At 70.0% G+C, this 54,945-nt stretch carries 62 protein-coding genes and 1 pseudogene (2 of these 63 only partly in view); 17 read left to right on the top strand and 46 right to left on the bottom strand.

The window, feature by feature from the left end:
* From IE173_RS01765 to rpsB, 6 genes are all read right to left on the bottom strand, one after another.
* Positions 1–79, bottom strand: the 5' portion of a protein-coding gene (locus IE173_RS01765; RefSeq protein ID WP_191281662.1) for a type II toxin-antitoxin system Phd/YefM family antitoxin. 164 nt of this gene lie to the left of the window's left edge; 79 of the gene's 243 nt are visible here — the first part of the coding sequence; the start codon lies at positions 77–79; its stop codon lies beyond the left edge, outside the window.
* 20 nt (positions 80–99) lie between these two features.
* Positions 100–528 carry a hypothetical protein gene (locus IE173_RS01760; RefSeq protein WP_191281661.1) on the bottom strand — a complete coding sequence of 143 codons (429 nt, stop codon included), beginning with the start codon at positions 526–528 and terminating at the stop codon, positions 100–102.
* Between the two features lie 111 nt (positions 529–639).
* Entirely contained in the window at positions 640–981 is a 342-nt protein-coding gene (locus tag IE173_RS01755; RefSeq protein WP_229841811.1) for a GntR family transcriptional regulator, read from the bottom strand.
* A gap of 20 nt (positions 982–1,001) precedes the next feature.
* Positions 1,002–2,003, bottom strand: coding sequence for a hypothetical protein (locus tag IE173_RS01750; RefSeq protein WP_191281660.1), 1,002 nt, complete (start codon positions 2,001–2,003; stop codon positions 1,002–1,004).
* A 173-nt stretch (positions 2,004–2,176) separates the two neighbouring features.
* Positions 2,177–3,001: a translation elongation factor Ts gene (gene tsf, locus IE173_RS01745; RefSeq protein ID WP_191281659.1), complete on the bottom strand. Its 825-nt coding sequence runs from the start codon at positions 2,999–3,001 to the stop codon at positions 2,177–2,179.
* A 33-nt stretch (positions 3,002–3,034) separates the two neighbouring features.
* Positions 3,035–3,988, bottom strand: a complete 954-nt coding sequence (gene rpsB, locus IE173_RS01740; RefSeq protein WP_191281658.1) for a 30S ribosomal protein S2 — start codon at positions 3,986–3,988, stop codon at positions 3,035–3,037.
* 369 nt (positions 3,989–4,357) lie between these two features.
* Here rpsB and IE173_RS01735 point away from each other — a divergent pair, with 369 nt between their 5' ends.
* The 3 genes from IE173_RS01735 (at position 4,358) to IE173_RS01725 (ending at position 6,128) form a co-directional block, all read left to right on the top strand.
* The gene (locus tag IE173_RS01735; protein ID WP_308433068.1) at positions 4,358–5,191 is read left to right on the top strand and encodes a serine protein kinase RIO; all 834 of its coding nucleotides are present in this window, start codon (positions 4,358–4,360) and stop codon (positions 5,189–5,191) included.
* An 87-nt stretch (positions 5,192–5,278) separates the two neighbouring features.
* Positions 5,279–5,740: a M23 family metallopeptidase gene (locus IE173_RS01730; protein WP_191281657.1), complete on the top strand. Its 462-nt coding sequence runs from the start codon at positions 5,279–5,281 to the stop codon at positions 5,738–5,740.
* A gap of 22 nt (positions 5,741–5,762) precedes the next feature.
* Positions 5,763–6,128 carry a cupin domain-containing protein gene (locus tag IE173_RS01725; RefSeq protein WP_191281656.1) on the top strand — a complete coding sequence of 122 codons (366 nt, stop codon included), beginning with the start codon at positions 5,763–5,765 and terminating at the stop codon, positions 6,126–6,128.
* 5 nt (positions 6,129–6,133) lie between these two features.
* On the opposite strand, the gene IE173_RS01720 is transcribed toward IE173_RS01725, so the two are convergent.
* From IE173_RS01720 to IE173_RS01690, 7 genes are all read right to left on the bottom strand, one after another.
* Complete coding sequence (locus tag IE173_RS01720; RefSeq protein ID WP_191281655.1) at positions 6,134–7,042, bottom strand: tyrosine recombinase XerC; 909 nt, start codon at positions 7,040–7,042, stop codon at positions 6,134–6,136.
* A gap of 49 nt (positions 7,043–7,091) precedes the next feature.
* The gene (locus IE173_RS01715; protein WP_191281654.1) at positions 7,092–8,045 is read right to left on the bottom strand and encodes a phosphodiesterase; all 954 of its coding nucleotides are present in this window, start codon (positions 8,043–8,045) and stop codon (positions 7,092–7,094) included.
* Positions 8,046–8,114: 69 nt separating this feature from the next.
* Positions 8,115–8,414 (bottom strand): type II toxin-antitoxin system PemK/MazF family toxin, encoded by a 300-nt coding sequence (locus IE173_RS01710; protein ID WP_191281653.1) that lies wholly within the window; start codon positions 8,412–8,414, stop codon positions 8,115–8,117.
* Positions 8,415–8,417: 3 nt separating this feature from the next.
* Entirely contained in the window at positions 8,418–8,651 is a 234-nt protein-coding gene (locus IE173_RS01705; protein WP_191281652.1) for a type II toxin-antitoxin system ParD family antitoxin, read from the bottom strand.
* A 47-nt stretch (positions 8,652–8,698) separates the two neighbouring features.
* Positions 8,699–9,865 (bottom strand): DNA-processing protein DprA, encoded by a 1,167-nt coding sequence (dprA, locus tag IE173_RS01700; RefSeq protein ID WP_191281651.1) that lies wholly within the window; start codon positions 9,863–9,865, stop codon positions 8,699–8,701.
* Positions 9,862–11,412: a YifB family Mg chelatase-like AAA ATPase gene (locus tag IE173_RS01695; protein ID WP_191281650.1), complete on the bottom strand. Its 1,551-nt coding sequence runs from the start codon at positions 11,410–11,412 to the stop codon at positions 9,862–9,864. The genes dprA and IE173_RS01695 overlap by 4 nt, the downstream gene beginning before the upstream one ends.
* Positions 11,412–11,774: a YraN family protein gene (locus IE173_RS01690; protein WP_191281649.1), complete on the bottom strand. Its 363-nt coding sequence runs from the start codon at positions 11,772–11,774 to the stop codon at positions 11,412–11,414. Before IE173_RS01690 ends, IE173_RS01695 begins: the two co-directional genes overlap by 1 nt.
* A 202-nt stretch (positions 11,775–11,976) precedes the next feature.
* Here IE173_RS01690 and IE173_RS01685 point away from each other — a divergent pair, with 202 nt between their 5' ends.
* Complete coding sequence (locus IE173_RS01685; protein ID WP_191281648.1) at positions 11,977–12,831, top strand: trypsin-like serine protease; 855 nt, start codon at positions 11,977–11,979, stop codon at positions 12,829–12,831.
* Between the two features lie 47 nt (positions 12,832–12,878).
* Here the strand turns inward: IE173_RS01685 and IE173_RS01680 are convergent, their stop codons facing one another.
* The 5 genes from IE173_RS01680 to rplS all read right to left on the bottom strand — a co-directional run bounded on the left by IE173_RS01680 (position 12,879) and on the right by rplS (position 15,551).
* The gene (locus IE173_RS01680) at positions 12,879–13,223 is read right to left on the bottom strand and encodes a low molecular weight protein tyrosine phosphatase family protein (protein ID WP_191281647.1); all 345 of its coding nucleotides are present in this window, start codon (positions 13,221–13,223) and stop codon (positions 12,879–12,881) included.
* 8 nt (positions 13,224–13,231) lie between these two features.
* Complete coding sequence (locus tag IE173_RS01675; RefSeq protein WP_191281646.1) at positions 13,232–13,555, bottom strand: DUF2469 family protein; 324 nt, start codon at positions 13,553–13,555, stop codon at positions 13,232–13,234.
* Positions 13,556–13,578: 23 nt separating this feature from the next.
* Positions 13,579–14,250, bottom strand: coding sequence for a ribonuclease HII (locus IE173_RS01670; protein ID WP_191281645.1), 672 nt, complete (start codon positions 14,248–14,250; stop codon positions 13,579–13,581).
* Complete coding sequence (gene lepB, locus IE173_RS01665; RefSeq protein WP_191281644.1) at positions 14,247–15,104, bottom strand: signal peptidase I; 858 nt, start codon at positions 15,102–15,104, stop codon at positions 14,247–14,249. The genes IE173_RS01670 and lepB overlap by 4 nt, the downstream gene beginning before the upstream one ends.
* A gap of 99 nt (positions 15,105–15,203) precedes the next feature.
* On the bottom strand, positions 15,204–15,551 hold the full coding sequence (gene rplS, locus IE173_RS01660; protein WP_191281643.1) for a 50S ribosomal protein L19: 348 nt from the start codon (positions 15,549–15,551) through the stop codon (positions 15,204–15,206).
* Positions 15,552–15,763: 212 nt separating this feature from the next.
* On the opposite strand from rplS, the gene map reads away from it, so the two are divergent.
* The gene (gene map / locus IE173_RS01655) at positions 15,764–16,534 is read left to right on the top strand and encodes a type I methionyl aminopeptidase (RefSeq protein ID WP_191281642.1); all 771 of its coding nucleotides are present in this window, start codon (positions 15,764–15,766) and stop codon (positions 16,532–16,534) included.
* On the opposite strand, the gene IE173_RS01650 is transcribed toward map, so the two are convergent.
* Together IE173_RS01650 and trmD are read right to left on the bottom strand one after the other, a co-directional pair.
* Positions 16,531–16,959, bottom strand: coding sequence for a hypothetical protein (locus IE173_RS01650; protein ID WP_191281641.1), 429 nt, complete (start codon positions 16,957–16,959; stop codon positions 16,531–16,533). The genes map and IE173_RS01650 overlap by 4 nt on opposite strands.
* Positions 16,952–17,650: a tRNA (guanosine(37)-N1)-methyltransferase TrmD gene (gene trmD / locus IE173_RS01645; RefSeq protein ID WP_191281640.1), complete on the bottom strand. Its 699-nt coding sequence runs from the start codon at positions 17,648–17,650 to the stop codon at positions 16,952–16,954. Before trmD ends, IE173_RS01650 begins: the two co-directional genes overlap by 8 nt.
* Positions 17,651–17,764: 114 nt before the next feature.
* Here trmD and IE173_RS15650 point away from each other — a divergent pair.
* A pseudogene (locus IE173_RS15650) lies at positions 17,765–17,875 on the top strand (type IV toxin-antitoxin system AbiEi family antitoxin domain-containing protein); the annotation flags it as partial.
* Between the two features lie 258 nt (positions 17,876–18,133).
* Positions 18,134–18,643 carry an endonuclease domain-containing protein gene (locus IE173_RS01640; protein WP_191281639.1) on the top strand — a complete coding sequence of 170 codons (510 nt, stop codon included), beginning with the start codon at positions 18,134–18,136 and terminating at the stop codon, positions 18,641–18,643.
* Here the strand turns inward: IE173_RS01640 and rimM are convergent.
* From rimM to IE173_RS01605, 7 genes are all read right to left on the bottom strand, one after another.
* Positions 18,640–19,224, bottom strand: coding sequence for a ribosome maturation factor RimM (rimM, locus tag IE173_RS01635; RefSeq protein WP_191281638.1), 585 nt, complete (start codon positions 19,222–19,224; stop codon positions 18,640–18,642). The two genes, IE173_RS01640 and rimM, sit on opposite strands and share 4 nt — an antisense overlap.
* A complete protein-coding gene (locus IE173_RS01630; protein ID WP_191281637.1) occupies positions 19,221–19,460 on the bottom strand; it encodes an RNA-binding protein in 240 nt (79 codons plus the stop codon). Before IE173_RS01630 ends, rimM begins: the two co-directional genes overlap by 4 nt.
* A gap of 2 nt (positions 19,461–19,462) precedes the next feature.
* Entirely contained in the window at positions 19,463–19,957 is a 495-nt protein-coding gene (rpsP, locus tag IE173_RS01625; protein ID WP_191281636.1) for a 30S ribosomal protein S16, read from the bottom strand.
* Between the two features lie 166 nt (positions 19,958–20,123).
* On the bottom strand, positions 20,124–21,023 hold the full coding sequence (locus IE173_RS01620) for a DMT family transporter (RefSeq protein ID WP_191281635.1): 900 nt from the start codon (positions 21,021–21,023) through the stop codon (positions 20,124–20,126).
* 47 nt (positions 21,024–21,070) lie between these two features.
* Positions 21,071–21,874, bottom strand: a complete 804-nt coding sequence (locus IE173_RS01615; protein WP_229841810.1) for an LLM class F420-dependent oxidoreductase — start codon at positions 21,872–21,874, stop codon at positions 21,071–21,073.
* A 53-nt stretch (positions 21,875–21,927) separates the two neighbouring features.
* Complete coding sequence (gene ffh / locus IE173_RS01610; protein ID WP_191281634.1) at positions 21,928–23,493, bottom strand: signal recognition particle protein; 1,566 nt, start codon at positions 23,491–23,493, stop codon at positions 21,928–21,930.
* 27 nt (positions 23,494–23,520) lie between these two features.
* Positions 23,521–23,865, bottom strand: coding sequence for a hypothetical protein (locus tag IE173_RS01605; protein ID WP_191281633.1), 345 nt, complete (start codon positions 23,863–23,865; stop codon positions 23,521–23,523).
* Between the two features lie 84 nt (positions 23,866–23,949).
* Here IE173_RS01605 and IE173_RS01600 point away from each other — a divergent pair, with 84 nt between their 5' ends.
* The gene (locus IE173_RS01600; RefSeq protein WP_191281632.1) at positions 23,950–24,465 is read left to right on the top strand and encodes a gamma carbonic anhydrase family protein; all 516 of its coding nucleotides are present in this window, start codon (positions 23,950–23,952) and stop codon (positions 24,463–24,465) included.
* A gap of 3 nt (positions 24,466–24,468) precedes the next feature.
* Here the strand turns inward: IE173_RS01600 and IE173_RS01595 are convergent, their stop codons facing one another.
* The gene (locus IE173_RS01595; protein ID WP_191281631.1) at positions 24,469–24,786 is read right to left on the bottom strand and encodes a hypothetical protein; all 318 of its coding nucleotides are present in this window, start codon (positions 24,784–24,786) and stop codon (positions 24,469–24,471) included.
* 96 nt (positions 24,787–24,882) lie between these two features.
* Between IE173_RS01595 and IE173_RS01590 the strand changes: the two genes are divergently transcribed.
* A complete protein-coding gene (locus IE173_RS01590; protein WP_191281630.1) occupies positions 24,883–25,773 on the top strand; it encodes an extracellular catalytic domain type 1 short-chain-length polyhydroxyalkanoate depolymerase in 891 nt (296 codons plus the stop codon).
* Positions 25,774–25,778: 5 nt separating this feature from the next.
* Here IE173_RS01590 and ftsY read toward each other — a convergent pair whose 3' ends face one another.
* Positions 25,779–26,648 carry a signal recognition particle-docking protein FtsY gene (gene ftsY, locus IE173_RS01585; RefSeq protein WP_191281629.1) on the bottom strand — a complete coding sequence of 290 codons (870 nt, stop codon included), beginning with the start codon at positions 26,646–26,648 and terminating at the stop codon, positions 25,779–25,781.
* A 14-nt stretch (positions 26,649–26,662) separates the two neighbouring features.
* Here ftsY and IE173_RS01580 point away from each other — a divergent pair, with 14 nt between their 5' ends.
* Positions 26,663–27,283 (top strand): histidine phosphatase family protein, encoded by a 621-nt coding sequence (locus tag IE173_RS01580; protein WP_191281628.1) that lies wholly within the window; start codon positions 26,663–26,665, stop codon positions 27,281–27,283.
* On the opposite strand, the gene IE173_RS01575 is transcribed toward IE173_RS01580, so the two are convergent.
* Together IE173_RS01575 and smc are read right to left on the bottom strand one after the other, a co-directional pair.
* Positions 27,270–28,928, bottom strand: coding sequence for a hypothetical protein (locus IE173_RS01575; protein ID WP_191281627.1), 1,659 nt, complete (start codon positions 28,926–28,928; stop codon positions 27,270–27,272). The two genes, IE173_RS01580 and IE173_RS01575, sit on opposite strands and share 14 nt — an antisense overlap.
* A 55-nt stretch (positions 28,929–28,983) precedes the next feature.
* On the bottom strand, positions 28,984–32,493 hold the full coding sequence (gene smc / locus IE173_RS01570) for a chromosome segregation protein SMC (RefSeq protein ID WP_191281626.1): 3,510 nt from the start codon (positions 32,491–32,493) through the stop codon (positions 28,984–28,986).
* 146 nt (positions 32,494–32,639) lie between these two features.
* Between smc and IE173_RS01565 the strand changes: the two genes are divergently transcribed.
* Positions 32,640–33,707, top strand: coding sequence for a GNAT family N-acetyltransferase (locus tag IE173_RS01565; protein ID WP_191281625.1), 1,068 nt, complete (start codon positions 32,640–32,642; stop codon positions 33,705–33,707).
* Entirely contained in the window at positions 33,704–34,777 is a 1,074-nt protein-coding gene (locus tag IE173_RS01560; RefSeq protein WP_191281624.1) for a GNAT family N-acetyltransferase, read from the top strand. Before IE173_RS01565 ends, IE173_RS01560 begins: the two co-directional genes overlap by 4 nt.
* Here the strand turns inward: IE173_RS01560 and mutM are convergent.
* From mutM to IE173_RS01500, 12 genes are all read right to left on the bottom strand, one after another.
* Positions 34,774–35,649: a bifunctional DNA-formamidopyrimidine glycosylase/DNA-(apurinic or apyrimidinic site) lyase gene (mutM, locus tag IE173_RS01555; RefSeq protein ID WP_191281623.1), complete on the bottom strand. Its 876-nt coding sequence runs from the start codon at positions 35,647–35,649 to the stop codon at positions 34,774–34,776. The two genes, IE173_RS01560 and mutM, sit on opposite strands and share 4 nt — an antisense overlap.
* Positions 35,650–35,651: 2 nt before the next feature.
* Positions 35,652–36,338 (bottom strand): ribonuclease III, encoded by a 687-nt coding sequence (gene rnc / locus IE173_RS01550; RefSeq protein ID WP_229841911.1) that lies wholly within the window; start codon positions 36,336–36,338, stop codon positions 35,652–35,654.
* Positions 36,339–36,415: 77 nt separating this feature from the next.
* Positions 36,416–36,619 carry a 50S ribosomal protein L32 gene (rpmF, locus tag IE173_RS01545; RefSeq protein ID WP_191281622.1) on the bottom strand — a complete coding sequence of 68 codons (204 nt, stop codon included), beginning with the start codon at positions 36,617–36,619 and terminating at the stop codon, positions 36,416–36,418.
* Positions 36,620–36,621: 2 nt separating this feature from the next.
* A complete protein-coding gene (locus tag IE173_RS01540; protein WP_229841809.1) occupies positions 36,622–37,131 on the bottom strand; it encodes a YceD family protein in 510 nt (169 codons plus the stop codon).
* A gap of 60 nt (positions 37,132–37,191) precedes the next feature.
* The gene (locus tag IE173_RS01535) at positions 37,192–38,559 is read right to left on the bottom strand and encodes an aspartate aminotransferase family protein (protein WP_191281621.1); all 1,368 of its coding nucleotides are present in this window, start codon (positions 38,557–38,559) and stop codon (positions 37,192–37,194) included.
* A 93-nt stretch (positions 38,560–38,652) separates the two neighbouring features.
* Positions 38,653–39,813, bottom strand: coding sequence for an ABC transporter substrate-binding protein (locus IE173_RS01530; protein ID WP_191281620.1), 1,161 nt, complete (start codon positions 39,811–39,813; stop codon positions 38,653–38,655).
* Between the two features lie 49 nt (positions 39,814–39,862).
* A complete protein-coding gene (locus IE173_RS01525) occupies positions 39,863–40,666 on the bottom strand; it encodes an ABC transporter permease (RefSeq protein ID WP_191281619.1) in 804 nt (267 codons plus the stop codon).
* Entirely contained in the window at positions 40,663–41,484 is an 822-nt protein-coding gene (locus tag IE173_RS01520; RefSeq protein ID WP_191281618.1) for an ABC transporter ATP-binding protein, read from the bottom strand. Before IE173_RS01520 ends, IE173_RS01525 begins: the two co-directional genes overlap by 4 nt.
* Complete coding sequence (locus tag IE173_RS01515; protein ID WP_191281617.1) at positions 41,481–42,371, bottom strand: ABC transporter permease; 891 nt, start codon at positions 42,369–42,371, stop codon at positions 41,481–41,483. The genes IE173_RS01520 and IE173_RS01515 overlap by 4 nt, the downstream gene beginning before the upstream one ends.
* The gene (locus IE173_RS01510) at positions 42,371–43,417 is read right to left on the bottom strand and encodes a TIGR03842 family LLM class F420-dependent oxidoreductase (protein ID WP_191281616.1); all 1,047 of its coding nucleotides are present in this window, start codon (positions 43,415–43,417) and stop codon (positions 42,371–42,373) included. The genes IE173_RS01515 and IE173_RS01510 overlap by 1 nt, the downstream gene beginning before the upstream one ends.
* 17 nt (positions 43,418–43,434) lie before the next feature.
* Positions 43,435–44,868 carry a dihydropyrimidinase gene (hydA, locus tag IE173_RS01505; RefSeq protein WP_191281615.1) on the bottom strand — a complete coding sequence of 478 codons (1,434 nt, stop codon included), beginning with the start codon at positions 44,866–44,868 and terminating at the stop codon, positions 43,435–43,437.
* Between the two features lie 13 nt (positions 44,869–44,881).
* Positions 44,882–45,733, bottom strand: coding sequence for a nitrilase-related carbon-nitrogen hydrolase (locus IE173_RS01500; RefSeq protein ID WP_229841808.1), 852 nt, complete (start codon positions 45,731–45,733; stop codon positions 44,882–44,884).
* A 118-nt stretch (positions 45,734–45,851) separates the two neighbouring features.
* On the opposite strand from IE173_RS01500, the gene IE173_RS01495 reads away from it, so the two are divergent.
* Both IE173_RS01495 and cofD read left to right on the top strand, forming a co-directional pair.
* Positions 45,852–47,195 carry an aminotransferase-like domain-containing protein gene (locus IE173_RS01495; RefSeq protein ID WP_191281614.1) on the top strand — a complete coding sequence of 448 codons (1,344 nt, stop codon included), beginning with the start codon at positions 45,852–45,854 and terminating at the stop codon, positions 47,193–47,195.
* Positions 47,196–47,199: 4 nt separating this feature from the next.
* Positions 47,200–48,183, top strand: a complete 984-nt coding sequence (gene cofD, locus IE173_RS01490; protein WP_191281613.1) for a 2-phospho-L-lactate transferase — start codon at positions 47,200–47,202, stop codon at positions 48,181–48,183.
* On the opposite strand, the gene IE173_RS01485 is transcribed toward cofD, so the two are convergent.
* Positions 48,167–48,745 (bottom strand): CofC family guanylyltransferase, encoded by a 579-nt coding sequence (locus tag IE173_RS01485; RefSeq protein WP_191281612.1) that lies wholly within the window; start codon positions 48,743–48,745, stop codon positions 48,167–48,169. The two genes, cofD and IE173_RS01485, sit on opposite strands and share 17 nt — an antisense overlap.
* A gap of 145 nt (positions 48,746–48,890) precedes the next feature.
* On the opposite strand from IE173_RS01485, the gene IE173_RS01480 reads away from it, so the two are divergent.
* The 3 genes from IE173_RS01480 to IE173_RS01470 are packed head-to-tail and all read left to right on the top strand — an operon-like array spanning position 48,891 to position 51,660.
* Complete coding sequence (locus IE173_RS01480; protein WP_191281611.1) at positions 48,891–49,859, top strand: putative F420-0 ABC transporter substrate-binding protein; 969 nt, start codon at positions 48,891–48,893, stop codon at positions 49,857–49,859.
* 29 nt (positions 49,860–49,888) lie between these two features.
* Entirely contained in the window at positions 49,889–50,881 is a 993-nt protein-coding gene (locus IE173_RS01475) for a putative F420-0 ABC transporter permease subunit (RefSeq protein ID WP_229841807.1), read from the top strand.
* 32 nt (positions 50,882–50,913) lie between these two features.
* Positions 50,914–51,660 (top strand): ABC transporter ATP-binding protein, encoded by a 747-nt coding sequence (locus IE173_RS01470; protein WP_229841806.1) that lies wholly within the window; start codon positions 50,914–50,916, stop codon positions 51,658–51,660.
* 35 nt (positions 51,661–51,695) lie between these two features.
* On the opposite strand, the gene IE173_RS01465 is transcribed toward IE173_RS01470, so the two are convergent.
* Positions 51,696–53,948, bottom strand: a complete 2,253-nt coding sequence (locus IE173_RS01465; protein ID WP_191281608.1) for a transglutaminase TgpA family protein — start codon at positions 53,946–53,948, stop codon at positions 51,696–51,698.
* Positions 53,935–54,945 carry the 3' portion of a DUF58 domain-containing protein gene (locus IE173_RS01460; protein WP_191281607.1) on the bottom strand. 303 nt of this gene lie beyond the right edge of the window, so the window shows 1,011 of its 1,314 coding nt (coding positions 304–1,314); the start codon falls outside the window, past its right edge; its stop codon occupies positions 53,935–53,937. Before IE173_RS01460 ends, IE173_RS01465 begins: the two co-directional genes overlap by 14 nt.

Here is a 54,945-nt window from a genome sequence, read left to right as displayed (position 1 = left end):
ACTCTTCGCCCCGCTCGACGCGGGCCAGTAGCTCCGACAGTCGGGTCTTCGCATCCTGCACATTCACCTGCTCGGCCATGTTGACCAAGTTTACTTGGTTCACTCCACGTCGCCCAGGAGATCTTCGGCGGCGATCCACCGGAATCCGTCGTCGTGTGCAAGGATCGGCCCGCGCCGCGCGACCCCTGCTGCCTGACACGCGTCGTCGACGACGGCGAACCATTCGCGGTCGCCGCGTCTCAGATCGTCGCGTCCGGGCCGCTCGAGCACGACGACGATGCTGGCCGGTCGCAGTTCCTCAACAAGCCCAGCCATGAAGGCACGGAAGCCCGTTCGGTGCCCGCGATTCGGACTACTCGGCACGTCGTGCGGAATGACGATCGGAAGCTGACGATGCTCGTCATCGAGAAACAGCAGCCACAGTTGACGGCGATACGCCCCCTCGACGAGATCACGCACTCGATCAAGAAGCACTTCGTCGTCGGCAAGTGAAACGTCGGCAATGTCTTCGAATCGGGATGTCGGCATCCCCCAACACTTGTTCGTCGAACCCCGCCCGAGCGGCGGAGACCCTGTCGAGGTGCGAGGTCAGGCACGTCGTGCCGCTGGGGAAGACTCCTGACGATCACCAGACCCGGGTCATTCACCGCTCCACGCCGCCCGGAACCCACTCACCACATCGTCGCGCTTGACACCTTCTTGCTGCGCAAGGTCGACGAGGTCACGAATCGCCGCGACCACCCCGCCGGGCAGCAGGGCTGCGGTCGTCGCGACGCGGGTGCCGGCTCCCGTCCGCGAAACGACGAGCCCGTCTGCCTCGAGCAGCTTGTAGGCCTTCGCCGCAGTGCCGGGAGCCACGCCGAGGTCGACCGCGACCTGCCGCACGGTGGGGAGGCGTTCCCCGCTGCCGAGGCGGCCCGAAATGATGAACCCACGGAACTGCTGGTAGATCTCCCGTGCCGAATTCCCTTCATCCGACACCTGGTCGATCGTCCCCGCACTCACGCGGCCACGTCCGTCGACAGGTGAGCCGGCGCAGCGGGCATCTGGCCGAGCCGCCGCCGCATCCTGATCGTGAGGAGCAACAGCACAACCGCTGCCGCCTGCAAGGCCACGCCGGCGACCACAAACGCCGGGGCAAACGATGCATAACCGGCAGAGAACATGAACATGCCGAAGCCCGGGATGCCCACCCCCACTGCCCCGGTACCCGCTCCGCCGATCATGAACCAGGCGCCACCGAGCGTGAGCAGGATGGTGGCGATGAAAAGGCGAGTGAGCAGAGCGGCGGTGTCGCGGCGTGCTGCCGTCTCGGCACCGACCGTCTCGGGCCGCACGAAGGGCCGGAAGGAGTCGTTGCGTAATGACCCCACCACCAGCGCCGTGAGCACCGCGATCGCCACCAACGCCGGGACGCTGTAGGCCCAGCCGAAGAACGTCATCGACCCCGGACCGGTCTCTCCGACTGGGATCTCAAGTCGAGAGAACCACCCGTTGTCGTCCGGGCTGGATGCCCCACCCGCGATGAGTGCCGTGAGAACGAACAGCGCGAGGGCCGCCGTCGCGACTGCCGCGTCCCGGCGCGACACGAAGTGCGCCCAGCCGCGCCGCACAACCGGCGTCACCGGCACCTCGGGATGAGCGCGCTCGTGGGAGAGCACCACGAACACCACCGCGAAGCAGACTGTCGCGGCTGCGGGCGGAGCGGCATACACCCACCACCGCACATCGAGCGGGTCTCCGGGGAACGCGACAGCCAGAGCGGGGGCCGTGTACCGCAGGAAGACGTCGACGAAGGGCAAGGCCTCAGTCACGACAAAGGGCGCGACGATCACCCACGGCGCAACCAGAGCGAGTCGGTGCAGGAAGCGCCGTCGACGCGCGATCGTGCGGTCGGCGGCGCGGGCAGGCCCGCCTCGCTCGTCGCCCACCTGGGGCGGCACCGGTGCACGGCCGCGGAGGCGGCCCACCACCAGGATGCAGGCAAACACGAGCAGGGCCACCACAAGAGAGAATCCGGGAGTGAAGACGAGGGCGCTGATCAAAAGTACCTCCAAGTTGTGTCACGACCGTAACACAACTTGTGCCACTCAGGCGATACAAATCTCAACGAGAACGACGGAAGGGCCGGGACGATTGTCCGTCCCGGCCCTTCCGTTCGTCGTGCTCTGGGTACTTACGCGCCCACTTTGAAACGCGTGAAGCCGGTGACGGTGAGCCCGGCATCCTTCGCGACGTTGGCGATGATCAGCTTGTTGTCGCGCGCGTACTCCTGCTCGAGCAGCGACACCTGCTTGAAGAAGGCGCCGAGGCGACCCTCGACGATCTTCGGCAGGGCGGCTTCGGGCTTGCCTTCGTCGCGGCTGATCTGCTCGACGATGCGACGCTCGTTCTCGACCTCGGTCGGGGGAACGTCGTCACGCGTGAGGTAGATCGGGGCGGCGAACGAGATGTGCTGGGCGATGCCCCGCGCGGTCTCGGCGTCGTCACCGGTGTAGGCGAGCACGACACCGATCTGCGGCGGCAGGTCTTTGCTGGTGCGGTGCAGGTAGACGGCGAACTTGTCGCCGGTGACCCGCGCGACCTGGCGCAGTTCGACCTTCTCGCCGATGATGGCAGCCTGGTCTTCGATCAGGCTGCCGACGGTGCCGGAGCCCGCGGGCGCGGCGAGTGCCGCATCCACGGTTTCGGCGCCGGAGTCGGCGAGCGCCGCGACGACCTGGTCGGCGAGGGCGATGAACTTCTCGTTCTTGGCGACGAAGTCGGTCTCGCAGGCGAGTTCGATCATCGTGACGGCGGTCGCCGACTCGACGACCGCGATGAGGCCTTCGCTCGTGGAGCGGTCGGCACGCTTCGCGTTGCCCTTCGCACCCTTGAGCCGCAGGATCTCGACGGCCTTCTCGATGTCACCGTCCGCCTCGACGAGCGCGTTCTTGGTGTCGACCATTCCGGTGCCGAGCCGTTCGCGCAGCGCCTTCACATCTTCCAGGCTGATGGCCATGGATGTTTCCTAACTTCTCGTACTTGTCGTGAACTATTCGGCGACCGGGGCCTCAGCCTCGGCGGCCGGCTCCTCGGTCTTCTTCGCGGCCGGCTTCTTCGCGGCCGGCTTCTTCACGGGCTTCTCCGCCTCAGCCGGGGCTTCAACAACCTCGGCGGCGGGCTCTTCCACGACGGGAGCCTCGACGACGGACTCCTCAACGGCGGCGGGCGCGGCCGTCTCGGACGCACCGAGCAGCTCGGCTTCCCATTCGGCGAGCGGCTCGACAGCGGACACGTTGCCTTCGGCGGCGGGCGCGGCGTGACGCTGCACGAGACCTTCGGCAGCGGCATCCGCGATGATGCGGGTGAGCAGTGCCACCGAGCGGATCGCGTCGTCGTTACCCGGAATCGGGTACTGGAGCTCGTCGGGGTCGGCGTTGGTGTCGAGGATGCCGATGATCGGGATGCCCAGCTTCGTGGCCTCGTCGACCGCGAGGTGCTCGCGCTTGGCGTCGATGACCCAGATCGCGCTCGGGGTCTTCGTCAGGTTGCGGATACCGCCGAGGGTCTTGTGCAGCTTGTCGAGTTCACGCTTCTTGATGAGGAGTTCCTTCTTGGTGAACCCCTTCGTGGTGTCCTCGAAGTCGATCTCCTCGAGCTCCTTCATGCGCGCGAGGCGCTTGGAGACCGTCTGGAAGTTGGTGAGGAGGCCACCGAGCCAACGCTGGTTGACGAACGGCTGGCCGACGCGCTGCGCCTGCTCGGCCACGGTCTCCTGGGCCTGCTTCTTGGTTCCGACGAAGAGCACGCTGCCGCCGTGGGCGACCGTCTCCTTGACGAACTCGTAGGCCTTGTCGATGTAGGCCAGCGACTGCTGCAGGTCGATGATGTGGATGCCGGAGCGCTCGGTCAGGATGAAGCGCTTGACTTTCGGGTTCCACCGGCGGGTCTGGTGTCCGAAGTGAACGCCGCTGTCGAGCAGCTGGCGAATGGTGACGACGGCCATGGCCGTACTCCTTTGTTCTCAGTTGTCTGATCTGCGGCGGCGCCGCGATCCCTAGTGCCCGGGCGCGCATCCGCCGCTCTCTGCAGAGCGGACCGAAGGAATTGGGCCGGTGTCTCGCAGCAAGCGCTGCGTGGGCACGCGAAGTCACTCCCACAAGGGAAGTGCGGGTTCGAGTGTAGCAGCGCGGGCGATTCGGGACTACGCTGGCCCCCTGCCGGACGTCCCGGCCCTGATGAGTCGAAGGAGGATCCGATGAACACCGTCTCTGTCGTGACTCGCTCCGCCTCCTTTGTGGGGCGACCCCTCATCCTCGAGGCCGCCGCCTAACCAGACTCGCTGGCGTGGCCTCCCCATCCGGAAGCCACTTCATTGAGCCATATCTTCGGCGACGATTTCGTCGTCCCCACTTTCACCTTTGCCGACGTCGAACCGGGCGTCGGTCAGCGCTGGTCCACCTGGCCGGCGGTCACCCCGAGCGAGCGCGGCCCGCAGCCGTGGCCCGATTGGGTCGTCACCTCCCGCGCCGCGATGGACACCGAGCTCGGCGTGCTCAAGACCGGCAAGGAGGCCGACGTGTTCCTGATCGAGCGCGCGGTCCCCGGCGAACCCGGTGTCGTACTCGCGGCGAAGCGGTACCGGTCCGCCGATCACCGCGACTTCCACCGGTCGAGCGTCTACCGCGAGGGGCGCAGTGTCGAGAAGAAGAGTCGCGACCAGCGAGCCGTCGAGCGGGGCAGCCGTTACGGGCGCGGCGTCGCGGCGGTCGCCTGGTCTTACGCGGAGTTCGCGGCGCTCTCGCGGCTCTACGCGATCGGGTTGCCGGTGCCCTACCCCGTGCAGGTGGACGGCACCGAGATGCTCATGGAGTTCATCGGCGACGGGCTGTCTGCGGCGCCCCGGCTCGCGGCATCCCGCGCTTCGGGCACCGAACTGGCCGACCTGTTCGCGCAGGTCGCGGCGATCGTGCTCGGTCTCGCCCGGGAGGGCTGCGCCCACGGCGACCTGTCGCCCTACAACCTGCTCGTGCATCGCGGGCGGGTGGTGGCGATCGACCTGCCGCAACTCGTGGATGTCGTGGCCAACCCGAACGGCATGGCGCTGCTGGAACGCGACTGCCGCAACGTCTGCGACTGGTTCACCCGGCGCGGCCATGCGGCCGACGCGGGCGAGCTGTTCGCGCACGCGCTGGGCGAGCTGTCCTGACCCCTCCCCCGGCGGTGGGCGGCGGCGTGATCCACGGATGGCGTCGGCACCCGTCACCGGGTGGGCGTTCTGGGCTGGGATGCCGTCATGCGCCTGCGACGGACCCTCGCCTCGATCGCGGTCGCGCTCGCCCTGGCGCCGTCGACGCTCTGGCTGTGGCCGGTGCCGGCGCCGCATCCCATCGCGCGGCCGTTCATCGCGCCCGAGACCCCGTACGCGGCGGGGCACCGCGGGCTCGACATCCGGGCGGATGCCGGGGTCGAGGTGCGTGCGCCCGCATCCGGTGTCGTCCACTTCGCGGGGTTCGTCGTCGACCGGCCGGTCATCTCGATCCGGCACGCGGGCGGGGTGCTGTCGTCGTTCGAGCCGGTCGAGCCGCTCGTGGCGACCGGTGACCGCGTGGCGCGCGGCGAGGTCATCGGCATCCTGCTGACGGGGCACTGCGCCTCGCCCTGCCTGCACCTCGGGGCGCGCATCGACGGGGAGTACGTGAATCCGCTGCTGTTCCTCGGCGGGCTCGAGCACGCCGTGCTCTACCCGCTGGAGTGAACGAGCGCAGTACGGTGAACGGATGACCGACCCGGCACGCAACCTCATCGAAGCCCTCTCCCAGGTGCACGACCTCTGGTCGGCCCACCGCGTGGTGAGCGTCAACGACTACGACGTGAAGGTCGTCAAGGTGCAGGGCGAGTTCGTCTGGCACACCCACCCCGAGACCGACGAGCTCTTCCTCGTGATGTCGGGGCGCCTCACCATCCAGCTGCGTGACGGCGACGTCGAGCTCGGCCCGAACGACGTCTACGTCGTGCCGCGCGGTGTCGAGCACTGCCCCCGAGCCGACGAGGAGACCCACGTCGTGCTGGTCGAACCCCGCGGCACCGTCAACACCGGCGACGCGGGTGGCGACCGCACCGTCGAGGTGCGCGAACTGGCCTGATCGCGCTACGCGCGCGGGTGGGCGAGCTGGTAGGACTCTTTGAGGCGTTCGGCCGAGACGTGGGTGTAGATCTGCGTGGTCGCGAGGCTCGCGTGGCCGAGCAGCTCTTGCACGGCACGGAGGTCGGCTCCGCCGTCGAGCAGGTGCGTCGCGGCGGTGTGGCGAAAGGCGTGCGGGCCCGCCGGGCCTGAGCCGGGCAGGTCGGCGAGCAGCCGCGCCACCAACTCGTAGACGGCGCGGGTGCTGAGTTGCCGTCCGCGGGCGCTGACGAAGATCGTGCCCGGGTCGTCGCGCCCGTCGAGCAGGGCGGCCCGCGCCTCGTCGAGGTAGCGGTCGAGGGCGCGGCGAGCCGGGATGCCGAACGGCACCACGCGCTGCTTGTCGCCTTTGCCGGTCACGCGGAGGGTCATCCGCTCCCTGTCGAGGTCGGCGACCCGCGCGCCGACGAGTTCGCTGACGCGCAGCGCCGAGGCGTAGAGCAGTTCGACGACGGCGAGATCGCGCACGGCGTTCGGCTCCCCCGTCGCGGCCCGCACCGCCAGATCGTCGAGCAGCCCGTCGACCTGACGGCGGGTGAGCACGCGCGGCAGATGGCGGTCGGGGCGCGGAGCCTTCAGGCGCAGACCCGAGTCGGCATCCGCTGTTCCCGTGGTCGTGAGCCACTTGGTGAACCCGCGCGCCGCGGCGCTGCGCCGGGCGAGCGTCGACTTCGCCAGCCCCGCACTGGAGCCGCGCCACAGCCAGCCGCGCAGCAACTCGAGGTCGACGCCCGCGGTGTCGTCGACTCCCGCGCTCTCGGCGAACCCGGCGAGGTCGGCGAGGTCGGTGCGGTACCCGCGGATCGTGTGCGCGCTGAAGCCGCGGTCGAGCTCGAGGTGTCGGGCGTACCCGTCGATCGCGGCGCGGAGGTCCACCCGACCATGGTCGCGCGGGATCGCGACGTCGGCGGGGCGCCTCGCCGCACTACTCCAGCGTGTGCTCGACCTCGGGGGCGCCGCTGGACTCCACTTCGGCGAGGTTGAACGTCGAGCGCTTGTTCGAGAAGGCGGCGATGCGCTCCTCGTGGGTGAGTTGGGCGAGGCGTTCGAGCACCGAGTCGGGGAATCCCGACACGGCCCGCGTCTCGTTGACCGGCACCACGGAATGCAGGATCTGGTCGTCGTAGACGTGCACGAGGTTGATCGACTGCGCGCCGTCGACGCCGAGGAGGCTGCCGACCGGCGCGCTCGGGTCGATCGTGTAGCAGGTGGCCGCCGCGACCGAGACCGGGATGCCGGCGAACATCCCCGACATCGCGTGGTGCAGATGACCGGCGAGGATGCCGCACACGTCGGTTCCGCGGATGACGTCGGCCAGCCGGTGCATGCCCTGCAGTTCGAGGATGGCCATGATCTCGACCGGGGACGGCAGCGGCGGGTGATGCAGGGCGAGCAGGGTTCCGTCGGCGGCCGGCTCGGCGAGCACCTGACGCAGCCACTCGAGCTGGGTGTCGAGCAGGTCGCCGTGGTGATGGCCGGGAACCGTCGAGTCGAGCGAGATGATGCGCAGCCCGCCGATCATCTCGACGCGGTCTTGCGGCTCCGTGCTCTCGTGGTCGAAGAGCCCCTTCGAGTAGGCCGGGCGCTCGTCGTGGTTGCCCATCACCCAGACGATCTGCGCGCCGATCTTCTCGGCCGCCGGTTCGACGATCGACTTCAGCCGCGCGTACGCGTCGGGTTCGGCGAGGTCGGCGAGGTCGCCGGTGAACACGAGCGCCTCGATCGGCAGGTTCGACCGGCCGAGCAGCTCGAGGGCATGCACGAGCGGCGGGTCGGTGTCGACCGTGCCGTAGAGCCGTCGCCCGCCACCGAGGAGGTGGGTGTCGGAGATGTGGGCGATCACGTGTCGCGCCGGCGGGAATTGGCCCAGTTGCACCATGCGCGCACTCTACTTGCCGCCAGTGTCGGACGGTGGTGTCGGACGGTGGTGTCGGGCGGCGGTGCCGTGCTACTCGAGATCGAAGGTGGCGACGATCGCGCTGCTGAGCGCGTGCTCCTGATCGGGATGCAGGAAGCCCAGTGGCCTCCCCAGGTCAGCGACGGGGATCGTCAGGATGTTGTCGAGACTGACGACCGAGTCATGATCCAGGCCGTTGCGAACGCCGACCGCCACCTCGGTCGACAGGCCTCGCACCGTCGAGGTGATCGGCGCCACCGTCACGCGGCCGAGGTGCGGGCGCACGAGTTCGCGGGTGAGCACCAGCACAGGCCGGCTCGTGTCGAGTCGCGCGAGATGGATCGGTCTCACGGGTCAATCCAGGTCGATCGGCAGTCGTGCTGCATGCACGGCGAGCTCGTCGAAGTCGTCGCCGCCACCCCCGCGCTTCAGGATGTCGACATCGGCGAGCGCGAGTCGCCGCCGCTGTTCCCGCTCGAGGGCTCGAGTGACGACGGCCGCCCGACTCGGGGCCCGACCGGCGGCGACCTCGGCATCGACGAACGAGGCGATCTCGTCGGGCAGCCGCACCGCGATCTGCTTGCTCACCACTCGATGGTACCGAGTTGGGATGCTTCTTGCTCCCATCGCCCACCTCACGACGACACCCGTCGCCACCCCGTCGGACCGGCGACCGCGAGGCCGTCGAGTTCGAGCATCCCGAGTTCGGCGCGCACCGCGTCGATCGACATGCCGCAGATCGCGGCGATCTGCGGCACGAAGCGGCCGGAGCGGGCCAGAGCGTCGAGCACCCGGGTGCGCTCCGGGCTCGGGTCGCCCGTGAACAGCGTCGGGGTGCCACTGGGATCGACGAGTTCGGCCATCTCCTGCGCGGTCGTCACGCACACGGCGTCGTACTCACGGATGAGGCGGTGACAGCCCGCGGACGCCGACGACGTGACGGGGCCGGGCACCGCGCCGAGCGGGCGCCCGAGTTGCGCGGCGTGCCCGGCGGTGTTGAGCGACCCCGAGCGCCAGCCGGCCTCGACGACGACGGTCGCGCGAGACGCTGCCGCGATCAACCTGTTGCGTTGGAGGAACCGCCACTTTGTGGGCGCGGTGCCGAGCGGCACCTCCGAGACCACGGCGCCATGTTCGACGATGCGGGTGAGCAGCGTCTCGTGCGCGCTCGGGTAGAAGCGATCGACTCCTCCGGCGAGGAAGGCCACGGTCGCCCCGCCACTCGCGAGCGCCGCACGGTGGGCGGACCCGTCGATCCCGAACGCGGCACCCGAGATGATCGCGAAGCCCCGGTCGACCAGGCCGCTCGCCGCCTCGATCGTGACGTGCTCGCCATAGCCGGTGGCGGCCCGAGCCCCGACCATCGCGATCGAGCGCTCGAGCCGAGCGAGCATCCCCGCGTCGCCGCGCACCCAGAGCGCAGGCGGGGCGTGTACGCCGAGATCGTCGAGGCCGACCGGCCACTCCGGGTCGCCGGGCACCACCAGCCGGGCACCGAACCGGGCCGCCTGCCGCAGGTGCAGCGCGGTGTCGACCTGACGGATGCGGGGACGCCAGCGGTCGAGGGCATCCCCGAAGGGTTCGCCCAGGAGGTCACCCGACGTCGCCCCCAGCGAGGCGAGGGCGCGCCCCGCACCGACGGCGGCGATGAGGCGACCGGCGTCGGCATCCCCCGGCTCGGCGATCGCCGACCACCTCGCCCGCGCGAACCGCTCGGCGATCTCGTCGCTGTCGAGGGTGCGCTCGGGCACGACAGCCCGCACGAGCGCCGCGACCTCCGAGGCGGGGAGCCGGGCGGTCACGCGGCGGCCCTCCGCAGCAACAGAGCCCGGCCGACGTGCCCGCCGTCGGGGCGGGTCGCATCGTCGAGGTCGGCGAGGGTCCACGCCATGCGCAGCACCCGGTCGTAGCCGCGCATCGTGATGCCGCCGCGTTCGAGCGCCCGGTCGAGGGCCGCCGTCGCCCCGCGCGCGGGCACCCCGGCCGGTGACCGCAACCAGGTGCCCGGAACCTCGGCGTTGAGCCGCCACGGCGTCGCGGCGAGCCGCTCCCGCGCGACGGCCCGGGCCCGCTCGACCCGGCCCCGGGCCGTCGCGGTGTCGACCCGATCGGTGTCGTCGGCCGTGCGCAGCTGTGCCGCGGTGATCCGCTCGACCCGCAGGCGGATGTCGACCCGGTCGAGCAGCGGGCCCGACAGCCGCCCGAGATATCGCCGCTGCGCGAACGGGGTGCAGAGGCACTCCTGATCGCGCGAGCCGGCGTTGCCGCAAGGGCACGGGTTGGCCGCGAGCACGAGTTGGAACCGGCCGGGGAACCGCGCGGTGCCCGCGGCCCGAGACACCGTGATGACCCCGGATTCGAGGGGCTGACGCAGCGCGTCGAGGGCGTGCGGCGAGAACTCGGGTGCTTCGTCGAGGAAGAGCACCCCGTGAGCCGCACGGGCGGCGGCTCCCGGGCGCAGCACCCCGCTCCCCCCGCCGACGATCGCGGCGGGCGACGCGGTGTGATGCGGGGATTCGAGCGGGGGTCGAGTGACGAGCCGCTCCCCCACCGGCAGCCCCGATAGCGACCGCAGTGACGACACCTCGAGCGCCGCGTCGACCGCCAGATCGGGAAGGATGCCGGGCAGGCGGCTCGCGAGCATCGTCTTGCCGGCACCGGGCGGGCCGAGCAGGAAGAGGTGGTGCCCGCCCGCCGCGGCGACCTGCAGAGCCTCAACGGCATCCCGATTGCCGACGACATCGGCGAGGTCGCCGTCATGCCGAGCGGCCTCGGCGGCGAGGGGCGGCAGCAGCAGCGGGTCGACCTCGTACGGGTCGAGCGTCGCCCCGTGCCAGATCGCGGCATCCCGGACCGAGGCCACGCCGACCACCTGGATTCCGTCGACGAGGGCCGCCTCCGCCGCATTGCCGGCCGGCACCAGCACCGTGCGGAAGCCGGCCCGGGCAGCGGCGAGAACCGACGGCAGGATGCCGGGGGTCGGTCGCAGGCGGCCGTCGAGGGCGAGCTCGCCGAGGTGCACGACGCGGTCGACGCTCTCCCTCGGCACGACGCCGTCGGCCGCGAGGGCCGCCATCGCGATCCCCAAGTCGAACGCCGTGCCGTGCTTGGGCAGCGCCGCGGGGGAGAGGTTGATCGTCAGCTTGCGGTGAGTGATCGGGCATCCGGCGTTGGCAGCTGCCGCCCGCACCCGCTCCCTGGCTTGACCAAGGGCGAGGTCGGGCAGGCCGATGAGCACGAAGCCCGGGAGCTGGTTCGAGATGTCGGCCTCGATGTCGACGACCGTGCCGTCGAGCCCGAGGAGGGCGATCGCGTGGGTGCGGGCGACGCGCGTACGACTGGAGCTCATCAGAAGATGCCCTCCAGGTGCTCGATGCTCGCCGGGGCATCACGCGGGGCGATCACCCCGATCGCGTCGATGCGCAGCCGGGTCGCCCGACGCACCGGTCCGCGTGCCGCGAGCCAGGCCGCCGCGAGGCGCCGCAGTCGCGACAGCTTCCCCGGCGTGATCGCCTCGAACGGATGCCCGAACGCCGTCGAGGTGCGAGTCTTCACCTCGATGAAGACGAGTGCGTCGCCGTCGAGCGCGACCAGGTCGATCTCGCCCTCCGGGCAGCGCCAGTTGCGCTCGAGGATCTCGTAACCCCGGCTCGTCAGTGCCCGTTCCGCGATGCGCTCACCGCGTCTGCCGAGTTCATCTTTCGCCGCCATGCAGCGAGGATGTCCGACCACGGGGGATCGCTCGCCGACCCGCAGCCCCAGCTGTGGAGGGCCGGGTTTCCGAATCCTGGGGTGGACGACCAGATGAGAGTGCTCTCATCTGTCTACCCCCGAACGGGGGGCCGGGTGAGACTCAGAACGCAAGATCCGGACATCCACAAGAACCGTCCGGACCATCCATGAAGGGGAATCCATGAACAAGCGTCTCATCGGGGGTCTCGCGGGACTCGTCGCCATCGCCAGCCTCGGGCTCGGCATCGCACCCGCGAACGCGACAACGGGAGGGGAGCCCGACGGCGACCTGCATCCCGATGTCGGTCTCATCCTGTTCTACGCCGAAGACGGCCGCTTCCGCTGCAGTGCGACGCTGGTGTCGCCGACCGTGGTCGTCACCGCCGCGCACTGCACCGAAGGCACCCTCGGGTCGACCCTCGTCACCTTCGAGTCGGTCATCGCCGAGCAGCCGCCGTCGGGCTTCCCCGTCGCGGCCGACCCGACGGTCGGCTACACGTCGGCCGAACTCGCCGCCGCCGGCTACATCTCCGGCACCGCGTACACCCACCCCGCGTACTCGGGATTCACCGACATGGACAACTGGAACGACGTCGGCGTGATCGTTCTCGACGCCCCCGTCGCCTCGTTCGGCGACGGCTACCCCGAGGTCGCCCCGGTCGGCACCCTCGACGCGATCAAGCAGAGCGACCTCTCGAAGACGCTGTTCACCGCGGTCGGCTACGGCACCGAGGTGCGCAAGCCCGACGCCGGACCGCAGAAGCCGCAGCCGATGACCTACCCGCTGCTTCGGCGCTACGTCGACATGCCGGGCCAGAAGCTGACGCCGCAGATCCTGCAGACCAACGGCAACCCGAACGACGTGCACGGCACCGGCGGCACCTGCTTCGGCGACTCGGGTGGCCCGGTGTATCTCGGTGACCAGATCGTGGCCGTCACCAGCTACGGCTACACCTCGAACTGCCGCTATCTCGGCGGCTACCAGCGGCTCGACATCCCCGTCGTCGCCGACTGGCTCGCGACCTTCGGCGTCTAGCCGAAGCGGGGGGCGGCCCGTCCCCGGTGCTCAGCGCCGGGGGCGGGCTATCGCGTGCCCTGGGTCCCGCCCCGAGGCAGGTGCGGGCGCATCCGTTTCTCGAGCAGGTCGATCAGCTCCGGCTGCATGTAGTCGTAACGGTCGGGGATGTCGAGAGAAACGATGCGGGTGCCGCCGAGCGCCTTCGGGTATCCGCGCCGGAGCTTGCTGAGCTGCGCCTTCTCCATCACCACCACGAGGTCGGCCCACTGCAGCTGATCCCCCGAGAGCCGCACGTCGGCATCCGGCGCCAGCCCGGCGGAGTCGGTCTCCACACCGGGGCGATCGGCGAATACCCGTTCAGCGGTGGTGCTGCGCAGGCGGTTGCGCGCGCAGACGAAGAGGATGTTCACCGCGCGCGTTACTCGTCGAGCGCGAGTTCCTTCGGGAGCTCGAGATCCTTGTCGGCACGCTCTTCGACGTTGACGTCCTTGAAGGTGAGCACCCGCACGCTCTTCACGAAGCGGTCGGAGCGGTAGACATCCCACACCCAGACGTCGTTCATCGTGAGCTCGAAGTAGAAGTCGTGCTCGGTGTCTTTGCGCTCGAGCGTGACCTCGTTGGCGAGGTAGAACCGCCGCTCGGTCTCAACGACGTAGCGGAACTGGCCGACGATGTCGCGGTACTCCTTGTAGAGCGCCAGCTCGACCTCGCGGTCGTAGTCTTCGAACTCGTCTTCATCCATTCCGACGAGTCTACGTCGCGCGGCTACGCCCCGACGGCGTCGAGGTCGAACAGCCCGGGCTGCTTGAGCCAGCTCCACCTGTGGAGGGGACTCGCGCCGACGCGTTCGATGCCGGCGTAGTGTTCGGCGCTCGCGTAGCCCTTGTTCGACGTCCACACGTAGCCGGGGTGCACGGCGTCATTGGCGATCATCAGCCGGTCGCGGTGCACCTTCGCCAGAACGGATGCCGCCGCGACGGCTGCGCAGGTGCGGTCGGCTTTCACCTTCATCGTCACCGGGATCGCCCCGCCGATCGCCGGGGTGAGCCAGTCGTGCGAGCCGTCGAGCAGCACGACCGCGCCGGTCAGGTCGACGCCCTCCTCGCGGATCGCATCGATCGCTCGACGGGCGGCCAGCCCGAGCGCCGCGATGATGCCGATCTGCTCGATGCGTTCGTTCGACGCCAGCCCGACGGCGGCGTGCCGGGCCCAGCGGGCGACCTTCGGCTGCAGCTCCTCGCGCTTGGCTTCCGCCAGCAGCTTCGAATCCTTGAGCCCCTCGGGCGCGGTGCGGGTGTCGACATCCACGATGCTGAGCCCCACCGCGACCGGACCGGCGATCGCACCGCGACCCACCTCATCCATGCCGATCACCAGCCGCGCACCCTCCCGCAGCAGGATCCGCTCGTGTCGGAGTGTGGGAACGGTCGAGGTCATCCGCTGGGGCTGGGCGTCGATTCGGGGGTCGGCTGGGTGCCGTTGCCCTCGTCGACGCCTGAGAAGACGATCGGGTAGTTGTCGAGCCAGGTCCAGCGGTCGATCGGCCAGGAGATGAGGATGGCGCGGCCGACGACGTGATCGAACGGCACGAAGCCGTCGGTCGGGCCGTCCTGGTTGTAGCGCGAGTCGGCGGAGTTGTAGCGGTTGTCGCCCATCACCCAGAGCGAGTTCTCGGGAACCGTCACCTCGAAGTCGTCGCGTGAGACCTTGGTGACGCCGTCGGGCAGCGTCACGTACGCCCCGACTTCGTCGAGCGGAACGCCGTTCACCGTCATCTGCCCGAACTCGTTGCAGCAGGCCACGACATCACCTGGCAGGCCGATGACCCGCTTGATGAGGTGATCGTTCGAATCGGGAGCGGTGAGCCCGATGATCGACAGCAGCCAGTCGAAGAACCCGACGACCGGGTTCTGTTCGACCTCCGGCACCGGGTCGAGCCAGCCGCCCGGGTCGCGGAACACCACGATGTCGCCACGCTCGACCGGCACGAGATTCGGCACCAACTCGTTGACGATGATGCGGTCGTTGATGTGAAGGGTGTCTTCCATCGACTGCGACGGGATGTAGAACGACCGGATCAGGAAGGTCTTGATCAGGAACGAGATGACGACCGCGGCGATCAGGATCAGGGCCACATCGCGCAGGAACGCCCGCCACCCCGTGAGCTTCCTGCGCTTGGGTCGGGCCCGCTTCTCGGCGGTCTCTCCGGGCGCGGAGTCGGTTTCTGATGCCGAGTCGAACTCGACGGGCGCGGTGCCCTCGCGCGCCAGCGGCGCATCCTGCTCTGTCATGTCACCCCTGGGTTCCGTGACAGCATATGACGCTTGGCGCCGACCGCCGTGCGACGCGCGCGACGCTCAGCGCTTCACGCGCGAGTCGCGCGAATGCGACTACGCGTCGCGGCGCTCCTTGATCTTCGCCTTCTTGCCGCGCAGGTTGCGCAGGTAGTAAAGCTTCGCGCGACGCACGTCACCGCGGGTCACGATCTCGATGTGATCGATGACCGGGGAGTGCACCGGGAACATGCGCTCGACGCCGACCTGGAACGAGACCTTGCGCACCGTGAAGGTCTCGCGCACGCCCTCGTTCTGGCGGGCGATCACGACGCCCTGGAACACCTGAATACGCGAGCGCGTGCCTTCGATGATGTTCACGTGCACCTTGACGGTGTCACCGGGGCGGAAGTCGGGGATGTCCGACCGAAGAGAAGCGGCGTCGACGTCGTCGAGGATGTGCATGAGGTATCGCTCTCTGCGACCGCCATCAGATCGGGCGCGGTGTTAGTGGTGTGGAATCGAGGTCGTGCCCCGGCCGATCGCGGTATTACGCGGCGGCAGGCACTCGGTGGTTCCTCTGAGGCAGAACCGTGCCGGGCACAAACGACCATCTTGCCATAGCGGGACGGTTCCAGCCACCTGAAGGGCGCTCGGCATCCAGCTAGGCTTCTGCGGTGATCGAACTGCGCACCCCGGCCGAGATCGAACAGATGAAGGCCGCCGGCTCCTTCGTCGCCCGCGTGCTCGAGGCGACGCGCGACGCCGCGGCGGTCGGGGTGAACCTGCTCGACCTCGACGCCCTCGCCCACGAGATGATCCGTGCCGAGGGTGCGGAGAGCTGCTACATCGACTACCACCCGTCGTTCGGCGGTTCCCCGTTCGGCAAAGTGATCTGCGCGTCGGTCAACGACGCCGTGCTGCACGGGCTCCCCCGCGACTACGTGCTGCAGGATGGCGACCTTCTGTCGCTCGACTTCGCGGCGAACGTCGACAGCTGGGTCGCCGACTCGGCGCTGTCGATCGTCGTCGGCACCGCCCGCGACGCCGATCTGAAGCTGATCGCGACGACCGAGAAGGCCCTCGCCGCCGGCATCGCCGCGGCGAAGGTCGGCAACAAGATCGGCGACATCTCGGCCGCGATCGGCGACGTCGCCCACGCGGCGCGGCTGAAGGTTAACCTCGACTTCGGCGGGCACGGGGTCGGCCGCATCATGCACGGCGACCCGCACATCCCCAACGACGGGCGGGCGGGACGCGGACTCGCCCTGCGACCGGGGCTGGTGTTCGCGATCGAGCCGTGGTTCATGCTCGGCACCGACAAGATCTACACCGACGCCGACGGCTGGACCCTCCGCAGCAAGGACGGCTCCCGCGGCGCGCATTTCGAGCACACGGTGGCGATCACCGAAGCGGGTCCGCTCGTGCTGACCGCGCGCTCCTCCTAGGCCGGAGGGATCGGCGGGGGCGTCCCGGCCGGCCGCGCCGAGTTGCGAACGACGGCGATGATGGCGATCACGATCGCCAGGATGATGACCACCGGCCAGGTCAGGATCGCCAGGCCCAGGGCATCCCCGGAGTGCGACCAGAAGTGCAGCACCAGCAACCAGGCGATGAGCGCGAACTCGGCGACGAGCAGCCACTTCTCGGTGAGCGAAAGCCCGAGCTCACGATGGGCCCGCATGATCAGAGCGTTGACGACGAGCGAGAGCACCAGCCCGGGAAACACCGCGAACGCGTGAATCGCGCCGGCGAACGAGAAAGCCAGCTCGGCGGCATCGAACACCGCGACCCCGAGGATGCCGACGAGACTCAGTGCCAGCAGGCCGGCGGCCACCGCGAACTGCGCCCACACCCACCCGCGGTCACGCATCGCCGGTCTCCTCGTGCGGCAGCAACTCGGGACGCACCCGGCGCGTGCGCTCGAGTTGCTGCTCACGGCGCCAGGCGGCGATCGCGGCGTGGTTGCCGCTGAGCAGCACGGGTGGGGTTTCGAGTCCGCGCCAGACGGCGGGCTTCGTGTAACTCGGGTACTCGAGCAGGCCGTCTTCGTGGCTCTCCTCGACGAGACTCTCCGGGTTGCCGACGACCCCCGGCACGAGCCGGCCCGCGGCTTCGATCATCGCCATCGCCGCGACCTCGCCGCCGTTGAGCACGTAGTCGCCGAGGCTCAGCTCGAGCACCTCCGCCCGGGTTCGGGTGTGCTCGATGACGCGCTGGTCGATGCCCTCGTACCGGCCGCAGCAGAACACCAGGTGCTGCCGCTCGCTGAGGTCGCGGGCGGTTCCTTGCGTGAACAGCGCACCGGCGGGCGTCGGGAAGACGACCGTGCTCTCGAGGGTGAGGATGGCATCCAATGCTTCGCCCCACGGCTCGGGCTTCATCACCATGCCCGCGCCGCCGCCTGCCGGGGTGTCGTCGACGGTGCGGTGGCGGTCGTGCGTGAAATCCCGGAGGTCGTGCACCCGGATGTCGAGCACTCCCCCGCTGCGCGCCCGCCCGAGGAGTGAGACGTCGAGCACCGAGAAGAACTCGGGGAAGATCGTCACGACGTCGATGCGCACGGGTCTCAGGCTAGCCGGGGTGCGGGAGTCCCTAACTCTCGGAATCGCGGCCGCTTATCCACGTCTCGTCGATGTACCGCCTTTGGCCCGAGAGCTGGGTCCCAAAGTCGAGGGATGCAGACCGGACTGTTCTCGACCCGGCTCCTTCGCGCCCACGGGATGGGACGGGCCGACGTACGTCGCGCACTCGCGACAGGAGCACTCAGGCGGGTTCGCCGCGGCTGGTACTGCCTACCCTCCGCGGCACCGGAGGTCGTCATCGCAGCTCAAGCCGGCGGGCGGCTCACTTGCCTCGCTGCCCTCAAGAGCCAGGGCGCATGGACACTCGACAGCGCGGGGCTGCACGTCCGCGTAGCCGACGGCGTCAGCGTTCTCCATCAGCCGGGGGTGCGCATCCATTGGACACCGAATCGAGTCGGTCCCGGGGTCGACTCGGTCGAGGAGGCGCTCGCAACCGCGATCGCCTGCGTCGACTTCCGAGCCTTGGTCGTCGCGGTCGATTCGCTCGCGAACCGCGGGATTCTCGCGCCCGTCCGGCTGCAGGCGGTGCTCGGCGTCACGCCGCGAGGGCGCCGAGTTCTCGCTGTCCACGACCCCCAAGCCGAGTCCGGCATCGAAACTCTCATCCGGTTGGCGCTGCGGCGTCACCGTGTGCGCGCTCGGAGCCAGGTCGTCATACCGGGAGTGGGGAGGGTCGATTTCTTGATCGGCGATCGGTTGGTGATCGAGGCCGACGGTTACGACTGGCACGGTGACCGCGCGGCTTTCGAGCGAGATCGTGAGCGGGATCGGGAACTCGTGCGGCGCGGCTATGTCGTGATCCGCGCGAGCTACCGGCAGGTCATGTCCAACCTCGACGACGTGGTGAGCGCTGCCCTCGATGTGATCCGTCGACGCGAGCACCGGTGGCGCGCGATCCACCGGACTCAACTCTCGGAATCTGGGTGCCTCATCGATCTGTCGTCGACGAAGTGGCGGATTCCCGAGAGTTAGGAGCCGGCGGCCGGGGTGTCGTCGTCGGGGAGGTCTTCGAAGAGGCCGGGCGGCGGGGTGAGGGTGACGGTGCCGGCGGCGATGTCGACCGTCGGCACGATCGCCGCCACGAACGGCACGAGCACCTCGCCGCTGCCGGTGTCGATCGCGAGCAGGTCCTGGGCGGGCAGGTGGTCGACGCGGATGACGCGTCCCACGTCGACCCCGTCACGCAGGGCCCGCAGCCCGACGAGCTGGTGGTCGTACCAGGCGTCGGATTCGGCGGGCAGCTCGGTGACGTCGTGGTCGACCCAGAGGATCGCGCGCACGAGCGTCTCGGCCGCCTCGCGGGTGTCGATGCCGGCGAAGAAGCCGACGGCGTGGCTGTTGTACCAGCGCAGCTCGGTCAGCTCGATCGTCTTGCCGTGCCACGGGGATGACGTGGGCACCTGCAACGTGAACGTCGCGCCCGGTACGAAGCGCCGCTCCGGCTCGTCGGTGAAGAGTTCCAGCTTGAGGGCGCCCTTGAGCCCGTGGGCCTTGGTGAGGCGCCCGACACGCAGCTGGGTCGTACCCGGGGGCGGAGCCTTTTCGGCGTTCACGCCTCGTCGGTGTCGACGACGTCGACGCGCACGCGCTGCCCGTCGGCGAGAGCCGTCACGAGCGTACGAAGAGCCTTGGCGGTGCGCCCCGACCGGCCGATGACGCGACCGAGATCGTCGGGGTGCACCCGCACCTCGAGCAGCTCGCCGCGCGAGGAGGTCGAGGACTCGACCCGGACATCATCCGGGTTGTCGACGATCCCCTTGACGAGGTGCTCGAGGGCGGAAGCCAGCATGATTACTTGTCGTCGCCCTCGGCCGGAGCCTCGGCGGGCGCCTCTTCGACAGCGGCCTCGGGCGCCTCAACGACGTCCTCGACGACCTCGGCCGGGGCCTCGGCGGCCGGGGCCTCCTCGACGGGAGCCTCCACCTTCGGGGCCTTCTCGGCCTTCGGCTTCAGAACGGGCTTCTTCTTGTCGTCGATCGAGAAGACCGGCTTGGGCTCCTTGACGCGGATGGTGCTCTTGGCACCCTTCTCGCCCTTGAAGGTGCCCCAGTCGCCCGAGAGCTTCAGCAGCGCGGTGACCTGCTCGGTCGGCTGCGCGCCGACGCTGAGCCAGTACTGGGCACGGGCCGAGTCGATCTCGATGAACGAGGGCTCCTCGGTGGGGTGGTACTTGCCGATCTCTTCGATCACGCGGCCGTCGCGCTTGGTGCGCGAGTCGGCGACGACGATGCGGTAGTAGGGGGCGCGGATTTTGCCGAGCCGCTTGAGGCGGATCTTGACAGCCAAGAGTTCTCCAGAGTGTGTGCGTGTGACGGGCGAACTGCTCCCGTGTGCGTGGGGCACACTCGGCAGGAAAGTTCAAGTGGAGGTCATCGGCATCGGATAGAGGGTCGGACGCCGGGACCCAAACGACCATTCTGGCAGATTCTGATCCGCCCGGCGACCATTCACCTCAGGCGGGCACGGGCACCCGCGGGCGGCGCCGGGAGACGGCGACGCCGAGCAGGCAGATGACGCCGCCGGCGAGGGCGAGCGGATGCGGGATCTCACCGAAGGCGAGGAACCCCATGACGGTCGCGAGCGGGGGCGAGAGGTAGCTGGCGATCCCGAGCTGCCCCGCGGGCATGCGGCCGAGCGCGTACGCCCAGGTCGTGAAGGCGAGGGCGGTCGGCACGATGCCGAGGTAGAGCGTGCCCCACCAGGCGGAGGCCGGTGCCACCGCGAGCTGCTCCACGAGGACGCCGGTGAACGGCAGGCACACCACGAGACCGATGGCGCAGCCGAGGAAGGTCGCCTGGATCGCCGGGATGCGTCGCACGACCGGCTTCTGGGTGACGGCCCCGACGGCGTAGGTGATCGCCGCGACGAGTGCGAGCACCGCTCCGAGAAGGTCGACGGGATGCGCGCCGCCTTGCGCCAGCATCGTTCCGACTCCGATCAGCACGACGCCCGCGAACGCGACGGCCGCGCCGATCGCAAGCCATTTCGGGATGCCCTCGCCGAGGAAGATCCCCGCGCCGAGGGCGATGAGGATCGGCCCGATACCGACGATCATCGCGGCGGTGCCGGCATCCAGGGTCTGCTCCGCCGTATTGAGCGCGACGTTGTACGCCCCGAACCAGGCGACCCCGTAGATCGCGAGCTGCAGCCACTCGCGTCGCGTCGGCCACACCCAGCGGCGGGCGATCAGCACGGCGATGCCGAGCGCGACCACGCCGACGGCGAGGCGGCCGAGGGCGAGCGGACCGCCGTCGAGATACGGGCCGACGCCGCGGATGACGACGAACGCGCTGGCCCAGGCGAGGAAGGTGAAAGCGACGGCACCGAGCAGCAGCCAGCGGGAGGACGTCATCCGCTCACGCTACGGGCGCCCGCCGACACCGCACAGGGTCGCAACGGTCAGCTCGCGACGGAATCCCGCCAGGCGAGCAGCCGCTTCACGCGCGTGAGATCGTCGCCCGCGTTGATCGCGACCTCGAAGAGACTGACCCCCAGCTCGCGATACACGTCGAGCACCGCCTGCTCGCTCGACCCCATCCCGCGGATCGAGGTTCCTGTCGACAACTCGATCTGCGACATGTCGCGGCCGACCTCCTCGCACCAGTGCCGCAGCACCCCGAGCTTCCGCACGAAGGTGTCGGGGTCGGCGAAGGAGTGCCAGATGTCGGCAAGCTGGGCGACGATCTTCAGCGTCTTCTGCTCGCCGCCTCCGCCGATCAGGATCGGGATGTCGCGAGTCGGGGCCGGGTTGAGTTTCGTCCAGCGGTCGCGGATGCGCGGCAGGTCGACGGCGAGCGCGTCGAGCCGCGACCCCACGGTGCCGAAGTCGTAGCCGTACTCGACGAAGTCGCGCTCGAACCAGCCGGAGCCGGTGCCGAAGATGAACCGCCCCCCGCTGATGTGGTCGAGCGTGCGGGCCATGTCGGCCTGGAGGTCGGGGTTGCGGTAGAGGTTGCAGTTCACGAGCGGCCCGAACTCGACCCGCGAGGTCTGTTCGGCGATTGCTCCGAGCATCGTCCACGCCTCGAAGTGCGTTCCGTCGGGATCGCCGCTCAACGGGAAGAAGTGGTCCCAGTTGAAGACGATGTCGACGCCGAGGTCTTCGAGCTCGCGAACGGTGTCTCTGATGAGCGAGTACGGGGCGTGCTGGTTGGAGACCTGCACGCCCACCCTGATGGATCGACGCATCCCTGGTGCGGTCATCCCGCCAACCTAGAGGGGGCGGACGGAACTTTCTGTCACTTATGCGGGGCGGGTCAGCGCCCCAACATCTTCTGCAGAGCGGCGAGCTCTTCGGGCGTCGGGGGGGCCTTCGCCGCTCCCCCACCGCCGAGACCGAACCCCGTGCCGCCGGCCGCCGGCTTGACGCCCTGGGCGCGGGCGGCATCCTCGGCGGCACGCTTCGCGGGGTTGCCGCTGCGCGAGCCCTTCTTCTGCTGCTGCTTGCCCTTTCCCGGGCGGCCGCCGCCGAAGCCGGCCCCCGGAATCGGACCCATCCCGGGCACCTGCGGCGTTCCGCCCTTGGCGACGGTCTTCATCATCTTCGCGGCCTGCTCGAAGCGCAGTACGAGCTGGTTCACGTCGGTGACCGTCGTGCCCGACCCCTTGGCGATACGCAGCCGCCGCGATCCGTTGAGCAGCTTCGGGGTGGTGCGTTCCGCGAGGGTCATCGACTGGATGATCGCCTCCGTGCGCACGATCTCGCGCTCGTCGAAGTTGTCGAGGGCTTCGCGCATCCCGCGGGCGCCCGGCAGCATCCCGAGCATGCCCTTGAGCGACCCCATGTTGCGCAGCTGCTGCATCTGCTTGAGGAAGTCGTCGAGGGTGAAGGTGTCGGTCGCGAACTTCTCGGCGACCTTCTTCGCCTCCTCCTCGTCGAACGCCTCCTGCGCCTGCTCGATGAGGGTGAGGATGTCGCCGAGGTCGAGGATGCGCGACGCCATGCGGTCGGGGTGGAAGGGCTCGAAGTCATCCAGCCCCTCGCCGGTGGAGGCGAACATGATGGGGCGTCCGGTGATCGACGCGACCGAGAGGGCGGCACCACCGCGGGCGTCGCCGTCGAGTTTGGTGAGCACGACGCCGGTGAAGTCGACGCCCTCCTGGAACGCGCGGGCCGTCGTGACGGCGTCTTGGCCGATCATCGCGTCGATGACGAACAGCACCTCGTCGGGGTCGACGGCCTTGCGGATGTCGGAGGCCTGCTTCATCAGCTCGGCGTCGATGCCGAGGCGGCCGGCGGTGTCGACGATGACGGTGTCGTACTGCTTGCGCTCCGCCTCCTTGACGCCGTCCTTCGCGACCTTCACCGGGTTGCCGACCCCGTTGCCCGGCTCCGGCGCGAACACCGGGACCCCGGCCTGCTCGCCGACGACCTGCAGCTGGGTGACGGCGTTCGGACGCTGGAGGTCGCTCGCGACGAGAAGCGGCGTGTGCCCCTCCTTCTTGAGCCACTTCGCGAGCTTCCCCGCGAGAGTGGTCTTACCCGCACCCTGAAGTCCGGCGAGCATGATGACGGTGGGCGGCTTCTTCGCGAACTCCAGCCGTCGCTGCTGACCGCCGAGGATGCCGACCAGCTCTTCGTTGACGATCTGCACGACCTGCTGGGCCGGGTTGAGCGCCTTGTTCACCTCGTCGCTCAGCGCCCGTTCGCGCACCTTGCCGGTGAAGTCCTTCACGACCTCCAGCGCGACGTCTGCGTCGAGCAGGGCACGCCGGATCTCGCGCACCGTGCCGTCGACATCCGCGGGCGTGAGCTTGCCCTTGGTGCGGAGGTTCTTGAAGGTCGCGGTGAGGCGATCCGAGAGTGAAGAGAAGGTGGCCATATCGCGAGACAGCTTATGCGGGGGTGCTCACAGGCGCGGGATGACCATGAACCAGTACCAGAGCGGTGTGAGGATGAGCAAGAGGGTCGAGAACCCGATGATGCTCCACGCGACTCCTCGTTCCCGCGGCGAGGAGGAGCTTCGTCGAAGGATCGCCCAGATGAGCACCGCCACGACGCCGACCAGCCCGAGCGGGAGCGAGATCCAGCCCACCCACTCCAACCGCTCGCGAAGCACGGTGAGCATCGCGAAGCCGTTGAGCACGAAGGCTGCGGCCACGACGAACAGCGTGAACACGCGCGACCCTCGACGCGACTCGGCGAGTGCCGCCTCCGCGGAGCGCCGGATCTCGTCGTCGGACATTCGGGTCATGAGGTCTCCTTTGCGGAATTCTGTCAGGACGCACGAGCCTCCGAGTTCAGCGAGGCGACCGCGCCGAGGTTCTAGCCTGGACACATGGCGCTCATCATCCCGTTCGACGGCCACACCCCCGACATCGATCCCGAAGCGTGGGTCGCGCCGAATGCCTCCGTCATCGGGAAGGTGCGCATCGCCGCCGACGCCAACGTGTGGTTCGGGGCGGTGCTGCGCGGCGACATCGACGAGATCGTGTTGGGCGAACGCAGCAACCTGCAGGACAACGCCGTCATCCACACCGAAGCGGGCAACCCGACGATCATCGGTGCCGACGTGAGCATCGGGCACGGGGCGGTCGTGCACGGGTGCGTCGTCGAAGACGGCTGCCTGATCGGGATGAACGCGACGGTGCTCAACGGCGCCGTCATCGGCGCCAACTCGCTGATCGCCGCCGGCGCTCTCGTGCTCGAAGGCACGGTCGTGCCGCCGCGGTCGCTCGTCGCCGGGGTTCCGGGCAAGGTGCGACGCGAGCTCACCGACGAGGAGGTCGCCGGGTTGCTCGGCAACTCCGCCCGGTACGTACCGCGCTCGAAGCTCTACAAAGCCGCCGAATAGCCCTCAGGCGGTCGCGGCGATGCGGATGACGATGATCGCGACGACCGGGACGATCGCGACGAGCAGCGCGAGGGTCGCGATCCCGCGCGCGAGGCCGCGGGCAAGGCAGACGATGCTGATCACGAGACCGGCGACCACGAGTGCCGCCGCGACGAGGAACACCGCGACGTAGGCACCCGCCCCCGAGCCGCTCGAGTCGAGCGCAGCGGAGATGCCGTTGACGAAACTCCAGGCCATCCCGGCGGTTCCGATCACGCCGAGCAGCAGCGCGATGGTGGCGGGAACGCGGGTCGGGCTCACGTAGACGTCGGTGTCACTCATGGCGCCACCCTAGGGGTTCCGGTACTCCGACGGGAGTACCGATTGTGCGTCGCCGAGACGACGCGGCCGGTCGCCGTGAAACGGAAGACTTGCCGCATGAGTCGCCGCCGCATCCTCGTCGCCCTGCTTACCGTTACGGCGATCGCCGCCCTGCTCACCGGCTGCGGCCTTCGCGACGACGAGCCCGAGGCGGCATCCGCCCGCACCGAGAGCCGGGTGATCGTCGTCGACGGCGTCGAGCGCGCGTACCGGGTGCACATCCCCGACGAGTTCGCCGACGACCCGGCCCTCGTCGTGATGCTGCACGGCGGCCTGGGTTCGGCGCGGCAGGCGGAGCGCGCCTACGGCTGGAACGACCGGGCCGACGCCGCCGGGTTCGTCGTCGTCTACCCCGACGGGGTGAGCCGCACCTGGAACGCGGGCGACTGCTGCGGCGGCGCTGAGAAGGACGGCGTCGACGATGTCGCGTTCGTCGCCGCCCTCGTCGCCGAACTGCAGGGCGAGTTCGGCATCACGAGCGCCCGCACCTTCGCGACCGGCATGTCCAACGGCGCGATGATGACCTACCGCCTCGCCTGCGAAAGCGGCCTGTTCGCCGCGATCGCCCCCGTCGCCGGCACGATCGTGACCGCCTGCGATTCCCCCGCCCCGACCTCGGTGCTGCACATCCACGGCCTCGACGACTCGCAGGTGCGCATGGACGGCGAACCGGGCGACGGTGTGGGCGACGTCGACGGGATGCCGATCGCCGATGTCAACGCCCTCTGGCGGGCGGCAGGCGCCTGCGCTGACCCCGTGATCACCGAGGAGCCACCCGTCACGACGAGCGCCAGCGACTGCGCCGACGGTCGCCACGTCGTGCTCGTGACGGTCGCGGATGCCGGGCACCAGTGGCCGGGATCGGTCGCCCGCGAGGGTGCCGCCGATCAGCCCAGTGACGCGTTCGACGCGACGACGATGATCTGGGAGTTCTTCGACGCGGCCTGAGGCCGTCAGCCGACGAGTTGTTGCGCGAACACGTGGGGCGTGAACCCGGTCAGGTCGCCGATCCCCTCGCCCTGCCCGACGAGTTTGATCGGAATGCCGGTCTTCTCCTGCACGGCGAGCACAAACCCGCCTTTCGCCGAGCCATCGAGTTTGGTGAGCACGAGCCCCGTCACTCCGGCGTGTTCGATGAACGCCTCCGCTTGGGCGAGGCCGTTCTGCCCGGTCGTGGCGTCGAGCACGAGCAGCACCTCGGCGATCGGCTCGAGTTTCTCGACGACGCGACGCACCTTGGAGAGTTCATCCATCAGGCCGCTCTTGGTCTGCAGTCGGCCCGCGGTGTCGATGAGCACGATCTCGATGCCGTCGCGCCTGGCCTTCTCGACGGTCTGGAAGGCGACGGATGCCGGGTCCTGCCCGGGTTGCTGCGGCCTGACGATCGAGGCTCCCCCGCGTTCGGCCCAGGTGGCGAGCTGTTCGACGGCCGCCGCACGGAAGGTGTCGGCCGCTCCGACGACGACGCTGCGGCCGTAGTTGGTGAGGAACTTCGCGAACTTGCCGATCGTCGTCGTCTTGCCGACGCCGTTCACGCCGACGACGAGCACGACGGCGGGCCGGTTCGACAGGGTGAGGGTCGAGTCGAGGCGCGAGAGCCGTTCCTCGATCGTCTCGCGCAGCATCCGCTGCAGGTCGGCGGGGTCGGTCGTGCGGTACTTCGCGACCTTGCCGCGCAACTCATCGACGATCGCGTCGGTCAGGTCGGGGCCGAAGTCCGCCGAGATGAGGGCGTCTTCCAGGTCGCTCCAGGTCTCGTCGTCGATCGTCGCGCGCGAGAACATCCCCCGCAGGGCAGAGCCCAGAGACCACGTCGCCGCCATGCCACCATGGTCGCATGCTCATCGCGTTCATCCGGCACGGCCAGACCGACTGGAATCGCGAGGGTCTGCTGCAGGGCTCGAGCGACATCCCCCTCAACGACACCGGCCGCGAGCAGGCGCACGACGCATTCATGACGCTGCGCTCCCGGCCCTGGGATGTCGTGGTCAGCTCGCCCCTGCAGCGCGCGCGGGAGACGGCGCAGATCATCGCCGACGGGCTCGACATTCCCCTCGGGCGCGCGTATCCCGAACTGATCGAGCGCGACTACGGTCCGCTCGAGGGCACGTCGGCTGCGGCCGCGATCGAACGCTGGCCCGCGCGGGAGTACCCGGGGGCGGAGAGCCTCGAGTCGGTCGCCCGGCGCGGGGAGGCGGCGCTGGCGGCGATCGTCGCCGACATCCGCGACGGCGCCGTACTCGTCGTCTGCCACGGCACGATCATCCGGTACACCCTGGCGCGGCTCGCCGGGCGGCCGGTACCCGGCATCGACAACGGCTCGATCTCGATGCTGAGGTTCGAAGACGGAGCCTGGCAGGTCGCGACGGTCAACGGCATCCCGCTGGAGGAGATCCCGATCGAGCACGCCGCCCGGCAGCCGTCACGCGAAGGCGAAGCGCCCGTCAGTCGATCGTGATGGCGTCGGGCTGGTCGCCCTGCTGCTGCTCGGGGGGCAGCGGCTTCTTCTTGAGCATCCGCGCGTTGACCGCCCAGATGACGATCGCGACCACCGCGTAGGCGCCGAAGATCCAGATCCACCGCAGGAAGTCGGGAATCTCGCCCCACGCCTTCGGGATCGTCGCGAGCACGACCATGAAGGCCGCGAGACCGACGACGTACGACGCGCCCCACACTGCCTTCTTCCAGCCGAACAGCTTCGCGCCGTCGAGGGTGCCGAGCGGCAGCAGTGACAGCGGCAGCGTCGACACCCCCTTCACGGTGACCCCGGCGAGGAACTCGACGAGGAACACGTAGGCGAAGTTGTCGATCTGCGCGGGTGCGAGCAGCGAGTATCCGACCCACGCCACGAGGGCGAGGGCGAGCCCGAAGGCCGACCCGACGATGGTGACGATCGCGCTCTTCGCGGCCTGGAGTGTCGTCGCGTAGGCGACGCCGGCCACGAGTCCGAAGATGACCCCGGGGTCGAGGCCGAGCAGCCGGGCGACGAGCACGGCGGCGAAGACCAGGATGAGCGAACCCCAGCGGAACCGGAGGTAGGGGTCGGATTCGGGTTGAAGGCGCACCGCGACCCGCCGCACGATCGCCCATGCCGTCAGGTTGAACAGCAGGAACGACAGGAAGAGCGTCACCACCAGGCGCAGCGACATGAGATTGAGCCCGAAGTCGGGGTCGACGAACGCACCGAGGATCGCGGCGAGCGCGAAGCCGGGCCACATCAACCAGCCGGGCAGGCCGGAGCGTTTGATCGTGGGATCACCGGGTGGGTCGGCGGCATCCGCCTTCTTGCGCTGAAAGCGGGAGGTCACCCAGCGCACCATCGCCTGGTAGCGCGAGCCGACGACCGAGTTGAGCAGCGTCGACGGCCACCCGACGACGAGCATGAGCATGAGCGACCCGGTGCCGATGATCGCCCACTGAGTCCCCGTCGGCGCGGCCTCCTGAATGGTGCGCAGGTCGCTCATCCTGCTCGGGTCGGCGAGCCCCGTTCCCCCGGAGACCGGTTCGGTGAGCAGGACGCTCGCGAAGAGCTGCGGCCGATCCTCGATGCCGGAGGCGCTCTGGGCGACCACCCCATCGGTCCAGGTCAACTCGTAGATGTTCGAGCCCGGAGTGGACGGGGCCGGCACCGACTGTCCGTTGCTGAAACGCGCATGAACGTAGCTCGGCCGCGGATCCCGGGTCGCCAGATCCTCGGCGCCCAACGCGACGCTTTCCGTGCCGCCGCCGTCGGCCGAGATGACGTTGATCTGAGTGCCGTCCGCGAACCCGCTGCGCTCCCACGCCCGGTAGTACTCGATCAATTCTTCGTAGCTCATGTCGACGTACAACAGGAAGTACTGGATCGACGTGACGTAGCCGCCGTCGGCTGCGAGTGTCTCGTCGAATTCCCGGCTCGCGACGCGCACCGCGCAGTCCCACGGCTGCGACCGCATCGGAGGTGGCACGAACCGGTTGTCGACCTCGAAGAACTCGTACCCGTTCTGCGGGGTCGTGCCATAGAAGCCCTCGGCGCAGTCGGATTGGTCCGCGTGCGCCGCGACAGCAGGCATCCCGATCACCGACAACGCGGCGAGCACCACCGCGACGACCCAGCGCTTCATGGCGCCAAGATAGCGGGTCTCGACACGCGTCTGCGACGCTACTCGACCACCGGATTCAGGTGACGCGATCCCCCACACGCTGACCGACGACTGCGCTGACCCCGTCTTGTCTCATCGAGACGCCGTAGAGGGCGTCGGCGATCTCCATCGTGCGCTTCTGGTGGGTGATCACGATGAGCTGCGAGTGCGCCCGCAGGTCTTCCATCACGGTGAGCAGCCGGCCCAGGTTGGCGTCGTCGAGCGCCGCCTCGACCTCGTCCATGATGTAGAACGGGCTCGGCCGTGCCTTGAAGATCGCGATCAGCAGCGCGACAGCGGCGAGCGAGCGCTCCCCACCCGACAGCAGCGACAGCCGCTCGATCTTCTTGCCGGCGGGTCGCACCGTGACCTCGATGCCGGTGGTGAGCAGGTCGTCGGGCGCGGTGAGGTGGATGCTGCCGCTTCCCCCCGGGAACAGCACCGGGAACACCTGGTTGAACGCCGCCTTGGTGTCTTCGAAGGCGGCGGAGAAGATGTCCTGCATCTTCTCGTCGATCTCGTCGATGATCGTCAGCAGATCCTTGCGGGTGGCGCTGAGGTCGGCGAGCTGCTCGGTGAGGAACCGGTGGCGCTGCTCGAGCGCCTCGAACTCCTCGAGCGCGAGCGGGTTGACCCGGCCGAGTTGCCCGAGCTTCCGGTCGGCGGTGGCGAGGCGCGCTTCCTGCTCGGCGCGAATGAACGGCTTCGAGGTCTCGACCTCCGCGCCGTCGACTTCGGTGGTCTCGATGACGGGCACGTCGGGGCCGTACTCGGCGACGAGCACGTCTTCGTCGAGGGCGAGCTCTTCGGCGGCGCGTTCGAGCAGCGTCGAGAGGTGCAGCTTCTTCTCGTAGGCCTGCATCTCGAGGCCGTGCACGTTCTCGTTGAGGGCCGCGAGACGTTCGCGCAGCGTGCTCTCGGCGCGGCGCAGCTCGGCGAGTTCCTCGTTCTGCTGGCTGCGGGCGGCCTCGGCCGCGGCGAGCGCGACGCGGGCCTGCGACACCGACCGGTCGGCGACATCCAGGGCGGCGGGCAGCGCGGCGATGACCCGCTGGGCCGCCTCCACCTGGTGCTGCCGCTGCACGGCGATGCGGGCCGCCTCTTCCGCCGCCGCGCGTTCGGCTTCGAGTTGCGCCTGCAGCGAGTCGGCCTGCGCCCCCTGAGCCCGCACCCGCTCTCGGGCGGTCTCGAGCTCGACGCGGGCCTGCACCTCCGCCGCGCGGGCGGTCTCGAGCTCGGCGAGCAGCCCGTCGCGGGCGGAGACGTCGAGCATCGGGCGCGGGTTCGCGGCGTGGGCGTCGCGTTCGGCGCGGGCGGCGTCGAGCACGGCCTCGGCCTCTTCGACCTCCGCGCCGAGGGTGCGCAGCGACTCGGCGAGACGTTCGCCCTCCGCCTGCGCGGCCTCGAGCGCAACGCGCGAGCGGCCGAGGGCCTCGCTGCGTTCGGCGAGGCGGGTGTCGAACTCCTTGAGGGCGGCGGATGCCTGGGCCGCGTCGATCTGCGCCAGGTCGAGGGCCTCGCGCTTCTGGGTGAGCGCGAACCGCTGCCGCTCGATCGCGGTCGTCACCTCGGTGAGCCGCACCTGCGCGGCATCCCGCTCGGCGGCGAGTTCGATCGTCGAACGTCCCCCGCCGGAGCCGCCGCGCAGTACGTGCTCGGTCATGACGTCGCCGTCGCGGGTGATCATCGTGAGGCCGCCCAGCTTGGCGATGGCGGGCCAGGTCTTCCGCGCGGCGGCGAGGTCGTCGACGACGACGACGGATGCCAGCAGTCCGCGGATGCCGTCGGGTCCGGTCACCAGGGCAGCGGCCGACTCGACCCCGGCGGGCAGTCCCGTCGGGAGGGCGGGGGCGGCGGAGTCGGCGATCACGATCTCGACGCGGCCCGCGGCCGCGGCCCGCACGTCGTCGAGCGCGGCGAGCGCGGCATCCCGGGAGTCGGCGAGCACGGCGTCGGACAGCGAGCCGAGAGCTGCGGCGATCGCAGCTTCGTAGCCGGCGCGCACCTGGATGTGCTCCGCGACGAGCCCGCGGATGCCCTTCGCCCCGACGATCGCGCCGGAGCCGTCTTTCTGGTCGAGGGCGAGCGACAGCGCCCCGGTGCGGGCGGCGAGGGCGTCGCGTTCGCGCTCGGAGGCGTGCAGCTCTTCGCGCAGGGTCTCGACCTCACCGCGCAGCGTCTCGACGGCCGTCTCGGCGGCGGTCACCGCGGCCGCGAGCGAGTCGTCCTCGCGCACCGCCTCGGCGTCGCCTTCGAGCCCGAGCAGTTCGTCGCGGGCGGCATCGCGGCGGGCCTCCGCCTGCGCGAGCGCCGCTTTCTGGCGGTCGAGTTCGGCCCGGGTCGCGGCCAGGCGGGACTCCGCCGCGGCGACGACACCGGCGAGGCGACCCTGTTCGAGGTCATGAGCCGACACCAGGGCGCTCTGCGCGCTGATCTCCTCGTCGAGCGAGTCGAGGCTTCCCCGCGCGGTCGCGGTGACGGCGCTGGCGCGACCGAGCGCCTCCTCGGCGGAAGCCACCCCGGCGGCGAGGCGGGTGATCTCCTCGCGGGCATCGTCGACCATGCGCTGGCTGATGGTGGACGACATCCCGGGCAGCTCCGCCTGCTGGCCGAGCAGCGACAGCCGCTGGTTGGCGAGCGTGTAGAGCGAACGCATGCGGTCCTGAACCTGCTCGAGACCGAACGCGACGCGACGGGCCTCGTCGACGGCATCCCCGACCATCGCCTGCTCGAGACGACCCTGCCGCAGCCGGGCCTGGTCGAGTTGCTCCTGAAGCACCAGCTTCTCGGTCTTGCGCTCCGACTCCCCGCGGGAGAGGTCGTCGACGGCGGCCCGCAGCGACACGACCTCGTCGGCGAGCAGGCGGGCGCGGGCATCCCGCACGGTCGCCTGGATGAGCGCCGCCTCGCGGGCGATCTCGGCCTGCTGCCCGAGCGGCTTCAGCTGGCGGCGGATCTCGCCGGCGAGGTCGGAGAGCCGCGTGAGGTTCGCCTGCATCGCCTCGAGCTTGCGCAGGGTCTTCTCTTTGCGGCGGCGGTGCTTGAGGATGCCGGCCGCCTCCTCGATGAAGCCGCGGCGGTCTTCCGGGGTGGCATGCAGCACGGCGTCGAGCTGCCCCTGCCCGACGATGACGTGCATCTCGCGCCCGAGGCCGGAGTCGGAGAGCAGCTCCTGCACGTCGAGGAGGCGGCACTGCTCGCCGTTGATGGCGTACTCGCTGCCGCCGTTGCGGAACAGGGTGCGCGAGATCGTGACCTCGGAGTACTCGATCGGCAGCGCGCCGTCGGAGTTGTCGATCGTCAACTGCACCTCGGCGCGGCCGAGCGGGCCGCGGGATGCGGTGCCGGCGAAGATGACGTCTTCCATCTTGCCGCCGCGGAGGGTCTTCGCCCCCTGCTCGCCCATCACCCAGGCGAGGGCGTCGACGACGTTCGACTTGCCCGAGCCGTTCGGCCCGACGACGCACGTCACCCCGGGCTCGAACGCGAACGTCGTGGGAGTCGCGAAGGACTTGAACCCTTTGAGGGTCAGGCTCTTCAAGTACAAGTGGACTCCTGGTCTCGAGACGCGCCTCCGGCGCTACTCGACCCGAGCGACAGTGGACTGCCCCTACGGTACCTGTTCTGTTCAGCGAGACGGACTCTGTGTAGTCTGGTCGGCTGCCCACCAGGCGGCGTGAGGCAGGTACCGCCATGAGCGGCTTCTCCATCGACGAGGTGGTCATCCCGCCGACGGTCGACGACCCGTCGGCCGCGGACTTCATCGAGGCGATCGAGGTCGGCAACGTCGTCGCCGTCGACGCGTTCGGCACCCCCGACATCGTCTACGAGCCCGCCGAAGAGCTGCCGCAGTACCACAACCCGTATCAGCCGAAGCGGCTGCTGGTCGCTCGGGCAGCGGGTCGCATCGTGGCCCAGGCGACGACCGAGACCCAGACCGGCGACGAAGCCGACACCTCGTGGGTGCAGGTGCTCGTGCATCCGGAGTTCCGGGGGCGAGGCATCGGGCACGAGCTCGCCGACCGGGTCGAAGCGACGGTGCACGCCGACGGGCGACGCAAGGCGATCGCCTACGTCGCCGGCCGCGAGACCGGCGGGCGACGGCTGGCCTCTCCGACGGGCTTCGGGTCGATCGCGGCCGACGACCGGGCGACACGCTTTCTGCAGGCCCGCGGTTACTCGTTCGAGCAGGTCGAGCGCATGAGCCGGCTCGAGCTGCCCGTTCCCGACCTCGACGCCCGGGTCGCCGCGGCGCAGGAGGCCAGCGGCCCCGACTACCGCGTGCACACCTGGGTCGGCCGCACCCCGGAGCGCTGGCTCGAGGACCGCGCGGTGCTCGCGACCCGGATGAGCACCGACGCCCCGAGCGCAGGGCTCGAGGAGCCCGAGGATGTCTGGACCGTCGAACGCGTTCGCGACGCCGACGACCGGCGCGAGTCGAGCCCGCGGCGCCACCTGTTCGCGGCGGCGGAGCACCTCCCCTCGGGGCGGCTGGTCGCGTTCTCGGTGCTGTCGACTCCCGCGCAGTCCCATCGTGCCGTCCATCAGTACGCGACCCTCGTGCTGCGTGAGCACCGCGGGCACCGTCTCGGGATGCTCACGAAGGTCGCCAACCTCGCCCATCTCGCGGCGGTCTCGCCGGGCCACCCCAGCATCCTCACCTTCAACGCCGAGGAGAACCGGCACATGCTCGACGTCAACGAGGCCCTCGGCTTCACCGCGATCGCCTACGAGGGCGCCTGGCGGAAGGACCTCGCATGACCTTCACCATCGAGGAGCTCGCCATCCCGGCGCGGCTCGACGGCTCCCCTGCGGCGCACGCCTTCGAGGAGGCGACGGAGGCGCGCAATGCCGCCGAAGTCGCGGGCTTCGGAACGCCCGACGCGGCCTACCCCGCCGGGGAACTGCTGCCGGGGTGGCAGCCGTCCGCCCACGAGCAGCGGCGGATGCTCGGCGCTCGCCTCGGCGGTCGCATCGTCGCGCGCGCCGGCTACCAGAGCCCGACGGAGGGCGATGCCGCGAACACCGGGTGGGTGCAGCTCCATGTGCACCCCACCGCGACCGGCCGGGGCATCGGACGCGCGCTCGCCGACGCCGCCGAACGCATCGTCGCCGAGGAGGGCCGGGAGCAGGTGCACACCTACGTCGCCTCGCCGCCCGGTGCGGGGCCGCGCCTCGAGCCGCCGACCGGATTCGGCTCGGTGCCCGCCGACAACCGTGAGGTGCGCTTTCTGCTCGCCCGGGGGTACACCCTCGCCCAGGTGAACCGGGTGAGCCGTCTGCCGCTGCCGGTCGACCCCGCGGTGCTGGCCGAACGCCGCGCGGCGGCCGAGTCCCGCGCACGGGGCTACCGCATCCATCACTGGGAGGCGGTCGCCCCCGAGCGCTGGCTGCCCGACCTGGCGATGCTCGCCACCCGGATGAGCACCGACGCCCCCTCGGGCGGTCTCGATGAGGAGGAGAACGTGTGGACCGTCGAGCGCTGGCTCGAAGCGGAGGCGGAGGCGCGGGAGTCCCCCCGGACCACCCTGTACGCGGCGGTCGAGCACGTCGAGAGCGGCCATCTCGCCGGGTACACCGAGCTCTCGGTCCCGCCCGCCCTCGATCGTCCTGCCGACCAGGGCGACACGATCGTGATGCGGGAACACCGCGGACACCGCCTCGGGATGCTGCTGAAGATCGCCAACATCGAGCACCTCGTGGAGCGCTTTCCCGGGCATCCGGCGATCGTGACGTTCAACGCCGAAGAGAATCGCCACATGCTCGACGTCAACGAGGCGGTCGGGTTTCTGCCGGTCGCCTACGAGGGCGCCTGGCAGAAGAAGCTCTAACCGGGTGCGCGCTGGCACCGCGGGCAGAAGTGCGAGCCGCGGTTCATGAAACTCTCGCGCGCGATCGGCCGGCCGCAGCGCGGGCACGGCAACCCGTGTTGCCCGTAGGCGTTGAGCGAGTGGGAGAAGTAGCCCGAGGCGCCGTTGACGTTCACGTAGGTGCTGTCGAACGACGTGCCGCCTTCGGCGAGCGCCCGGCCGAGCACGAGCCGCACTTCGGCGAGCAGGTTCTTCGCCTTCGTCCGGCTCAGCGTGCGGGTCGGCTGGGCGTAGTGGATGCGGGCCGCCCAGAGTGCCTCGTCGGCGTAGATGTTGCCGATGCCGCTCACCAGGGTCTGGTCGAGCAGGGCGCGCTTGATGCCGGTGTCTTTCGCCGCGAGCCGCCGCAGGAACAGCTCGTCGTCGAAGAACGGGTCGACGGGGTCGCGGGCGATGTGCGCGACCTGGCTCGGGATGCGCTGGTCGGGATGATCGGATGCCGGCGCGAGCACGTCGAGCGCCATCGACCCGAAGATGCGCTGGTCGACGAAGTCGACGCGCACGGGGCCGTGCGTCGGCTGGTCGAGGGTGAGCACGATGCGGGTGAGGCGGTCCCGTTCGGCGGCGGGGTCGCGCAGCAGCACCTGCCCCGACATCCCGAGGTGCACGACCAAGGCCTCACTGCTGTCGGCGAGGGGAATCCAGAGGAACTTGCCGCGGCGCTCGGGGGTCAGCAGCCGGGAGCCGGTGAGCCGCTCGACGAAATCCTCGTCGGGGCCGTCGTGGCGGCGCAGCGACCGCGGCTCGAGAACCTCGACACTCGTGACCGTCGCGCCCGTGACGGCGGGCTCGAGGCCGGAGCGCACGACTTCGACCTCGGGGAGTTCCGGCATCCCTACCCCAGGCTGCCCGCGCCGGCACCGTGCGTCGGCGGAGGCGACGTGCGGTGCAGCACCGCCCAGGCGGCGAGCGCTGCCGCCATCTCGGCTTGCTTCTTGCTCGTGCCGTCGCCGGCGGCGATCTCGTCACCCGCGAGCGACACGACCGCGTGGAAGCGCTTCGAGTGGTCGGGTCCGCTGTCGGCGACCTGGTAGTGCGGCAGGCCCTTGCCGAGGCGGGTGGAGAGTTCCTGCAGGCTCGTCTTCGGGTCCATCGCGGCGCCGAACCGGGCGGGGTCGGCCAGCAGCGGGTCGATGAGCCGCAGCACGAACGCCGTTGCGGCATCCGGCCCGTCGGAGAGGTACACCGCCCCGATGAGCGCCTCGAGCGCATCCGCGAGGATCGACGACTTGTCGCGTCCGCCGGTCTGTTCCTCGCCCTTGCCGAGGAGGATGTGCGCACCGAGGTCGATCATGCGGGCGATCTCGGCGAGTGCGACGGCTGAGACCAGGCTCGCGCGCCGCTTGGCGAGTTCGCCCTCGTCGAGATCGGGGTGCTCGCGGTAGAGCATGACCGTGACGGCCTGGCCGAGAATCGAGTCGCCCAGGAACTCGAGTCGCTCGTTGTGCGCGAGCCCGCCGTTCTCGTACGCGTACGAGCGATGGGTCAGGGCCAGCTCCAAAAGCCCGGCATCAACCGAGATGCCGAGCTTCGCAGCTAGTTCGTCCGGGGGTGCCGCGTTGTCAGAGCCAGCGCCCGTGGGCGTCGGACGAGGGGACGTCAGACGTCCGCGACCTTGCGGCCCTTGTACTCCAGGTACAGGGGCGTGCCGGCGGAGTCCTCGACGACCTTCGCGCGGTGCGGGAGGCTGTAGGTGACCTTGCCGTTCTCGATCGTCTTCACGAGCTGAACCGGGGTCGCCTTCCACTGCGAGCGGCGGGAGTGCGTGTTCGAGCGCGACTGCTTGCGCTTGGGAACGGCCATGTCTATCTCTTCTCGTTGGTGTCTAGGTCTGCGCGAAGGGCTTCAAGAGCCGCCCATCTCGGATCGGGCGTCTCTTCGACCTCCTGCTCGAACCCGTCCGGAAGCCTCTCCCCGGTGACGGGGTCGAGGCCAGGACAGTCCGGGCGACAGACCGGCTGGAACGGTAGCGACAACACCACCGCGTCCCTCACGACGGGTTCGAGATCCAGCTGGTCGTCTCGAACCACGAAGTCGAAAGCTTCGTCAGGAGAATACGCGAAAAGCTCTTGAAACTCGACTTGAACGTCGATCTCGACCGGGTCGAGGCACCGCACGCATTCGGCCCGGGCGACCGTATCGACCTCCGCGGAGGCCAGGATGCCGTCGTGCAGCCCCTCGAGGCGCAGGTCGATGTGGATGTTCTCGCCCTCGGCGACCGAGGCGGCACCCGCACCGAGTTTCTCGGGCACGGCGAAGTCGAGCGCGCGCTCGCGCATCTCGCCGGGGCGGTGCACGAGGTCGCGGACGTTCACGACGTAAGGAGAAGCGGACACGAGTGGGAAGCTTAGTTGCGCAGCGTCGATCGCGGCTGGTCAGCCGCCGATCGCGGTGAGGGCCTCGTCGATGATCTCGAGACCCTGCAGGCACTCCTCGGGGGTGACGACGCACGGCGGCACGACGTGCAGCCGGTTGTCGGCGATGAACGGCAGCAGCCCCCGGGCCAGCAGTTCGGCCTTGAGCGCCCCCATCACCGACGGGGCCACCGGCTCGCGGGTGTCGCGGTCGGCGACGAGGTCGAGCGCCCAGAACACCCCGAGACCGCGCACCTCGCCGATCATCGGGTGCGCGTCGGCGAGCGCCTGCAGCCCGGGGCCGAGCACCTTCTCGCCGATCGCGGACGCGTTCTCGATGACCCCCTCCTCCTCCATCGCGTCGATCGAGGCGACGATCGATGCCATCGCGAGGGGATGCCCGGAGTAGGTGAGCCCGCCCGGGAACACCTGATCGTCGAAGGCGGCCGAGATCGACTCCGAGATGACGACGCCGCCCGCGGGCACGTAGCCCGAGTTGACGCCCTTGGCGAAGGTGATCAGGTCGGGAACGATGCCATCGGGGTTGACGAGGGGATGCTGCCACGAGAACCACGACCCGGTGCGCCCGAAGCCCGACATGACCTCGTCGAGGATGAGCAGGATGCCGTACTTGTCACACAGCTCCCGCACTCCGGTGAGGTAGCCGGGCGGCGGCACCATGACGCCGGCCGTGCCGGGAACGCCTTCGAGCAGGATGGCGGCGATCGACGCCGCGCCCTCGCTGACGATGACCCGTTCGAGGTGGTGCAGCGCGCGGGCGCTCTCCTCTTCGGGCGTCGACGCCCAGAACTCGGAGCGGTAGAGGAACGGCCCGAAGAAGTGCACGTGCCCGCGCGCGTACTCGTTCGGCACGCGACGCCAGTCACCGGTCGCGACGATCGCCGCGCCGGTGTTGCCGTGGTAGCTGCGGTAGGTGCTCAGCACCTTGTCCTTACCGGTGGTCAACCGCGCCATCCGGATGGCGTTCTCGTTGGCATCCGCTCCGCCGTTGGTGAAGAACACCTTGCCGAAATGCGAGCCGGCTTTCGCCACGATCCGGGATGCCGCCTCGCCGCGAGCGAGGTTCGCATGCGCGGGGGCCACCATCGGCAGTTCGGCGGCCTGCTTCTGGATCGCCGCGACGACCTTCGGATGCGTGTGGCCGATGTTCATGTTGACGAGCTGGCTCGAGAAATCGAGATAGCGCTTGCCGTCGTAGTCCCACACCTCGCTGCCGGAGGCGCCGGCGATGACGAACGGGGCGAGCGACCCTTGCGCCGACCAGGAGTGGAAGACGTGCGCGCGGTCGAGGTCGTAGGTGCGCGTGCCGAGCGCGGGGTCGAGGGCCGGGTCGACGACGATGTCGGGGTCGGCGGGGGTGTCGCTCATGGCAGATGGCCTTTCGTGAAGCGGGGTGGAGCGGGTGAAGCGGATGGTGCGGGGGCGATTCCGGGGAACCGCCCCCGCACCGGTGTCACGTGGTTACTGACCGCCCTCGGTGAGGGTCACGTCGATCGGCGAGTACTCTCCGTCGACGATCACGCCCTCCTCCTCGAGCTCGGCGAGCGCCTGCTCGATGTACTCGTTCGAGTACGCCGAGGCGGACGGCTCCGCGGTGATGAGGTTGAGGCCGTCCTGGTTGACCGCCGCGAGCGCGCCCGCGACCGTCTTGTCCCAGGCGCCGGCGTCGATCAGACCGAACTTGCCGCCGGCCCAGATCAGCTTGTTGACCTCGTTCATCTGCCACAGCTGATGCACCGGGCCGACCGGGAAGGCGGCTTCGGCGTTGATCGCGGCGTCGTAGACGATCGCGGCGGCATCCTCGGGGTTGTCCCGCGAGTACACCCAGCCCTTGATGATCGCCTTCAGGAAGCGCACGGCGGCGTCGGCGTAGGCCGGGTCGTCGGCGAGCCGGGCGGTGTCGGCCCAGATCGCGTCCTGCAGCATTGCGCCGGCGGTGTCCTCGTAGGAGATGACGTTGAAGTCCTCCGGCTGGTAGAGCTCGCCGGTCTCGGGGTTCACGACCTCGAGCACCTGCGCCCACTCGTTGTACGTCATCGCCTGGGCGGCGTCGACATCGCCATCGAGCAGGGCGTTCATGCTGAAGTCCTGCGTCGTGATCGACACGGTGGTCGAGTCGAGACCCTCATCCGCCATCGCGGCGAAGATCTCCCACTCGTTGCCGAAGCCCCACGAGCCGATGCGCTTTCCTTCGAAGTCGGCGACCGACTCGATGCCGCTGTCGGCCCACGAGACCTGCAGCGTTCCCGACTTCTGGAACACCTGGGCGATGTTCGTCAGCTCGACGCCGCTGGCTTCGAGGGTGCCGAGCACCTTCGGAACCCAGGCGATCGCGAAGTCGACGTCGCCCGCGACGAGGGCGTCTTGCGGCACGATGTCGCCACCCGAGGGGACGATCTCGACCGAGTCGAAGCCCTCCTCCTCGAAGTAGCCCTGGTCGAGCGCGACGTAGTAGCCGGCGAACTGGGCCTGCGGCAGCCACTGCAGCTGGAGGCTGATCTCGGTGAGCGGCTCGAAGTCGCCGTCACCCCCGGTGTCGGCGGGCGCGGTGCACGCGGCGAGCGTGATCGCGGTTGCGGCGGCGGCGGTTCCGAAGAGCGCGCGCCTGATGCTGTGCTTCATGCTGTGTCCTTTCATTGGTGGAGGTGCGGGGTGGTGAACCTGGTGCCGGTCAGACCGGCGATCGCCTCGTCACGAGCCGCTCGAGCAGCGACGTGACGAGGAAGAACAACAGACCGATGGCGATCGCCCCGGCGACGTAGGCCCACGCCAGGGCCGCGCGGCCCGACTTGGCGTAGGTCGCGATCGCCGTGCCGATCCCGTCGGCGGGGCCGCCGAAGTACTCCGCGACGAGCGCGGAGATGACGGCGAGGGATGCCGCGATGCGTACGCCGGTCAGCAGGTAGGGCAGCGCGGTCGGCAGCGTGAGTTTGCGGAAGGTCTGCCACCCGGTCGCCCCGGATGCCCGCAACAGGTCGCGGTGCACGGGGCGGGTCTGCCGCAACCCGCGCAGCACGTTGATGTACACCGGGATGAACGCGGCGATCGCCGCGACCGCCTGTCGGCCGAACTGACTCGACGCCCCGAACATCGTGTTGAGGATCGGGGTGAGCGCGACGATCGGGACGACGGCGAGGGCGGCGACGAGCGGAGCGAACATCCCGTCGATCGGCCGCGCCGCGGCGGCGAACCCGGCCAGCACGATGCCGAGCAGCGCGCCGGCCAGCAGCCCGATGAAGGCGTTGGCGCCGGTGATGAGCATGTCGTCACGGATGATGCCGATGCGCAGCGCCAGCTCGGTGCCGATCGCGGCGGGGCCGGGCACCATGCGCGGCGCGATCTTCAGCACGTCGACGACGAGCACCCAGAGCGCGATGAGCAGGATGCCGACGACGACGGGCGCCGCGAACCGCACCCAGGTGGGAAGACCGGCTTGCCCTGAGTAGGCCGCTTCGCGGCTGTGTCGAAGGGTCATCGCTCGTTCGCCCTCTCGACGGGCGCGCCGTGCAGCGCCTCGCGCACCTCGGTGACCTTCGCGAAGTACTCCGGCGACTCGCGCAGCGCCTCGGCGCGGTTCGTGCCGAGGCCGGTCTCGATGACGTCGGTGATCCGGCCCGGGCGCGGGCTCATCACGACCACCCGGTCGGAGAGGAACACCGCCTCGGGAATGGAGTGGGTCACGAAGACGACGGCGGCCCCGGTCTCGGCCGCGATCCGCGCCAGCTCCGACTGGAGGTATTCGCGGGTCATCTCGTCGAGTGCCCCGAAGGGCTCGTCCATGAGCAGCAATCGCGGATGCTCGGCAAGGGCCCGCGCGATGGCGACGCGCTGCTGCATCCCGCCGGAGAGCTGGTCGGGGTAGCGGTCGACGAAGTCGGTGAGGCCCACCAGTTCGGCGAGTTCGGAGACGCGGGCCGAGCGGTCGGCGGCACTCACGCCGTGGAGTTCGAGCGGCAGCGCGATGTTGGCCCCGACGCTGCGCCAGGGCAGCAGGCCCGACTGCTGGAAGGCGATGCCGTAGTCCTGGTCGAGGCGAGCCTTCCGGGCGGGCTTGCCGAAGATCTCGAGGATGCCGGTCGACGCCTCGTCGAGGTCGGCGATGAGACGCAGCAGGGTCGACTTGCCGCATCCCGACGGGCCGATGAGCGAGACGAACTCCCCCGCGGCGACCTCGAGCTCGACGCCGGTGAGCGCGACGACATCCCCGCCCTTCGTCGGGAAGGTCTTGCCGACTCCCGAGGCCTTCACCGCCGGAATCGTGGGGGTGGTGGTGGCTGTGTCGATGGCCGTCATGCTGTCGCCTCTCCGCGTCGATACCTGCGCAGGCCCAGCCCGACGAGCGCGACCGAGCCGGCGGCCACGAGGCCGAGCGCGATCGACCCGAAGGTCGGCCCCCATGGAGCAGCCGGGTCGCTCGACCCTTGCCCCGCTAGTTGGATGAGCATGCGCCCGATGCCGCCGCGCATGCCGATCGAGACCTCTGCGACGACGGCGCCGACGACCGCGTTGGCGGCGGCGAGCCGCAGGGCGGGCAGCAGGTACGGCACGGCCGCAGGCAGCCGCAGGCGTAGCAGCGTCGAGCGGTAGCCGGCGGCGTAGCTGCGCATGAGGTCGAGATGGATGCGGTCGGGCGACCCGAGACCCTTGAGCGCCCCGATGGCGACCGGGAAGAACGCCAGGTAGGAGGCGATGACGGCGACCGACACCCACTGCGGCCACGGGAACCCGCCGCGGTCGATCTGGTTGCCGATGACGTTCACGACGGGCGCGAAGGCGATGAGCGGCACCGTCTGACTGACGACGATCCAGGGCAGCAGCCCCCACTCGACGAGCCGCCAGCGCTGCATGGCCAGGCCCAGCAGCATCCCGACGGCGACGCCGATCAGCCAGCCGACCGCCGCGATGCCCAGGGTGAGCAGCGCGGCCGACGCGACTGAGACGATCAGCGGCGGGGTGTCGCCGCCGCTCGTCGACTCGAACAGCCGGGCGACCATGTCCCACAGGTGCGGCATCGCGCGGTCGTGGGTGCGCGGCAACAGCATGACGCCCGACCCGGTCTCGCCCGCGATCGCGCCGACGACGAACCCGTCGGCCGGACCGAGGAACTTGTACAGCTCCCAGGCGACCGCGACCGCGAGGATGCCCGCGGCACCCCATGCGACCGCGGTCCAACGCCGCATCAGCCCGTAGCCGTTTCGGTCTTCTTGGCGACCACGGCATCCCGCATCGCGGGGATGACGGTCTCGCCGTACACGCGGAGGGTCTCCTCCTTGTTGTCGTGCTGGAGGTACCCCGCGAACTGGTGCACGCCGATCGCCTTGAGCTGTTCCAGCTTGGCAATGTGGTCTTCAGCGGTGCCGAGGATGCAGAACCGGTCGACGATGTCGTCGGGCACGAAGTCGACGTGGTCGTTGCCGGCCTTGCCGTGGGTGTTGTAGTCGTAGCCCTTGCGTTCTTTGATGTAGTCGGTGAGGGCCTGCGGCACCGCCCCCGACTCGCCGTACTTCTCGACGATGTCGGCGACGTGGTTGCCCACCATGCCGCCGAACCAGCGGGACTGGTTGCGCGCGTGCTCGAGCGCCGAGACGGTGCCGTCGGTGATGTAGAACGGCGCGGCGACGCAGAAGGTGATCGCGTCGGGATCGCGCCCGGCCTTCTCGGCGGCATCCCGCACCGTCGCGATCATCCAGGTCGCGATGTCGACATCGGCGAGCTGCAGGATGAAGCCGTCGCCCACCTCACCCGTCAGCTTGAGGGCGAGCGGGCCGTATGCGGCGACCCACACCTCGAGCTCCGAGCCGTGGCTCCACGGGAACCGCAGTTCGGCGCCGTTGTACTCGACACTGCGGGAGTTGCCGAGTTCGCGGATCACGTGGATCGACTCGCGCAGCTCTTTCAGTGTCGTCGGCTTGCCGTTGGTGACGCGCACCGCCGAGTCGCCGCGGCCGATGCCGACGACCGTGCGGTTGCCGTACATCTCGTTGAGCGTGGCGAAGACGGATGCCGTGACGGTCCAGTCGCGGGTCGCCGGGTTGGTGACGAACGGGCCGACCTTCACCCGCCGGGTCTCGGCGAGGATCTGGCTGTAGATGACGTACGGCTCCTGCCAGAGCAGGTGCGAGTCGAACGTCCATACGTGGGTGAACCCGTACTGCTCGGCGAGTTTCGCGAGGTGGATGGTGCGCGATGCCGGCGGGTTGGTCTGTAGTACTGCTCCGAAGTCCATAGGCCGATCCTTCCGGCTCAGACCAGGTACTGCGACAAGCCGCGCTTGAGGAAGCGCCCGTCGCCTTTCGATCCGAGGTACTGGCCCCCGTCGACGATGACCTTGCCGCGACTGAGCACGGTGTCGACGTGGCCGTCGATCTCATAGCCCTCCCACGCGGAGTGGTCCATGTTCATGTGGTGGGTCTCGGCCGAGATCGTGGTGTGACCCTGGGGGTCGTAGACGACGACATCCCCGTCGGCGCCGGGGGCGATGACGCCCTTCTGGCCGTACATACCGAACATGCGTGCCGGGGTCGTGGACGTCAGCTCCACCCAGCGCTCGAGCGTGAGCTGACCGGTCACGACGCCCTGGTACATGAGATCCATGCGGTGCTCGACGCTGCCGATGCCGTTCGGGATCTTGCGGAAGTCGCCCTTCCCGAGCTCCTTCTGCCCCTTCATGCAGAACGGGCAATGGTCGGTCGACACCATCTGCAGGTCGTTGGTGCGCAAGGCCTGCCACATGTGGTCCTGGTGGCCCTCCTCGCGGGAGCGCAGCGGCGTCGAGCACACCCACTTGGCGCCTTCGAAGTCGCCCCACTCCTTGCTCGTCGCGCCCAGCTGCTCTTCGAGCGACAGGTAGAGGTACTGCGGGCAGGTCTCACCGAAGACGTTCTGGCCGCGGTCGCGTGCCCACGCGAGCTGTTCGACCGCCTGCTTGGCGCTCACGTGCACCACGTACAGCGGGGCGTTGGTGAGGTGGGAGAGCATGATCGCGCGGTGCGTCGCCTCCTCCTCCATCTGCCAGGCGCGGGCGATGCCGTGGTAGTACGGCGTCGTCTTTCCGGCCTCGGCCAGCTGGGCGGCGAGCACGTCGATCGCGGGGCCGTTCTCGGCGTGCATCATCGTCAGCAGCCCGAGCTCGGCGGCCTTCTGCATCGCCCGCAGGATCTGCCCGTCGTCGGAGTAGAACACCCCCGGGTAGGCCATGAACATCTTGTACGACGAGATGCCCTCATCCAGCAGCTTCGGCATGAAGGCGAGCGACGCCTCGTCGACGCCGCCGATGATCTGGTGGAAGCCGTAGTCGATCGCGCAGTTGCCGGCCGCCTTCTCGTGCCACGCGGCGAGCCCGTCGGGCACCGGGGTGCCGGCGACCTGCACGGCGAAGTCGACGACGGTCGTCGTGCCGCCCCAGGCCGCGGCGCGGGTGCCCGACTCGAAGCTGTCGGAGGCCTCGGTGCCGCCGAACGGCAACTCGAAGTGGGTGTGCGCGTCGATCCCGCCGGGGATGACGTACTTGCCGGTCGCGTCGATCACGGTGTCGGCGGATGCCGCGAGGTCGGTACCCAGCAGCACCGAACCGGGTGCGAGGACGCCGACGATCTTCTCGCCGTCGATGAGAACGTCAGCGGAGGTTTGGCCGGTGGCCGAGACCACGGTTCCGCCCTTGATCAGCGTCGTTGCCATGACCGGGCCTCCCTTACGGCTTCACCGTCGAGGTGTACGTCTCGGGCCGGCGGTCTCGGAAGAACTGCCAGTCGTCGCGCATCTGCTGAACCATGTCCATGTCGAGATCGCGGATCAGGATCTCCTCGTGCTCGCCCGAGCCGCGCTCGCCGACGAAGTTGCCGCGCGGGTCGATCACCTGGCTGGTGCCGTAGAAGTCGACGGCGAGTTCGCCGTACTCGTTGTCTTCGCGCCCGACCCGGTTGGGCTGCAGCACGAACATGCCGTTGGCCACGGCGGCACACGGCCCTTCGACCTCCCACAGCCGGTTGCTGAGCCCGGGCTTGGTGGCGTTCGGGTTGAACACCATGTGCGCCCCGTTGAGGGCGAGTTCCCGCCAGCCTTCCGGGAAGTGCCGGTCGTAGCAGATGTAGACGCCGATCTTGCCGACCGCCGTGTCGAACACCGGGTAGCCGCCGTTGCCGGGCCGGAAGTAGAACTTCTCCCAGAACCGATCCAGGTGCGGGATGTGGTGCTTGCGGTACTTGCCGAGGATCGTGCCGTCGGCATCCACCACCACGGCGGTGTTGTAGTACACGCCGGTGATGTCCTCCTCGTAGATGGGGAGGATCATCACCATGTTCAGCTCTTTGGCGAGGGCCGCGAAGCGCTGGACGATGGGCCCGTCGGCCGGTTCGGCGTAGCGGTAGTACTTCTTGTCTTCGGTGATGCCGAAGTACGGGCCGTAGAACAGCTCCTGGAAGCAGATGACCTGCGCACCCTGCTTCGCCGCCTCTCGCGCGAAGCCTTCATGCTTGTCGAGCATCGACTCCTTGTCGCCGGTCCACGTGGTCTGCGTAATGGCTGCGCGCACGATGTTGGCCATGCCCGTCCTCCCAGGGTTGTCTTTTGTTATCTTTCGCCGTAAACATTTCTCTGACGTTTCTGTCCGTGTCGGCACCGTTAAAAGAATGCTGGCGTAGAAGAAAGCTAGGCGGTCCTCGGTGAAGTCGGTAGCCCTCGCGGTCGAAGAGCGGTCCCCGCACGGGATCGCGAGCGCGATCTCACGCCTCATCACCACCGGCGACCTCGCGCCCGGCGACCGGCTGCCCACCGTGCGCGACCTCGCGAAGGATCTCGGCGTCTCCCCCGCGACCGTCAGCCACGCCTGGCAGACCCTCGCGTCGGCGGGACTCATCACGTCGCGCGGCCGCTCCGGCAGCTTCGTGCGCTCCGCCCCCCGCGAGTGGATGCCGCGGCGCTATCAGGGGCTCGACGGCTCCCTCGAGGCCGCGCTCGATCTGTCCCGCGGCACCCCTGACCCGGCGCTGCTCCCCCGCCTCGGCCCGCTGCTCGGGTCGCTCGAGATCCACGCCGACACGACCTCGTATCAAGCCAAGCCCGACATCCCGGAGCTGCACGACCTGCTGCGCACCACCTGGCCGAGCCCGCCCGAATCGATCACCGTCACCAACGGCGCGCTCGACGCGATCGACCGCGCGCTCGGGACGATCGTGCGGTACGGCGACCGGGTGCTCGTCGAGAACCCGACGTTCCCGCCGTTCCTCGACCTGCTCGAGGCGTACGGCCTCGAACCGGTCGGGGTGCAGATGGATGCCGACGGCATGCTGCCCGACGCCTTCGCCCGCGCCCTCGGCACCGCGCCGTCCGTCGTGCTGCTGCAGACCCGCGCCCACAACCCGACCGGGGCCTCGCTCACCCCGGAACGCGCCGCCCAGCTCGGGCGGCTGCTCGCCCGCAGCCGAACCGCGCCCAACGCGATCGTGATCGAAGACGACCACTCCGGGTCGATCTCGTCCTCACCCGACGTGACCCTCGCATCCGCCGTTCCCGAGCGCGTGCTGCACGTGAAGAGCTTCTCGAAGTCGCACGGACCCGACCTGCGCATCGGCGCCCTGGGCGGACCGCGGGCCCTCGTCGACCGTGTCGTCGCGCGGCGCCTGCTCGGCCCCGGGTGGACCTCCCGCACCATCCAGGCGATCCTGCACGCGCTGCTCACCGACCCCGTCGCCGTCGGTGAGGTGGATGCGGCCCGTGCCGCCTACGCCGCACGGCGTGCCGCCCTGCGCTCCGAGTTGCTCGCCGTCGGCGTCGACCTCCCCGCGGGCGACGGCATCAACGCGTGGCTTCCCGTCGCCGACGAACGCGACGCGTTGGTGCACCTCGCGGCAGCCGGCATCCGCGTCGCCCCGGGCGCGCCGTTCCAGCTCGGCGACTCCCCGGCCCCGCACGTGCGCGTGACGGTCGGGGTCGTGCCGGTCGAGAGCGCCCGAGACGTCGCGCGGGCGTTGGCGTCAGCGGCGAACACCGGTCTCGCGGAAGGATGAGCGGGTGAAGATCACGGTGCTCGCGGGCGGCGTCGGCGGGGCGCGCTACCTGCTCGGGGTGCGGCACTGGCTGCAGGATTCTGACGGGGGCGACCCCGCGGCGCAGCTCACTGCGATCGTGAACACCGCCGACGACCTGTGGCTGGCGGGGCTGCGCATCACGCCCGACCTCGACACGATCACCTACGCCCTCGCCGGCGTGAACGACACCACTCGGGGGTGGGGTCGCGCCGGTGACTCCGAGGTCGTGAACGGCGAACTCGCCGCGTGGGGCGTCGCGTGGCCGTGGTTCACCCTCGGCGATCTCGACATCGCCGCGTCGGTCGCGCGTACCGCGTGGCTGCGTGACGGAGTGCCGCTCGCCGAGGTCGTCGCACGCCTCGCCGCGCGCTGGGATGTCGGCGCCCGGCTGCTGCCGGCGACCGGCGACGAGGCCGAGACGATCGTGCACCTCGCGCAGCCGACCGACGACGGTCGCACCGAGCTGCACTTCCAGGAGTGGTGGGTGCGCTACCGGGCGGCGCTGCCGGCGGCGTCGTTCGAGGTACGAGGAGCCGCCGAGGCGCGCCCGTCGGCGGGCGTGCTCGAGGCGATCGCAGAGGCGGATGTCGTGTTGCTCGCCCCCTCGAACCCGGTCGTGTCGATCGGCCCGATCCTCGCCATCCCGGGCATCCGCGAGGCACTGCGTGACACTCCCGCCCCGGTGATCGGGGCATCGCCGATCATCGCCGGATCGGTGGTGCGTGGCATGGCCGACGCCTGCCTCACCGCGATCGGCGTCGAGACGAGCGCCGACGCCGTCGCGCGATTGCACGGCTCCCGCACCACCGGCGGCCTGCTCGACGGGTGGCTCGTCGACACCGCCGACGCCGACGTCGTCGAGGGGCTCGTCGCCGACGGCATCCCGACCCGGGCGGTGCCGCTGTGGATGACCGACCCGGCCACGACGGCACGGATGGTCGACGCCGCGATCAGCCTCGCCGGGTGAGGGCCTTCGCGAGCTGGGCCGGGGTGTCGACGTCGTGCCGCAACGACGAGCGCAAGGGCACCGGAATCTGGTGCAGCCCCAGCGCCCGATGACGGGATGCCGACGCCCGCCCGAACGCGGAACGCCACCGCACCCCCGGCGCGGCGGTCACCAGGGTCGTGCCGGTTCCCGCGGCGTCGGCGACGAAGGCGCGCGGATGCCGGGTCGCCTGGGCGAGCGCCCGCGCGAGATCGGCGGGGACGAGTCTCGGCACGTCGCCCAGCAGCACGGCACGACGAACGCCGGGCGGGATCGTGGCCAGCGCCGACGCGATCGCGAGCCGCAACCCGCGCGGCGCGGGTTCGCTGACGACGCGCACCCGCGGCATCCCGGTGAGATCGGCGGCCGTGGTGGGGTCGGCTGTCACCACGACGACCTCGCGCACGCCGGGGGTCGCGACCGCGGCGCGGACGGTGGCGATGCCGAGCTGGCGCACCGTCTTCTCGGAGGTGCCGAGCCGCGACTTGCCCGCGCCGGCCGGCTTGAGCGGAATCACGATCACCCATCCGTCCCGGCCAGCCACCTGCCGAGGTTAGACCACAGGACCTGACTAGACTGACCACCGGTCCCCGGGCTGTCTATGGCCCGCGGTTCGCGCATCCTTCTCTGGGGCGATGACCGGCGCCTGTCTCGGCGCTTCCCGTCCCGCGCGCCCTCCTGGAGATCCCATGACCCGTTCCGCTCGTCCCGTTCTCGCCGTCGCCGTCGTGCCACTCGTCGCGCTGCTCGCCGCGTGCGCCGCGCCCGCACCCTCTCCGTCGGCCACCGCATCCGCGGTCACGGTCGAGAACTGCGGCGTGTCGGTGACCTTCGACACGCCCCCGCAGCGCGTCGTGACGATCAAGTCGACCTCGACCGAGATGATGCTCGCGCTCGGCGTCGGCGACCGGATCGTCGGCACCGCGTTCCAGGACGGCCCGGTGCCCGACGAGTGGGCGGCGGATGCCGTGGATCTGGCGTCGATCAGCGACTTCATGCCGAGCGAAGAGGCGGTGCTCGACCTCGAGCCCGACCTCGTCTACTCGGGCTGGGAGTCGGCGTTCGCGGCCGACGCCGCGGGCGAGCGCTCCGAGCTGAGCGCTCTCGGGGTCGCCAGTTACGTGCAACCGGCGGCCTGCCGTTCGGCCGATGTGCCGCCGAAGCTCACGTTCGACGAGGTGTTCCGCGAGATCCAGGAGGCCGCCGACATCTTCGGCGTCTCCGCCGACGACCTCCTCGCGGCGCAGCAGAGCGAGCTGGATGCCATCGAGGCCGACGACCGCGGGCTCACCGCCCTCTGGTATTCGTCGGGAACCGACATCCCGTATGTCGGCGCCGGTCTCGGAGCGCCCCAGCTCGTGCTGGAGACCGCCGGCCTGACCAACATCGCGGGCGACATCGAGATGACCTGGTCGAGTTTCGGCTGGGAGTCGATCGTCGCCGCCGACCCCGACGTCATCGTGCTCATCGACGCCGACTGGAACACCGCCGCGTCGAAGATCGAACTGCTCGAGTCGAACCCCGCGACCGCGGCCCTCGCGGCCGTGCAGAAGCGGCGCTACATCGTGCTGCCGTTCGCGGCGGGCGAGGCGGGCGTGCGCACCGTGTCGGCGGCGGCCTCGGTGGCGGAGCAGCTCGCGGAGCTCGACCTGCCGTGACCTCGACCGCGGGGGCGAGGGTGCGGGCGGTGATCGCCGGCGTAGTGCTGGCGATCACCCTCGTGCTCTCGATCTCGCTCACGGTGACGATCGGCCCTGCCGACCTCTCCGTCGGCGATGTGTGGGGTTCGATCTGGTCACACCTCACCGGGGCCCCTTCCCCGCTCAGCGTGCTGCGCGACGGCATCGTCTGGGAGCTGCGGCTGCCGCGCATCCTCACCGCCGCCGCGGTCGGGGCCGGCCTCGCCCTCGTCGGCGCGATCATGCAGGCGCTCACCCGCAACCAGCTCGCGGACCCGTACCTGCTCGGCATCTCGTCGGGCGCGTCGCTCGGCGCCGTGTCGGTGCTGTTGCTCGGATTCGCGGTTCTGTTGCCCGTCGCCGCGTTCGCGGGTGCGTTGCTCGCCCTCGCCGCGACCCTCGCCCTCGCCGGGGCGTTCGGACGCATCACCCCCACCCGCACGGTGCTCGCCGGCGTCGCCGTCTCGTCGCTCGCCGCCGCGATCACCTCGTTCGTGATCTTCTGGGTCGCCACCGGTGACGCCTACCGCGAGGTGCTGTCGTGGCTGCTCGGCTCCCTCGCCGGCGCGCGGTGGGAGGCGGTGCTCATCGCGGGCGGTGCGGTGCTCGTCGTCGGCATCCCGCTCGCGTTGACCGGACGCATCCTGGATGCCTTCGCCCTCGGCGACACGACGGCGGCATCTCTCGGCATCCCGGTGCAGGGCGTGCGCTGGACCCTGCTCGGCGCCGGTGCCCTGCTCACCGGGGCGCTCGTCGCCGTCTCGGGGTCGATCGGGTTCGTCGGGTTGGTGCTGCCCCACGCCGTGCGGCTGCTCGTCGGCCCCGGACACCGGGCGCTGCTGCCGCTGTCGGCGCTGACCGGCGCGGTGTTCCTGGTGTGGGCCGACACCCTCGCCCGCACCGTGTTCGAGCCGCGGGAACTGCCGGTCGGCATCGTCACCGCGATCATCGGGGCGCCCGTGTTCGCGATCCTGCTCGCCCGTCGCCGGAGCGAGGCATGACGCCGGGCGAGGTCGGGCTATCCGTCACAAATGTGACGGATGACATCGACGGCACCCGGATTCTCGACGGATTAGTGTTCGGGGCCCCCGCCGGACGCGTCACGGCGCTTCTCGGGCCGAACGGCGCGGGAAAGTCGTCGCTGCTGCGCGTCGTCGCCGGCATCCAACGCCCGCTGTCCGGCACCGTGCATTTCGAGGGCGACGACCTGCTCGCGATGCGCCGTCGCGAGCGCGCCCGCCGCGTCGCCCTTGTCGAACAGGACGCGACGACCGAGCTGCCACTCACCGGACGCGCGGTCGCGGCGCTGGGCCGCACCCCGCACGAGGCGCTGCTGGGCGGTCACGATCCGTCGTCGGAGCGACACGTCACCCAAGCACTGACGGATGCCGGCGCCCTCCCCTTCGCGGAACGCGAACTGCCGACCCTCTCGGGCGGGGAACGCCAACGCGTGCTGCTCGCCCGCGCTCTCGCCCAGCAACCGCGGCTGCTGCTGCTCGACGAGCCGATGAACCACCTCGACATCGCCGCGCAGCTCGACGTGCTGGGCTTGTTGGCGCGGCTCGCCGCCGACGGCGTCACCGTCTTCGCCGCGATGCACGATCTCGCCCTCGCCGCATCCCACGCCGACCATGTCGTCGTGCTCTCCCACGGTCGGGTCGTCGCTTCAGGGCCGACCGCGGAGGCACTGACGCCCGACCTCATCCACGAGGTCTACGGCGTTCGCGCGGCCTGGACCGTGAACCCGCTCACCGGGAAGCCGTTGCTCGCGATCGGGTGAGGTCCGCGGGGTGGTTTCGACACGCGCCTGCGGCGCTACTCAACCGGCGGGGGCTTCGAACCGAAACCGGCACGGGCCATCAGGGACGGCGGGAGGAAGGTCGCGCGCAGTCGCACCCCCAGGGGAGCAGCGGAGGCGATCGCGTGACGGAGCTCGGCGACGTCGTCGACGGTCATGGTGAGCGAGCCGGGTCGGTCATAGGCGGCCGACTCGACGCCGTCTTGCAGGCGGGCGACGGGTTCGTGGCCGACGACGATCGCCAGCCGTGTGCCGAGTTGACGCGGGGTCTCCGAGTCGGGGGCGACCCAGTCGTGGTCGTGTGCCGTGTCGCGGATCTCCGCCCAGGCGGCCGCGGCATCCCCGGCTCGCACCCTCCGCATCCGGCGCAGGCGCACGAGCACCCGCACACCGGCCGGGGTCAGCAGCAGTGCGAGAGCGAACACCGCGATCGCCGTGATGATCGGTGCGGGGTTCTGCTCTTCGACGGTGATGGTGCCGTCGACGACAGTCTCCTCGTCGGGGAGGTTGGGGGCGGCGGGCGACGGATCCACCGGCACCGCCGACGGGTTGACGCCCTCGAACTCGGGCGTCGTCGGGTCGTCGATCGCCTCGATGCTCGAGTAGTCGGGGAACGACCCGCGACCGGGCGTCGGCTCGAAGCGCAGCCAGCCGATGCCCTCGAAGTACAGCTCCGGCCAGGCGTGCAGATCGGCCGAGCTGACCGTGAATCCGGGCACGCCGTCGATGTCCTCCGCCTCACCGGGCTGGAAGCCGACGACGATGCGCGACGGGATGCCGACCGTTCGCGCCATCACGGCCATCGCCGAGGCGAAGTGCACGCAGTAACCGCTGCGCACCTCGAGGAAGCGCTCGATCACCCCGACCCCGGTGCCGTCGTAGCCCTCGTCGACCGGGGCATCGACCGAGTAGTCGAAGTCGCCGCTGGTGAAGAACTCCTGCAGTGCGATCGCCTTCTGGTAGGTCGAGCCGGTGCCCGCGACCTGTTCCGCGGTCTGCGCGATGACCTCGGGCATCTCGTTGGGCAGCGCGAGATAGCGCGACGGCACGTCGGGCTCGAGGTCGGCGGTCAGTTGGGCGAGGTCGGGCTGGATGTCGAGGAAGGTGACGTCGTACTCCTGGCCGCGGGCATCCGCACCGGAGCTGCGCACGGCGAGCCCGTCGGGTTCCCAGCGCCAGTCGCCCTCGAGGCCCTGCACCGAGGTCGCCGGGTACGGGAGAGGCAGCCAGCGCCCGCCGACATCCCCCACCTGGATCGTCGCCGAGTAAGCGGCGCGCGGCACCTCGTCGGTGAGCCCATCCGGTGGCGGGAACTCGGCGACATCGTTGTCGGGATCGGTCGACGAGTCGGGCTCCCAGTTGATGCCGTTGAACTCGTCGAGGGTCGCCAGCCGCAGGTAGAGGCCGCCGGGCGCGTCGGTGACGTAGGTGACGGCGGTGACGGTGTCGTCGCGACGCAGATCGTCGCCGAGGTCGATGAGCGGGTTGAGCCCGGTGCCGACACCGGTGTTGGCGTCGTTCACCACCTCCCGCGCGGGCGGGAACGCCGCCGGCAGCAGGAGCGAGCCGACCACGACGACCGCCGCCGTTCCCAGCACGCTGGTCAGCGGCATCCGCCGTCGCCCGATCCTCAGCAACGCGAGGTAGGCGATCACGACGAACACGAACCAGTGCGGCTCGGCGATTCCAGCGCGCACGGCGACCGGGATGTCGAGCACCACGAGCAGCGGCAGCGCGGCGACGGCGGGTACCCGGTCGAGGGCGGGCGCGATGAACACGACCGACACGACGGCGAGGATCGCGAGCAGGAAGAGGATGCCTTCGGTCGCCTCGGCGGGGATGCGCTGCGTCGTGATGCTGAGGATGCCCGCGTTCACCAGCTCACCCCAGCGGCCGAGGGTGTCGAACGTCGGGATGATGCCGAACAACGCCGCGTCGCGGGCGTAGCCGAAGGTGAGCGACACGACGGCGACACCGAATCCCGCCACGAAGGGCTGCCAGGATCGGCGACCCAGTTGCGTCGCGATGCCGATCGCGAGCACCGGCAACACGATCGTGAGCGCCGACGCGATCCACCAGACGACACCGTCGATGAGGGTGCTGAGGCTGCCGAACGCCACGAGCAGCGCGACGGTGAACAGGGCGAGGCGGGCCCAGGTGCGGGTGTTCTGCAGAGCACGCGCGCGGTTGGCCCGGGTGGGGTCGCGATACGGCTGCCGCGCGGGCACTCGGCCCGCGGTGGCGGGAGCGGTGGAGTCAGCGAGGACCACGGGCGTATCCCGTCTGATTCGCGGCGCCGCGCCAGGCGTCGGCCGGGTCGTCGAGGTCGTCGGACACGACGCAGGTCCAGCCCGCGTCACGCAGCCGCTCGAGCACGGCGGGGCGCGCGTTCACCAGGAACGCGTACCCGACCTCCCCTCGCGAGCGGCGGCGGATGAGCCAGTCGACGGTGGCGTCTTCCGGGTCGCCGAGAATCGCGAACACCGGCCCGGCGCCTTCGCTCGGGGGCAGGGCCGCGAGCTCTTCGACGGTGCGGTCGAGCAGTTGCACCCCGGCGAGACTCGTCAGGAACCCCTCCGCGCGACGGCCTTCCCAGCGGTCGCCGATCGGCTCGATCTGCGGGCGAGCGGTCTCCTCGACCGCGACCCGGAACCCGGCCAGCTCCAGGTGCAGACCGAGGGACGCCGTCATCCTGACGACCCACTCGAACGCGTCACTCGCCCAGTCGGCCGACCACGACATCCCGGTATCGGTGAACGCATCGGGGTAGCCGCGGCGGCGGGTGTCGACGAGGATGCGGGCATCCGGATGGCTGCGGTGCTCCTCCTGCCGCACCATCAGCTCGCCGTGCCGGGCGGAGGCGCGCCAGTGCACCCGGCGGAGGGCGTCGCCGATGCGGTACTCGCGCGTCGTCAGGTCGTCGTCGTTGCCGGCGACCTTGCGCTGCACGAGGTGCGCTTCGCCTTCGCCGTCGATGAGGTTCGGGCCGCCCTCGGTGAGCGACGACACCGCGGGCACGACGACGAGACGCTCGGGCTTTCCGACGGCGATCGTCGCGGTCGCCATGCCGAACGGGTCCTCGTGCTCGGCGACGAACGGGCCGATCGCGTACAGCCCGCGACGCGGCGGGTGGAGGTCGTAACTGGTGATGTACGGGCGACGCCGGCCGAGGCCGATCGGCCCGATCTCGCGCGTCGCGATCGGCTCATACCAGGGCAGCGCGTCATCCCAGGCGAGCGGGGTGCTGGGCGAGGCGCCCAGGTTGGT

The sequence above is a fragment of the Pseudolysinimonas yzui genome, from assembly GCF_014653215.1.
In the GTDB taxonomy this organism is placed as follows: Bacteria; Actinomycetota; Actinomycetes; order Actinomycetales; family Microbacteriaceae; genus Pseudolysinimonas_A; species Pseudolysinimonas_A yzui.
Note: the sequence above shows the minus strand (reverse complement) of the source record. Positions and strands in the feature narration are given on the sequence as shown.

Bases quoted from the DNA above. Each gene is read 5' to 3' on its own strand.
- IE173_RS01605 (WP_191281633.1), bottom strand. From the start codon at position 23,865: ATGACCCGAATGTCCGACGACGAGATCCGGCGCTCCGCGGAGGCGGCA.
- IE173_RS01615 (WP_229841810.1), bottom strand. From the start codon at position 21,874: ATGACCGCACCAGGGATGCGTCGATCCATCAGGGTGGGCGTGCAGGTC.
- IE173_RS01510 (WP_191281616.1), bottom strand. From the start codon at position 43,417: ATGGACTTCGGAGCAGTACTACAGACCAACCCGCCGGCATCGCGCACC.
- IE173_RS01675 (WP_191281646.1), bottom strand. From the start codon at position 13,555: ATGGATGAAGACGAGTTCGAAGACTACGACCGCGAGGTCGAGCTGGCG.
- IE173_RS01560 (WP_191281624.1), top strand. From the start codon at position 33,704: ATGACCTTCACCATCGAGGAGCTCGCCATCCCGGCGCGGCTCGACGGC.
- lepB (WP_191281644.1), bottom strand. From the start codon at position 15,104: ATGACAGAGCAGGATGCGCCGCTGGCGCGCGAGGGCACCGCGCCCGTC.
- IE173_RS01695 (WP_191281650.1), bottom strand. From the start codon at position 11,412: ATGAGCTCCAGTCGTACGCGCGTCGCCCGCACCCACGCGATCGCCCTC.
- IE173_RS01590 (WP_191281630.1), top strand. From the start codon at position 24,883: ATGAGTCGCCGCCGCATCCTCGTCGCCCTGCTTACCGTTACGGCGATC.
- IE173_RS01575 (WP_191281627.1), bottom strand. From the start codon at position 28,928: ATGAAGCGCTGGGTCGTCGCGGTGGTGCTCGCCGCGTTGTCGGTGATC.
- IE173_RS01630 (WP_191281637.1), bottom strand. From the start codon at position 19,460: ATGCTGGCTTCCGCCCTCGAGCACCTCGTCAAGGGGATCGTCGACAAC.
- IE173_RS01760 (WP_191281661.1), bottom strand. From the start codon at position 528: ATGCCGACATCCCGATTCGAAGACATTGCCGACGTTTCACTTGCCGAC.
- IE173_RS01565 (WP_191281625.1), top strand. From the start codon at position 32,640: ATGAGCGGCTTCTCCATCGACGAGGTGGTCATCCCGCCGACGGTCGAC.
- IE173_RS01500 (WP_229841808.1), bottom strand. From the start codon at position 45,733: ATGGCCAACATCGTGCGCGCAGCCATTACGCAGACCACGTGGACCGGC.
- mutM (WP_191281623.1), bottom strand. From the start codon at position 35,649: ATGCCGGAACTCCCCGAGGTCGAAGTCGTGCGCTCCGGCCTCGAGCCC.
- tsf (WP_191281659.1), bottom strand. From the start codon at position 3,001: ATGGCCATCAGCCTGGAAGATGTGAAGGCGCTGCGCGAACGGCTCGGC.
- IE173_RS01595 (WP_191281631.1), bottom strand. From the start codon at position 24,786: ATGAGTGACACCGACGTCTACGTGAGCCCGACCCGCGTTCCCGCCACC.
- rplS (WP_191281643.1), bottom strand. From the start codon at position 15,551: ATGCACATCCTCGACGACGTCGACGCCGCTTCTCTTCGGTCGGACATC.
- IE173_RS01580 (WP_191281628.1), top strand. From the start codon at position 26,663: ATGCTCATCGCGTTCATCCGGCACGGCCAGACCGACTGGAATCGCGAG.
- IE173_RS01685 (WP_191281648.1), top strand. From the start codon at position 11,977: ATGAACAAGCGTCTCATCGGGGGTCTCGCGGGACTCGTCGCCATCGCC.
- IE173_RS01530 (WP_191281620.1), bottom strand. From the start codon at position 39,813: ATGAAGCACAGCATCAGGCGCGCGCTCTTCGGAACCGCCGCCGCCGCA.
- rpmF (WP_191281622.1), bottom strand. From the start codon at position 36,619: ATGGCCGTTCCCAAGCGCAAGCAGTCGCGCTCGAACACGCACTCCCGC.
- rpsB (WP_191281658.1), bottom strand. From the start codon at position 3,988: ATGGCCGTCGTCACCATTCGCCAGCTGCTCGACAGCGGCGTTCACTTC.
- IE173_RS01620 (WP_191281635.1), bottom strand. From the start codon at position 21,023: ATGACGTCCTCCCGCTGGCTGCTGCTCGGTGCCGTCGCTTTCACCTTC.
- IE173_RS01520 (WP_191281618.1), bottom strand. From the start codon at position 41,484: ATGACGGCCATCGACACAGCCACCACCACCCCCACGATTCCGGCGGTG.
- IE173_RS01690 (WP_191281649.1), bottom strand. From the start codon at position 11,774: ATGGCGGCGAAAGATGAACTCGGCAGACGCGGTGAGCGCATCGCGGAA.
- IE173_RS01515 (WP_191281617.1), bottom strand. From the start codon at position 42,371: ATGCGGCGTTGGACCGCGGTCGCATGGGGTGCCGCGGGCATCCTCGCG.
- IE173_RS01670 (WP_191281645.1), bottom strand. From the start codon at position 14,250: ATGACCTCGACCGTTCCCACACTCCGACACGAGCGGATCCTGCTGCGG.
- IE173_RS01480 (WP_191281611.1), top strand. From the start codon at position 48,891: ATGACCCGTTCCGCTCGTCCCGTTCTCGCCGTCGCCGTCGTGCCACTC.
- IE173_RS01525 (WP_191281619.1), bottom strand. From the start codon at position 40,666: ATGACCCTTCGACACAGCCGCGAAGCGGCCTACTCAGGGCAAGCCGGT.
- IE173_RS01730 (WP_191281657.1), top strand. From the start codon at position 5,279: ATGCGCCTGCGACGGACCCTCGCCTCGATCGCGGTCGCGCTCGCCCTG.
- IE173_RS01715 (WP_191281654.1), bottom strand. From the start codon at position 8,045: ATGGTGCAACTGGGCCAATTCCCGCCGGCGCGACACGTGATCGCCCAC.
- IE173_RS01600 (WP_191281632.1), top strand. From the start codon at position 23,950: ATGGCGCTCATCATCCCGTTCGACGGCCACACCCCCGACATCGATCCC.
- IE173_RS01535 (WP_191281621.1), bottom strand. From the start codon at position 38,559: ATGAGCGACACCCCCGCCGACCCCGACATCGTCGTCGACCCGGCCCTC.
- IE173_RS01650 (WP_191281641.1), bottom strand. From the start codon at position 16,959: ATGCGTGACCGCGGGTGGGTGTGGGCGCAGTTCGCGGTGGCCGCCGGC.
- ffh (WP_191281634.1), bottom strand. From the start codon at position 23,493: ATGGCCACCTTCTCTTCACTCTCGGATCGCCTCACCGCGACCTTCAAG.
- hydA (WP_191281615.1), bottom strand. From the start codon at position 44,868: ATGGCAACGACGCTGATCAAGGGCGGAACCGTGGTCTCGGCCACCGGC.
- ftsY (WP_191281629.1), bottom strand. From the start codon at position 26,648: ATGGCGGCGACGTGGTCTCTGGGCTCTGCCCTGCGGGGGATGTTCTCG.
- IE173_RS01725 (WP_191281656.1), top strand. From the start codon at position 5,763: ATGACCGACCCGGCACGCAACCTCATCGAAGCCCTCTCCCAGGTGCAC.